The 57,671-nt window shown below is 40.5% G+C and carries 4 protein-coding genes (2 of these 4 only partly in view); all 4 read right to left on the bottom strand.

Annotation, left to right across the window (positions count from 1 at the left end; genetic code table 11):
* Positions 1-13,209, bottom strand: the 5' portion of a protein-coding gene (locus RZ79_RS01115; RefSeq protein WP_054449650.1) for a DUF5776 domain-containing protein. Its footprint begins 3,783 nt before the window's first position; 13,209 of the gene's 16,992 nt are visible here — the first part of the coding sequence; it begins with the start codon at positions 13,207-13,209; its stop codon lies beyond the left edge, outside the window.
* 327 nt (positions 13,210-13,536) lie between these two features.
* Complete coding sequence (locus RZ79_RS01110) at positions 13,537-38,565, bottom strand: DUF5776 domain-containing protein (RefSeq protein ID WP_054449649.1); 25,029 nt, start codon at positions 38,563-38,565, stop codon at positions 13,537-13,539.
* A 207-nt stretch (positions 38,566-38,772) separates the two neighbouring features.
* A complete protein-coding gene (locus RZ79_RS01105; RefSeq protein ID WP_054449648.1) occupies positions 38,773-52,512 on the bottom strand; it encodes a DUF5776 domain-containing protein in 13,740 nt (4,579 codons plus the stop codon).
* A 211-nt stretch (positions 52,513-52,723) separates the two neighbouring features.
* On the bottom strand, positions 52,724-57,671 hold the 3' portion of the coding sequence (locus RZ79_RS01100) for a DUF5776 domain-containing protein (protein WP_054449647.1). Its footprint extends 17,621 nt past the window's final position; 4,948 of the gene's 22,569 nt are visible here — the last part of the coding sequence; the start codon falls outside the window, past its right edge; its stop codon occupies positions 52,724-52,726.

Raw genomic sequence — 57,671 nt, 5'->3', positions numbered from 1 at the left:
ATTACCAATTTGGTCATATACCGAAGCGTTATCAATTTGACCATTAGATGGGTAAATTGGTACTTGGTATAAAGTCTTAGTTTTATCAGTTGGATCAGTAATCATTTGAATTTGTCTACCAGTTGCGTACTTGTAGCCATCTGGAATTGCTGAAACAGCCTTGTAGGCGTCAGTACCACCTGCATAAATAGGAGTATTATCCTTATCGTTTGCGTAGATGAAGTACTTAGTAGTGTCAGCTGAAACTGGCTTGTTGGTGTAGATATCGATGAATTGAACGTTACTTCTTGATGAGTAAGGTGAGTTATCAGCAATTACAACCTTAGCATTTGGATCAACGTTTTCATTGTTATCCATCCAATCAACCACTTGTGAATCTGGGTTGTAAACGTGGAATCCTTTTTCATTATATCCACCACTAGGTAAGTTAGCGTCTAGAACATGACCTGTGGTCTTATCGATGATAACCTGACCGTTACCCTTAGATGCACCATCGTTGTTATCAATGAATGTAGCATTATTGATTACAGCGGTGTCATCCTTGGCGGTCAATGAGAATGCCCCATTGTCATTGTTAATTTCTATACCAGCATTTGCTTGATATGCTTGCTTACCCTTAACAATGTGAACACCGTTTTCATCAGCAAGGGTCATTGTACCCTTGTTCAAGTCGATGTTAGCGTGGACATCACGAACGCCAATAACGTTACCTTGTTCATCCTTTACAGCAACGTTTGGCAATGTTACCTGACGAGTACCTGCATCATATGGATATGATGGAACTGTCCAGTTGCCATTGCTATCCTTGGTGACTTCACTACCAGGTAGAATGATTCTCCCGTTTGGAGTGGTTACAGGTTGAGTTACCTTAATTGTGCCATCGCTTTGACCTTGGATTGGAAGTTTATCAATGGTTGATCCAGTATCCTTATCATCGTTGTCTAGGATATGAACATTATCGATGGTACCAGTAGTTGGTTTCAATACTGGGTTAGTTGGTAGTGGTTCACCATTTGGAATGGTGTCACCGGTAAATCCAGGAACGTTTGAAATGATTGTCTTACTACCATCATTATTTACATGAATTGTAGCAGCATTGTCTTGAACTGTACCGTTTTGACCGGTTTGGGCAGGAACCTTCTTATCTTGTTCAATAATCGTAGCTGGAATGTGATATTCAGGTTCACCATTGTCATCCTTAGTGATAGTGATTGGGTCCCCAGGATTTACTTGGTATGCCTTAGTTGGGTCGTTTGGATCAGTTACGACAGTTGTCTTGTTGACAGTCATTGTGCCGTTTGATGGATCGATGTTTACTGAAACCTTTCCAATTACTGACTTGGAAGGATCAGTCTTGTCGTCTAGATGAGCCTTATCGATATCAACAGTACCATCTGGGTTAGCAACTAACTTGCTACCTTGAGCGGTGTAACTGCCATCGCCAGAACTGTTTGGGACAACTGAGGTATTCTTAGTGATGACGTAGTAGTTGCCATCCGTACCCTTGGAAATAACATCCTTGGTAGTGTTGATTGAACCATCATCGTTGGTTTGAACTGGTAATGTTTGACTGTGGTCGACCTTAACGTCACCCTTTTGATTCAAGACACTAGCATTGGTGATTTCACCTTGTGCTGGGACGACTGGAACAATGTAGGTACGCTTGTCTTTATCACTGTCATCATCATTATTAGTTTGTTGAACGATGATTTGCTTACCCTTAGCGTAGCTGTATCCACTTGGGATACCAGTTACGGCTTCAGCAGCGTTTGAACTACCAGCAAAGATTGGTAGTAAGTCATCATCGTTAACCTTAATTGATGGGTTGTTAGTGTTATCGGTAAATACTTGGTTGTTGTATACGTTTAGGAACTTAACATGGTTGTTTTCGTGGTATGGAGCATTGTCGGTAACTCTAACAATTGCGTTGTCATCAACGTTACCACTTGCATCGCTCCAGTGAACGATTTGACCGGTTGGGTCATAAACATGGAATCCTGCGTTTTGGTTACCACCAGTGGTTGGTAGGTTTGCGGTTAAGACGTTACCAGTAGTCTTATCAACTCTAACTTCACCATTTCCGACATTGGCATTATTTAGAACGTCAATCAATGTGGCGTTGTGAATAACGGCTGTATCGTTTTTGGTGTTTACATACAAGTGGTTGTTGTCTGAAACGATTGGAGTTCCAGCATCAGCTTGGTATGCGTCGGTACTTGTGGTTGCGTGAACTCCTTGTGGATTAGCAACTGAAAGTGTTCCACTTGCTAGGTCGACGTTTGCGACTACGTCTTGGTGATCGATAACATTTCCTTTGTCATCCTTGATTGGAAGTTGTGACAATGTTACCTGTCTGTTTCCGGCATCGTATGGGTATGATTGAGCGTGCCAATTACCATCTTTATCCTTAGTAAGAGTTGTGTTAGCAAGGATAATCTTACCGTCCGGAGTTGTGATTGACTTGGTAGTCTTGATTGAACCATCATCTTGTCCAATTACGAAAACATTGTCGGTGGTTGAACCAGTGTCGTTACCATTAATATCATCCATGTGAACTTCATTAATAGTACTTGAACTTGGTGTTAATACCACTGTTTTTGGTACTGGTTGACCTTCTGGAATATCGTAACCCTTAAAACCAGGAACGTTTGAAATCACAGTCTTGCTACCGTCATCATTTACATGAATCTTAGCGGCACCATCGGCCATTGTTCCGTTTTGACCAGCCTTTGCAGGAACTGGTTGATCTTGAGTAACCTTTTCAGCGTTAACGTTGTATGAAATGGTGCCGTCTGGGCCAACTTCCTTTGTAATTGGTGCATTGGTGTGGGCGATGTAAACATTACCCTTATCATCCTTAGCAACAGTTGCCTTAGCGACGGTCATGTTTCCATTGTCGTCAACCTTAGCAATTAGATTACCTTGTTGTGATGTGTTGTCGGAAGCATCATAGTTACCATTTGGAATGTTAATAGTTCCATCGGGGGTTATTGGGAATGATTCAGCGTGGTAATTACCATCAGTTCCCTTGGTTACAGTAGAACCAGCTGGAACCATGTACTTGCCATCGCTTGACTTAGTGTTCTTAGTAACGACAATATCACCGTTTTGGTTACCCTTAACAGGAACGTCACCGGTTGAACCAGTGTCTTGTCCGTCAGCGTTAAAGTGAACACCCTTAGCTACATCGTTAGTTGGTATTAGGACAACGTTTCCAGTATCTTGATCCACTGGGACATTAGTTTGGCCAGCAAATCCTGGGATATTAGATTGAATTGTCTTAGTACCATTATCTGGATTGATAATGACTGTGGCAGCATTATCGAAGCGTTGACCGTTAGTACCGGTCTTAGCAGGAATGTTTTGAGAAGCGTCAACGGCATGTGCGGGTACGTGGTATTGAACGTCGTCGTTTTCATACTTAGGAGTTACTGCTGCGCCGGCATCAACTTGGTAGATTTTGCCATCTGGAGCCTTTGTTACTGAGGCCTTGGCGATGGTAATCTTCCCAGTATTTGGATCGACGTTTACGGTAATCTTACCTGGGTATGAAGTATTTTCATCCTTATCGTATTGTCCATTGGTAATGTTAAATGTACCATCTGGATTTGCGGGGATGGTGTATCCGTCAGCATGGTATGTGCCGTCTGCTTCATGACGAACGCTTGAACCCTTTGGAACGAAGTAGTAGTTAGGATCATCGTTCATTCCCTTAGCAACGTGATCTTCTGAAGTGGTGATTGAGCCATCACTAGCAGTGTTTACAGGCAACTTGGTAATTGCTTTTTCTTGATTATCCTTACCATCAATAACGGCTGTTGGTAGTTGAGCTTGTGTTGGAACAACTGGAATTACATATTCAAAACTACCGTCAGAATTCTTGTTAACAGTAATGCTCTTGTTGGAATCGTATAAATAACCATCAGGTAATTGCATAACCGCCTTGGCAGCATCCTTAGTACCAGAGTTAACTGGCAATCCATCAGAATGAGTGACCTTCAATATGAAGTTATCCTTACCTTGACCATCAGTATGATAGTTAATGATTGCGCCTGTGTATGAGTTTTTCAACTTAACATCATGAACGAAATCATATGGATAGTTTTCAACGACTTGAACGGTAGCATTAGCGTTAACGCCCCCCTTACCGTCACTCCATTCAACGGTTTGAGTATCAGGAGACTTAATGTGGTACCCTTCATTGTTACCACCTAGATTAGCAACATTTGATAAATCAGAACTTGGTAAAATCTTACCGGTTGATTTATCAACGTTGATTAATCCAGTTCCGTCAATTGTATTACCATGTTCATCTTTCAATGTAGCGTTGGTAATTCTTGCGGTATCGTCTTCACTCTTGACTTGATAACCATTACCGGTCTTAACTACTGGCGTACCATTATTTGCTTGGTATGCGTAACCATCTTGAGTAATGGTGTGAATTCCACTATTTGATGGTTGATTCAATGTTAATGAACCATCATCGTTTAACTTAGCAGTAACATCTTGACTGTTAATCTTGTTACCATTTTGATCGGTAATTGTAGATTGACTAATCGTTACGTTACCATTTTGATTCATTGGAAGAGTTTGAACATGGTAACTACCATCTTTGTTGATTGTAACTGGTGAATTGGCCATAGCAACATTAGCACCATCATCAGTCTTGGTGTTCTTAACAACGGTAATTGAACCATCATCGTGTCCTTGAACACTCATGTTGGAAATAATCTTTCCAGTATAATTACTCTTGTCATCATCAGCATGAGTAGTTGGTAATGTAGTAACACCTGGAGTTAGAACTGGAAGACCGGTATCTGTATCCATTGGAACATTTTGGGTACCAACAAATCCAGGTACATTTGATGTAATTGTCTTAGTACCATCAGCATTAGTGTGGATGGTTGCGCCACCTTGAACAGTTTGACCGTTCTTACCAGCCTTGGCTAGAACGACTTGGTCTTGTTGTTGAACTTGACTGGCAATGTGGTAAGTAGTTGATCCGTCTGGGTTAACTACTGGAGTAATGCTGCTACCCTTCTTGGCAACGTAAACATTACCATTACCATCTTCAACGGCAGTATCGCTGTTAACAGTTAATGAACCATCATCGTTTAGATGAGCCACAACTGGTTTAACAACACTTGTACCGTTAGTTCCATCGTATGAGGCATTGTTGATAGTAACAGTGCCGTCTGGGTTTCTTGACAATGATTCAGCATGGTAAGTCCCGTCAGCATTCTTGGTGACCTTAGCACCTGCTGGAACGACGTATTTTCCATCCCTTGAAGTGGTGTTGGATACAACAGTGACAGTACCATCATCATGACCTTGTATTGGTAGTTGGTCTGTAGTTGAACCGGTATCTGTACCGTTTTGGTCGTTGTGAACACCATCAATTGTTTCCTTGATTGGTGTTAGTTTGAATTGAGTAGTGTCAGTGTTTGCTGGAACTGTTTCTGTCTTTTGACCGTTATCCAAACCAAATCCAGGAACGTTTGAAGTAACTGTCTTTACACCTGTATTTGGATCGTAGTTAACGGTTGCACCACCTTGAACAACTGGACCGTTTGCTCCGGCAGTTGCTGGAACATCTTGCTTAATCTTGTGAGTAACAGTTTCAACATGGTATTCAATCTTACCTTGGTCATTAACAACCTTTTTGATTACTGTCTTAGCTTTAGCGGTGTAAGCATTGTTGTCATTTCCGACTAATGTAGTATCTTTTTGAACAGTAATAGTACCATCTGGTCCAAGTACACCCTTGATATCTGAAGTTAGGCCAGTGTCTTCCTTTCTGTGCATGAAGTGAACATTGCTGATTGTAACGGTTTGATCAGTTGGGTTGTATGCAAAACCATCAACACTTGGTTTGTTGTTAGCATCCTTAGTTACAACAGTACCTGCAGGGATAATGTATGAACCATCTGCACTAGCCGTGTTCTTTGTAACCACTTGATTACCATCAGCATCAGTTGTCACTGGAAGATTACTGATAGTTGAGTTAGTCTTTTGACCATCAGAAGTTACCGGAACATTAGCCATTCCCACTAGTTGACCGGTGGTGTTGTAACCATTACCAACAGTGTTTGGTTTGTTTGGTTGAATGGTTTGACCAGTACTGATTTGGTAAGTGTTACCGTCAGAGCCGGTAATAGTACCGTTGTTTGGTACCTTGGTAATTGTAGTATTACCGTTATTATCACCACTTACTGTTATATTGACGTTTTGCGCAATGATATTTCCGTTACCATCAGTAACAGAGATGTTAGTTTGAGCTGTAGTTGGTGAAACGATGTACTTATCTTGACCGTTGTACTTCTTAGCATTTGATGATGTAAAACCAGGATTATCTGGAGTTACAAATGGTGCACCGTTTCCAGTATTGGCGTTGTAAGTACCCTTACCTACGCTTGAACCGTTTGCAGTAACAACATCAACTGTTTGTTGGTCAACTGGAGTTCCATCTGGTAGCAATGATAGATAGTAGTAGTTTGAATCAGAACTATTTGCGGCAACGTGAACTAAGACATTCTTATTAACTGTTAGAACATTACTGATTGTGTACTTGTTACCATCATTATCGGTAATATGAGCAACTGGTTTACTTGTATCTCTGTTATCTGCAGTGACCCCTCCCGCTTGTTGGTCTGATAGAGCTGTAATATCAATGTAAACAGGTTTTGTATCTAACTTGCTTGCATTACTGTGACCAGTGATTAAAACATTAACAGCCTTGTTAGTATCCTTACCAGTCAAAGCATTGTAAATATGAATATTGACAGTTTGGGGTGTTTGGTTAGTTGTAACATTGAATGAGTCATCCTGATCATTTTGGGCAGGACTGTATCCAGGTAAATCAGGAGTTACAATCATGTGACCATTATTGTCATAACTGATTGTTCCTGGGAATGGAAGTGTTGTTCCATCTTCACGTTGGATAGGAACCTTATCACCTGTTTGATAATTAAATGCTTGTTTGGTTACATTAACAATTGGTGTGTAGTTACCTTGACTATCCTTATTTAATTCAAGTGCAGTACCGGGAGTAACGGTGTAGCTGTAGTGCTTACCATCAGAGTCTTTAGTTCCAACGAAGCCACCACTAACGACACTGGTAATGTATGAATTACCGTCTTCGTTACCTTGTACCATTACTGTCGATGTACCAACCTTTTGGCCGGTTGCAGGATCGACAATATCAACGTTAGTTTGAACTGGTGCGGTAGCCGGTACTAAGACAGCGTTACCGTTGTTGTCAAATTGAGCATTGGTTGCTGTAGCAAATCCAGGGATATTAGCAGTAGCTTGTTTACCACCTGAAGCGTTAGCTGAGATGGTAGCACCACCCTTGATTGTATTACATGAATCGGTAACAGCGTTGACTTGTTCAGTACCAACATAAGTTGAGTTAACTGATACGCTGAACTTGCTTGAATCATTAGGGTCAACGCTGATTGCAGTTCCGGTTGTTACGTTGTATCCGTTGTGTCCATCAGTCAATGTAGCATTGCTTGGAGTATCTACAGATGTAATGTATGAATTACCATCAGAGTTACCTTGGACATGAACCGTCATGGTACCAATGTTCTTACCTGATTGAGCATCATATACATTGATAGTTGTTTGAACTGGACTCTTTGATGGAGTCAATACAGCGTGGTTGTTTGCATCGATATTAGCTGGAACGCTGCCATCGAAACCTGGCATCTTAGAGATTGATTGCTTTACACCGTTTTCAGTATGGATAGTTGCACCTGCAGCGATTGGGTTACCCTTGTCAGTAACCGCTCCTAAATCGATATCTGCTGGTGTTTCTGGAGTAACTACAATTGTTGGAGTTACCTTGCCACCATTGTATTGAGGAGTTAATACTGATCCCGTATTAACGGTATAGGTATTACCATTACTGTCTGTAAAACTATTTTGTGAGTCCACGTTTGTAACGTATGAATGACCATCGGTTCTACCTTGAACATCCACATCAACGTCACCAACGTGACTACCATCAACACTGCTGATTACTGGAACAGTAACCTTAACTGGGTTAGAAGATGGTGCCACAACAGCACTGTTACCCTTCATTTGACCAGGGTTAGTACCATCAAAACCTGGCATCCCTGGCTTGATAGTCAATGTACCATCACTATTGGTAACGGTAGCACCACCATCAACACTTGTACCGTCAGCTAGAACGGCTGGAGTCTTGGTGATGACGTCTTTATCGACTTGTCCTTCGATATATGTGATGACGTTTCCTGAGTTGTCAGTGTATGCCTTCACATTATCACCAACAATAACCTTGTACTTACCAGAATCAGTTTTGAACACTTTTCTACCCTTCACATCGGTAATCTTAGAAGTCCCGTCATTTTGCCCTTGAGCGGAAACCTCAACGTAGACAGGTTGACCGTTAACAGTTAATGGAGTTGTTGAGTTTGGTTGATATACCGGTACTTTAACGGTTACTGGTGTAGCAGAAGGACTAACAATATCTTTTTGGTTAGATCCTGAACCAGTGGTTTGAGTACTTGATGATGAATCGAAACCTGGTAGGTATGTTACGGTGTGCAAACTACCATCGGCATCTTGGCGTCTGTAACCACCTTGATCAACTGGGCTTCCTGAAGTAGTAACAACGTTAACGTACTTCTTGTCACTAGTTGCTGTTAATTGAACATGATAAGTTGGGTTCCCGTTGGCATCAGTAACAATACCAATCTTTGTCTTGTTATCGATGACATATTGTAATCCGTCGTTCTTACCTGATGAAATGGTTACTGGTTTAACAGCATTAACTGAACCATCACTGTTACCCTTAACTTGAACTGATGCGGTTAATCCAGTTGGATTACCATTGGCATCATCTAGATAAATAGTGGCAGTACCAACAGCTGGCTGCACAGTGTACATACCATAACTATCAGGGTTTAGACCTGTATTATTTTGTACAACAGCGAAACCAGGTAGTTGTGGAGTTACTGAAATCACGTTACCAGTATTCTTATCAACCTTTGCAATCCCCTTAAATGGAATTCTGCTTCCAGAAGGGGTATCGATTGGTAATAATGTACCATCTTGCATGAATTGAACATCTGGAACGTAGATGTCGTAAGTTGACTTATCGTATTGCTTCATTGGAGTCTTAGATAAATCAAGTGCGTAACCCTTGTTATTGTTAGATACATCACTGGATAGCTTGGTAAAGGCAGTCTTAGCATCGTAATTAGAAGTATCTAAAGTACCATTTCCTAGGATTGTTGAAGTTGGTAACTTGGTAATACCAACTAGCCTAGTCTTGGCACCATTAGAAGCGATAACTCTGACTGTGGCGTAGCTTGTATCTTTATTATTACTATCAGCACCACTGTATGATGAATCATCAAATGGTGTGATGTTTTGGTTATTAATTAAATATTCACGATATTCAGGACTTGCTAATGGATTACTTGAAGTCTTGTTTGTATAGTATTGAGACTGACTTTGGTCACTATCGTTTAAGTGACTCAAAATACCACTAATGTTGTTCAAGAATCCTTGTGCTGTAGGCATAGCAGCGATTGAGTGCATGTCATTGTCAGGACCATAGTTACCCTTTAACTTAAGTTCTTGTCCATCATCTAGACGAGTCCATACACTGTTAAAACCTTCAACGTTAGTTTGATAACTGTTGTTACCTGGACGAATTGAACTAGTTACACTGGCAATTGGTTGATATGCAGATCCTTGCCAGTTAGCTAAATTAGTTCCCATGAAGGTATTCAAACGAATACCAACAGTGTCGACTGGTTTAGTTCCTAAATCAATATCACCATTAAACTTGATGCTACCATCACTTTGCGTAGTAGAATTACTTGAATCAAGCGTGATGGTTTGGGCTAACGCTTCACTATTGTTATTAGCCTTGTACATATTGCGGTAGACGTCACCATTGTTTGACTTCGCATCAAATGAACCAGTAACGTAGTGAACCTCGACTTGATGTTCTTTAGCATCATCCCCAGGGTTGTTTAATGTGGCGTCAAACTTGGCATGATAGTGACCATTATTATCTTGGTAAACTTCGATATTGTGGTCGAATTCAATTGAAGGAGAACCAGAGAAGTCAATGGAAGTATCGTTTCTGGCGTTTTGACCTGAAATAACCTTTGGATTATTACCATTGAAAGCTTCATTGAACCTGCTAATAACCTTTGGATTATTAGACATGCTTGCAACAGTCTTACCTAGTGCGTTGGCAATATTAATGATAATGTCAGGTAGTTGAGGGTCATTGATGTTCTTAAGTTTATTAATGAAGTCCTTCTTACTCATTCCAGCAACATCTTGGAATGTTTGACCGTTCAAGTAAGCTCTTTGACTATTAAGGCTACTTGCCCAGGTAGTATCATTCAAGATACCTGTTTGATTATTTACCCTGTTAACATCGTTCTTCCAGACATTAGAAATTGCTGTATTAATTTCAGCTTGAGTTGGATTGTCACCATTTTTAGCTTTATCAGGATTGTATGCACCTGAACGGCTAGTATCATTGGTTACAATGTTACCGTTTTGAACTTGATCATTGTAATCTTGCTTATTTGCAAGAATGTCTTCATACAATTGAACGAAGTATTGTAGGTAATCAAAAGCGGTATCAAAGTTGACCCCATTATCTGTAACGCCAGTTGATGGAACTGTTGACCATGTGTATGGATAACTGAAACTAAATCGTTTCTTACTACTTTCAGATCCTGCTGGCTTGTATCCGTTAGTTACCCCGTTAATATCTTGGAAAATTTCACTACTGTTAAAGTTATCATCATTTTCACCCAACGCAGTACCATTACGACGGTAGTGATAAATGTATGGGTTTAGTTGGTAACCACTGCTAGTTCTAATACTATCAATATTTCCATTATCCAAAATGGCGCCAAAGACATCAATGGAAGATAAACTTAGCTTTGGACCAGCCGCACCGGTCAATGGGGTTCCTGGTGTAACGTTCAATGTTAAATTAAACTTCCTTGGATTGAATGCAACGATTGGCAGAAAGGCAACACGAAGTGGGTGATCCTTTGATCCAGTGTTCATATTAATGTCCAATGTCCCATTTTGTTGGACGATAATCTTACTAGTTGATTGATTTCTACGACCACCATTCTTCATTGTTGAGTATGGTCCGTAGATAAAGGCGTTGTACAATCCCCCATTAGCAGTAGTAGGAATCTTGGCATCAACCTTGAAAGTACCGCCACTTAGGATTTGCATGCCGTGACCTAACCAAACAACGGCATCGGTACGCTTATTATTCCATCCACCGGCAACGGATGATGTGTTCTTTGAACTATTAACTAACTTAGGATCCAATGCAGTTGGTGTAACACCATCTGGAACAACTAGGTTAATAGCCCCCTTGATAACTACGTTTCCGCTATCTCCTGATCCGGTATCAGAAGGATCATTAATGTTGCCAACACGGATACCGTTAGTGTTGTTACTCAATGTTATGTTAACAGTGGCACCGGTATGCACATTAACATTGTTATTGGCTATAATACCGTAGCTAGGCATAATGGTTGAATCTAAATTATCAGTTTGAACTGTTTTACCCCAGCTCTTTTGGTAAACGTGATTATCAATTTCCACTGGGTTTAAGTTAACGGTTGAACCTTCTTGGAACACAATATAGTTGGCAATCAATGAATTGAATGCGTATTGACCATTGGCACCAACAACGAACTTACCACCTTGAGTGTTTAAGTTCTTGTAGGTTTCGTTGTAGGTAATCATACCGTTGTTGTTAGTTGCGTCTGAAGTGTATACATTGGCACCTAATACATAGTTACCATTTCCGTTACTTGGATTGAATAGGTTATCAAAAGTGCTGTTGTATCTAACGTTATCGTATTCAACGAATCCATTACCGTTTACAACATATGGGCTTCCTAAACTGGTAACGTTTTGGATTTTAACAACAGAACCACTATCAGACTTATTGAAAGTGTAAGTGCCACTTAGTGAGAACTTGTTTTGACCATCAATAGTCAAATTACCAAGATTGGTAACAGTTCCACTTGAGTTAATGTTGTTAGTCAATACAATCTTTTGAATGTTGGCAGTTCCTGAAGCAACCATGGCACTATTAAATTGGGCATTGTTATTGGCGTAAACAATTCCGTTGTTAAAGTCGTTAACCATCTTGTTGAAGGTTGCTTTATATTGAAAAGAACTGGTATTAGTGTTGTTGTGTGGTACATTCTTATCTTCTGGATTGGCATCGTATCCAGAAGTATTGAACTTGTTATTTGAATCGAATTGTTGATTTAAAGCGTTTCTAACACCCATGTATGCGTTATCGTACATAGCTTGTAACCCAGAATCAGAACTAGGACGATTGCTTCCTTGAGTGTAATCATCTGATCCTGATGTAGTAGCATCGTTAAATGCAGCATCCGCAATCCTCTTGAAATCAACACCATACTTGTAAGCGATGTATAGCATTGATGATGTGTTGGCAGCTGCCTTCTTGATATCATCAATTGATGAACTAGCCATGTTATCAGAAATACTCTTTGATTGGTTGGCATTAACCCCTTGGTAAGCAGCACTGTATAATTCCTTGCTGTTGTTATCAGTTATGTCATCGTTATTGGCATTACGGTTACTGTAGGCGTCATTAACCCCTTGGTTAATTGCTTGAGTATACTGGGCATTGTTATCGTTAGCATCTTGAGTGTTACCTTGTAGGTGCTTTTGGTAATTAGCAGCAGCATCTGCAGATTGGTTGTTAACAATGTCGGTAGTTTGATTTTGATTGTTGGATTGGTCACTAGAACCTAAACGATTTGATAGTTGTTGATCATCGTTACTGTTGTTACTGATATCGTTTTGGCTTTGGTTTTGAGTGCTATTGTTAGTAGTACTTTGACCATTATCATTGTTAGCATCATTTGGGTTGATTTGATTTTGTTGATCATTGCTTGATGCATTTTGGTTATTATCATCAGACTTATTGGTCGATGATTGCTGATTTTTATTGGTTTGAACAACCGATGTGTTCTTACCATTATCATCAGCGTACGCGGAGACTCCGTGTGACATTAATGCCAAAGAAGTTCCACCTAAGAAAGCAAAAGAAGCCAATGAGACTACAACCCATTGTTTCTTTACTTTACGTAGAATCTTTTTATCATTGGTCTTTTGAATTTCATTCTTATTGTATTGCAAAAGAAAGCCCTCCCCCGTTATTTTGACTCTCTGGATTTTTAATTTAGTGTTTTATACAAACAGGACAACTAAATTAACCAATTTTAAAAGTTGAAGCTCTTTGAATTTGAACATAGCATTCACTTAAATATCTTTCCAACGACAAAGGTTATTATCGATAAATTTGATTAAATGTCTATTAAATCAACAATATTAAGCTCCACAATTTCATTCTACTACCACTATAAGTTTTAGTTAATCTGTCCAACTCAACCTTAATGAAAACTTAAAAAACGATAAAACAAAAGTACAAAAAAAGACCTAGCAAATAGCTAGGTCTTTTTTCGACTATCTTACCTTCTTAACAAAGGTCTTGTTTGAAGTAAAGTATCTGTTGTGTCCTAGGTATAGTCTTGTTAATCCATAGTATTTAACAACCTTAACAACGTGAATCAACTGTCCTTGACGAACTCTTCTGATTACATTGTGCTTAGTGTATTTCTTACTTGTATGGATCAATGCACCGGTAGGTTTAATTACACGGAATACCATTGGTTTATTCTTAGTCTTCTTATTACTACTATTCTTAGCGGCCTTAGCAGTATTACCACGGTAATATGCATCTTGGACCATTTGACCAGCAGTTACTAGACGACCACCGGATACAACATATCTTGGTACACGGTTCTTGTAGTACTTGATACCGATAACCTTAAAGACATGTGCGTTATATCTTCTTGAGTACTTGTACTTAACAACTCTTGACCCATGAGAGAACTTAGTTCTTCTGTGAGTATAGATAGTCTTAACGTTGTAAATATATCTTGGCATGTGAGCCTTGAATTGACGTTTATACTCTGCAATATATGCCTTAGCATATGCTGCTGAGTGGTTCTTGGTAATACTCATTGGAATTGGACTACGCTTAATTGCGCGGGCACTTCCGTATTTCTTACCAATCTTAGTTTGATGAGCAGTTTCAATCTTGAATCCTTGGTTGTAAGTGTATGCAAATACTTGACCTTTAGCAGCCAATTGCTTGGCAGTTAACTTCTTGTGAGTACGAGCACTTGCTTGAGCTGCCTTAACACCTTGACGGTATCCGTTAAATGCGTTGACGTAGGTCTGACCACCTAATGCATTTAGTTGTGCATTGGTTAATTGTGCCTTAGTCTTAGCCTTCTTCATTGCAGCAAGTGCAATCTTAGCAGCCTTGTAACCATTTACGTAGTAACCAGAATCAGGATTTTGCATTGCGATATTCTTAATTCCATCAGTGAAACCATCACCAGTTTGCTTGTATGCTTGTTCATACGAGTTCTTGTCGGTTCTACTGTTGAAGTTAGTCTTCTTACCGTTGTATAGGTAATCTTCTTGGGCTGGAATATCGTTTGCTGCCTTGTTGTAACCATTATTGTATGCATTTACGAACGCTGGGTTAGTTTGACTTGGGTTCTTAGGATGTAGTCCAGCACCAGTCTTGTAACCTTCGTAAGCACCAGCAAATACTTGACGATATGCATCTGGATCTAATCCATCAGGAACAGGAATGTCATTTACATTATCAATCTTACCGTTTGCTTGGGCAAAAGCTTGACCATCACGCAATGCAGCTTGAGCAGAATTGTAACCCAATACATAGTTTGGATCATTTGATTGTTGCTTGTTGCCACTAGTTGCGTCGATAATGCCGGCAACAACTGACTTAGCCTTTTGGTAACCAATCTTTTGTGCAGGGTTTGCATCGTCAGGTAGGTTATCATCACCGTTTACCAAGACTTTTTCATATTGTTCCTTAGCATCTTGGTAACCCTTATTGTGGTCTAGACTGTTTGCGTCAACACCACTTGCCGAGTTTGGCTTGTTGTCATTAAATTCGTTAGCACCATCGGTGAATGAATTCATGGCTTCGGTTAATGCCTTGTCGTATGCCTTTTGGTAAATTGGATTATCTTCAGTCTTAGCGTGTTGTCCAGCAGTGCCATTCTTAACATCGTTAAATGCAGAAGCTGCTCCACGGTAAGTGTTATCTAGATCATTTTGATCGATATGACTTTGAAGCATTGGATTTTGTTGTGCTAATTCATAACCCTTCTTAGCATCATTAAATCCAGTTGCAAATGAGTTCTTTTCAGCTTGAGTGGAGAATGAATCCATCTTCTTGTCGTAGTCTTGGCTGTCAGTCAAGTATGTCAAAGCACCATCTTGGGTGTTTGATTGACCAGAAGTTAATGCCTTGTCGTATGCGGCAACGTATGCAGGATTATTTGAGTCATTTCTGTGTTGACCAACTGTATGGTTTGAAACGTCGTTAAAGGCGTTTGCAGCACCGGAGTAAACTTCATCGTAATCACTGCCACTTCTGTGTTGGTCGGCTTGACTAGTATCACTTTGCGCTGCGGCAAATGCAGCTTGGGCATCATTGTAACCCTTGGTGTAGTCCTTAACCTTAGCACCAGAAGTTGCAAATTGCTTAATATCATCACTTAGTGTGTTTCCTTGGCCAAATGCTGTTGCTCCTTGATTTGCGTTAGCTTTACCTTCAAGCAATGCCTTGTTGTAAGCATTTTGGTAAACAAGATCAGCAATTGTTTGACCATGTTCACCTGGTTTACCATCTGCAACATCGTTAAATGCTGCAGCAGCACCAGCATATGCTAACCCTGCATTAGTTGTTTGATCAGCTTTGGCTTTGTCATCAGGATTATCTTGAGCTTCACTGTATCCGTTTGTAGCATCATTGAAACCAACTTGGTAAGCTTGCTTGTCAGCATTGGTATTCAATTGACGAACTTGCTTTGAACCATTGGCATCAATAGCACCATCATGAGCTTGTGCAAACGCCTGTTGTGATGCTCTGCTGTAAGCATCAACGAACGCCTTATTGGAATCAACCTTAGCATTTTGACCAGGTTGATGGTTGATAATATCAGCAAATCCAAGTGCGGCACCACGGTAGACACGGTCGTAGTTACTATCACTAGTATGGTCATTTGCCTTGCTGTGGTCGTTTTCAGCATCTGAGTAAGCCTTAGTTGCATCAACGTATCCAGCATTGTAAGCATCGGTTAATGCCTTCTTGCCAGCGTATTGAGCAACGTTGGTAGATTGTGATGCACCCTTAACTGAATCATCAGCACCGTTGTTTGCGATGTTGAATGCTTCGTTGAAGGCCTTGTTGTAAGCTGAACCCGCAACATCATTTGTGACATTGTCCTTAACTTGACCAGTTCTGTCGTTTACATCCTTAAATGCCTTTGCAGCATTGGTGTAAACTTGATCAGAATAGGAGTTTGTGTCGTGATGAGCAGCATCCAAATAGTTGATTTCAGCAGCAGTGAAACCACTTTGTGCTTGGTTGTAACCAACATTGAATGCATCCCTATCACTTGGCTTAGCTTCCTTAGCAAATGCATCATCATGGTTATCGTTGTTGAATGCCAATACACCATTTAGGGCTGATTGCTTAGCTTGTGCCAATGCCTTATTGTAGGTCAATGTAGCTAGGTCGTTTCCTTCTTTAGCAGGTGCTAATGGGTTATCGATTGCATCATTGAAACCAGCAATAGCATTGGTGTAAACAACATCAAAGTTACTATTAGTTGAATGAGTCGAACCTTGAGTTCTATCGTCTTGAGCTAATTCATAAGCACCTTGTGCATCACTTGCACCCTTGTTATAAGCCTTTAACTTACCAGTAGCTGTTGGCGCATTACCAGCGGTGTTTGGTGAAATGAAGTTAGTTGCACCATTCAAGGCATCTTGAGTGGCTTCGACTTGAGCCTTAGCGTAAGCACTAGTGTAGACGTCACTTGTGTTTTCCTTTTCAGAAACAGCCACACTATCAGTTAAAGCGTTTGCTCCAGGAGTGCCGTTGATGACATCTGTGAATGCGTTCATTGCACCACGGTATTGTTCATCGTTGACACTGTCTGATGTGTGCTTACCATCGTTCTCACCTGAGTCTTGGACGCTCTTGTATACGTCACTAGCATTGTTGTAACCAGTTACGTAAGCATCCTTGTCAGAACCAGCAATGATTTGTTGAGCTTGAGTATCTCTATTCAAGTTGTTATTGAAATCAAGTGTTGCTTGATGGATTTGTGCTTGGGCTTCCTTAACGGCACGAGTGTATGCGTTTTGATAAGTTGGTGTTTGGTTATCGTTTTGATGTTTACCCACTTCACCGTTGACTGTATCGGTGAATCCGGCAGCAGCACCGTTGTATGATACATCGGAATTACTGTCTGAAGTGTGGTTAGCATGGTCGTTTCTATTTTGTTGAGCAAGCTTGTAACCATCGCCAGAATCCTTGTAACCACGGTCATATACGTCAATCAAACCTTGGTAACCGTTCAATGCGTTGATACCAGTTTGTTCATCGACATTGTTAGCAGCATCCGCAGCACCTTGGTTTTGGTAATGTAAACCAACTGCGTATGCCTTGTCGTATGCAGTGGTATATACAGTATCCGAACTAATTGAACGACTAGCCTTACCATTATTTCCGGCAATATCGTTAAATGCAGCGGCAGCACCGTTGTATGATTTATCGATATTACTGTTTGAAGTATGGTTGAAGTTCTTACTTGGATCTTGAATAGCCGCAACGTAACCAGTGTAAGAATCATTGTAACCAGATGTTACAGCGTTGATTACAGCTTGGTCAGTTGAACCATTCCAACCATCAGATATTTGCTTACCAGTGTTACCTAGGATTGCACCTTGAGTTGCATAAGCAGTTGCTTCGTTTGCAGCCTTAGTGTAAGCGTTTTGGTAAACAGGATTGGTATCGTTAGCAAATTGACTGTTGAATTGATCACTTGCGACATCATTGAATCCAGCAGCAGCACCCTTGTAAGCTTCATCGTAATCACTTGTTGATGTATGATCAATTGAATTATTAGGGTTAATTCTTGCAGCGGCGTAAGCAGCATTAGCATTACTTACACCAGTGTTAAACATCTTTTGAGCCGCAGGATTGTTCTTGTAAATAGCCAATGCTTGGTTGACAGCATCCGTTCCTAGTGGTGCTGTTTGAGCACCCTTACTTGCGATGGCCTGTCCTTCATTTAATGCTCGACTATATGTTGATGCATAAACTGGATTACCATCAGTCGCATTCTTGCCTGCTTGATTATTAGTAACATCGTTAAATGCAGCGGCAGCACCCTTATATGCTTCATCAGCATTACTTTGACTAGTGTGGTTACCTTGGTCACTTGGGTTAGCTTGTGCTTTGGCATAACTTACCTTTGCGTCGTTGTATCCTGTCGTGTAGGCTGTCTTAGCAGATTGATTGTTACCAAACTGTGTACGTCCAAGAGTTGCATCAACATTTTTACCAAAGTCAATTGCACCAGCTTGAGCAAACTGAGTAGCTTCAGCGAATGCCTTATCATATGCAGCAGTATAGGCATTATTATTATCAGATGCCTTACCAGCGTCTGACGACTTATGACCTACTACAGCTTTATATGCATCAACAGTTCCACGGAATGTTTCGTCAAAGTTGCTTTGACTAGTATGGGTGGTATCTGTAGGATTAGTAGTTGCTGCGGCATAAGCATTCTTAGCATCTTTAAAGCCAGTAGTATATGCTCGTTTAGCAGAATCGTTTGGTAGGTTCTTCAAATCATCAGTTAAAACATGGCCTTTAGAGAAGGCTTGAGCACCATCGTTAGCGTGAGAAACCGCTTCAGATAAAGCCATCTTGTAAGCGTTTTGATATACCGAACTACTGTCGGCATTCTTACCAGCATTAATGGTGTTATTAACAACATCATTAAATGCTGCTGCAGATCCACGGTATGAACTATCAACATTACTTGTAGTTCCATGAGCATTAGCCTGTGTCATATCATTTTGAGCAGCTACATAACCTTTATCAGCATCCTGGAAACCGGTGGTATAAGCGTTTTGAGCAGAAGCAGTACTCATGTTCTTAATTCCATCATTAAGGTTTACGCCAGTTAGTCTAGCATTAGCTCCGGCAAGGGCATTTTGTTGCGCTTCAACTATTGCCTTATCATAAACAGCTTTGTAAACAGCACTATCATTATCTCGGTGAGCATTTGGCGTATCTTTTGCTACATCATTAAATGCTGCAGCGGCACCGTTGTATGCATTGTCCACATTAGTGTTATTAGTATGTTGTGCAGCTTGGTTAGGATTAGTTTGCGCAGATGCATAAGCTGATTGTGCATCGGTGTATCCCTTGTTATACATTGCTGCGTTAGCAGCATCGTTATCCGATTGTTTCTTGTCTTTAGCAAATGCAATGGCACCCTTCTTAGATTGGGAAATACCATGACTAAGTGCTCGATCATAAATGGCACTAAATACTGCAGATTTGTTATCTTTAGCATGCGAGTCACTTTCATTGCCATCAATGACGGCTTTAAATGCTGCTGTAGCACCCTGATAGGTTTGATCATAAGTACTATCAGTGCTGTGATTTTCATTCAAGTTAGCTTGAGCTTCAGCATATGCACTTTGAGCAGTGATATATCCACTTACTAAAGCATTACTAAATGCAATTTGATTATGAACTGTATTAACTACATCATTTAGTTTAGTCAAATTACCAAACGCAATCGCACCTTTATCTGAATAAGTTTTAGCCTCACTAAATGCCTTATTATAAGCAGCGATGAATATTGGATTTGTGTTGCCATTTGTACCTAAGTCAGTACTTCCGATAGCTATTTCATTAAATGCTAGAGCCGCACCATTGAATGTATTATCAGCGTTACCACCTGCAACATATGATGCAGGTTCAGTTTGGTTAGGATCAGTTACCGCAGCTGTGTAAGCATTGGATGCATCTTGATATCCCTTTTGATATACCGCATTTTCAGCAGCAGAAGCTTGATTACTTTGTGTTCCAGTAGTCAAGAAGTCTTTTGCCCCTTGAGTAGCTAACTTAGTAGCATATCTATAGCAATTTACGTACGCTGGGTAGTACATATCTAGTGAAGAGATTTGCTTTTGTGCTCTACCATTTACAACATCATCAATTGCATCATGGTATCCAGCATATACTTGTTGGTAATTGGTATTTCCAGAGGAACTAGCGCCTGGGTAGTTAGCAAATGCATCGCGTTTAGCATTAGATGCATCAACAAAACCTTGATGGTATGCATTAGATTGAACATTATTATTTAGATCATCAGGAGATCCATTAATAAAGCCGCTTACCCCTTGTTGAGACCAATACTTACCGCTAGTAATAGCAAGTCCATAAGTTGAATTATAAATTAAACTTTGGCCTGAATTTTCAGGATTGATGTGTGCTGTATTACCTTGACTTCCATCAACAAAACCATTCTTAGTTCCATCAAAGGCTGCTTTATAAGCATCCTTACTGTATTGAGCTTTAGAATCATCATATGTTGGGTTTGAAGATAAAGCATCATTCATACCATTTTGTTGATCATTAGCTAACTTATATCCTGACATATATGAAACATTTGTACTATTAGCTGTTCCATCATTAAAGAAGTCTTGGTATCCAGATTGAGCTTGATTAAATCCATAGTTTTCAGCGTTAGATACTTGATCACTTTGACCTGAACTATCAGGTAGAGAATTGCCGGCTGCAAATTGTTGAACACCCTTAATTGCCGCCTTAATTGCAGCTTGTTGGGCCTTCTTATAAGCTGCCCAGTATACTGGTTTAGCAGATGTATCACTTGGATAATTGTTGTTTCCTAATGTACCATCCGCAAATCCGGCATTCGCACCACTTAATGCATCGCTGGCATCATTGACAGTTGTGTAGTTAGTGTTGTTAGGATTGCTATTTGCATCAGTGTACGCTTTAGATGCAATTTGTTGTCCATAAGCATATGCGTTTTGATCAGCTTGAACCCAACTAGTTTGTACATTATTTGCACCACTCAATTGATCAATGGCACCAGACTGAGCTTTACTTCTTGCTGCATCATATGATGCATTATATGCATCTTGATAAGCACGAGACTGGCTAGAACTAGTATCAAATACTTGCTTAGGCAAACGTGAGATTCCAGCAAAATAACCATCACGGGTACCGTTGAAACCATCTTGTTCATTAGCCGTTGCACTAGTATTTGGATCGGTAGTTGCCGAATTTGGACTAGTTAAACCATTAAATGTTGTAATACCTTGTCTCGATTCTTTAGCGGCAGCATAACCTAATTTATATGCTTGTGTTTGACTATTATCAAGACTACCACTTGGATTATCCAAGTATGCTTGGTATCCAGATTGCGCATCATTATAACCTTTTTGTTGTGCTATGCCATCTGCGCTAACAGCGGGAACTTGAGCATCTGCTTGGATGTAAACATTGGCACCGTTAATTGCTGAATTCAAACCACTAGCCTTAGCCAACTTGTAAGCATAATCGTATGCGTACTTTTGTGGAGCTAATGATGAGTCCATTGTGGTATTGCTGTTGTAACTACCGTCATGGTATCCATCACGGGTTGCTGCGTAGGCAGCCTTTTGGGTATCAGTACCAACGTAATCTGTACGACTTGGGTTGTTAGAAGCATCTGAGATTCCAAGTTGAACATTCTTAGCCATAAGGATACCAGCCTTGTATGACGAATCCTTACCAGTAGTGTCAACTAATGCATTTTGGTTGATTTGGTCATTGAAACCAGCCTTGATATGATCATATGCGTTAGTGTAAGCAATTGATTCTGCATCATTTTTACCTTGGTCTGCATTGTAAATTGTATCCTTAACTGCTTTGAAGTCCTTAATAGCTTGAACTGTTTGAGCTCCCGCTTGGCTTCTAGCGTTGTTGTATGCAGCTTGGTAAACAGCGGTTTGTGAAGTAACATTAGCAACATTTCCTAGTTTTCCATCAGAGAATCCGGCTTGAGCACCGTTAAAGATGTCTGAAGCATCGGAGTTATTGATAAACTTGTTCTTGTTATTAACGTCGTCATGTGCCCATGAATAAGCATTTTGAGCATTGGTTTGACCTGTATTGTAAGCAGCTTGTTGTAAAGTGTTGTAACCACTTGGGTTATTCTTTCCAGCAAGTTGATTCAATGCACCCTGGTTAGCGATTGACTTAGCATCATTGTAAGCGTTGTTGTAAGCATCCTTGTAGGATTGACTTTGTTTACTCAAGTCAGCTTTTTGCTTGTCATCTTGGCCATCAATGTATCCGGCTTTAGTACCGTTATAACCATCAGTGTAAGCATTGATGTAGTTTTGATCCTTGCCATCCTTAGATAGTTCATCAGCACTCTTAATTCCATTACCATTTTTGGCATCTTCAGAACCATCACTAGCACCTGAAAGTGAATTGAAACCAATTAGATAAGCACTATCAGTTGAATCATTAGTTGACTTATTGTTCTTAGCGTCATTCTTACCATTTTCAGCTGCAGCAGCACCATTGCTTTGAGCATCATTGGCCAATGTTTGACTGCCAAAATCAGTAGTTCCATGGGATACGAATTGAGAAGCACCATCATTTCTTGCATCTTTTGCCATCTTCATAGCGTAGTTGTAAGCAGTAACATAGTCTAATGATGAAGTACTTAAATCACGTGTGGTATTGGCATTTGCGTCATTGTAAGCATCCTTGGTTGCTTGGTAAGCATCGCTTGAATCATTAGTGGTATCTTCGCTTCGCTTGTTGAAAGCATCGTTGTATCCATTCACAACCTTTTGTCCTGCAGCAAATGCTTCTTGACTCTTAGCATCTTGGTAAGTCAAACCACTGAAAGATTGACCATTCACTGCTTGAGCATAAGCAGCTTTAGCATTGTTGTAACCATCAATATCTGCTTGAGTATCACCAGTTGGTAGAGACTTACCGCTCATAAAGTCATTAAATCCAGTTACATAATGTTGTTTAATTAGTGTAATTGCAGCACTATAAGCATCCTTGTAAACTTGATTATTATTATTAGGATCTGATGGTGAAAGTGTATTAGGTGCATCAGGATTGTTATGCAATGCTTGCTTAGCAGCCATTGCTGCTTCAAACGCTGTATTATACATTGGACCTGTTTGTGATTGTTGAATTTCACCATTAGCAACATTTTGAGCTGCAGATAATGAGGTCAATGCTTGGTTGAATCCAATCTTCTTAGCACTACTATCATTAGCAGATGGTTGAACGTTTAGGTTCAATGAACCGTCAGCATTGGTAGCTGATTGTAATGCTTCTTGATAACCAGATTTAGCCTCGTTAAATCCTTGTTGTAGCAATTGCTTGGATTGATTGGAATTAACTGAAGTTTCATCGACAGAAGTATTACCATTTGAGTATTGTGAGCCAAATTGGCTAGCACCGTTTTGGTATTGAGTTTGTAGAGCTGAGACAGCCTTGTTGTAAACGTCTTGATATGAAACAGACTTGCCTGCTGGTAGTCCTGCTGGATTATCTGGGTAGGATGAAACAGCGTTAGCAGCATCCATGTATGCTTGTTGTGCATCATTGTATGCACTTGGTTGCTTAGAAGCACTTGCGTTGTTTTGACCATTGATAGCATCTGTTAATCCATCTTGAGCAGCCTTGGCCATGTCACGACCCATAGTATAAGCCTGAGTAACATTACCAGTTGGTTGACGATTATTTAAGAAGTCATCATGACCACGTTTGGCATCATCATAACCAATGTTTTGAGCAAGTGATTTAATTCCTTCATCACTTGATCGTGCAATACCATTCTCATAGTTATTAGCACCCGTCATAGCTTGTCGACCACCATTATTCCATGCTAATTGATATACATAGTTATAGGCAGCAGCTTGGGATGGATTAATTGGATTACTGTGTTCTTTGTCACCATTAGCACCATCTTTGTAGCCATTAACTGATGCATAGTATCCATTAACGGCAGCATTGTATGCAGCAACTTGAGCTGGTGTTTTTGAACCGTCTTTACCATAGTCAGTAATTGAACCATTGGTATTAGCATCGGCAATCCCTTGTTTTACTTGGTCAGACATGTTCTTTCCAGCTAGATATGAGGCATCATGATTATTAGCATCAATAGTTTGAGGGTTAGCATTAGCATCATTAAAACCTTTTTGCATTTGATTGAAAGCATTAGCTCTAGCGACACTTAGTGCATCCTTACCAGATGGTGCGTTGTTAATGTTTCCAGCTTGGAAATCAGCTTGACCTTGATTTACAGCATTAAGAGCTTCAGCTTTAGCCTTTTTATATGCATCTTTAAAGACTTCTGATTTTCCGTTTAAGATACTGTCATCATTAGAACCAATAGTTCCTGCACTGAATCCAGCTTTAGCACCCTCAAAAGCTTCAGAGGCATCTGTTGATGCAGCATACTTATTATCTGCCTTAACATTACCCTTAATTGCATTGTAAGCATTTGTAGCATTTGTCTTTCCAGCATTATATGCCGCCTTTTGTGGGGCACTCCAATTGCTTTGACTGTTATTTTGACCAGTCATTGCATCTTGTGCACCTTGGTTAGCAATTTCTTTAGCTTTTTCAAACGCCTTCTTATAAGCATCAATATAAGCTGGTGATTTCCCTGTCATGTCAGGAATCGATCCACCATTAGGGCCAGCCAAATATCCATCTTTTGCACCGTCAAAGGAGTCCTTTTGACCTTGCGTTGCACTGGAACCTAAATTACCACCTTGTTCATAGGTGTTATATCCACTCATACTATCTGAGTAGGAATTGAATCCAAGCATAAATTCTTTATTAGCCTTTTGTGCTGGAGTTAATTGATCATTTGTAGTTCCGTTGGCAGCTGCATCATGACCATTGTTTGCATCAGTAAAACCATTTGCTTTAGATTGTTCAATTTGTGTGGTTCCAGTTGGCTTACTTTGACCAGCTAGATATTCACTAGCACCGATAGATCTGGAATTTTGAGCTTCATTCACTGCTTTATCATAAGCTTGAATATAGTCAAACGACTTACCGGCAGCTCTTAATTGATTATCATTTTGAACACTTCCACTGGCTGTCATTACAGCTTCAACACCAGCATTTGCCCCATCGTATCCATCAATTTGATGTTGATTTTGACTTCCTGCGCTTCCTTGACTATTCATCGCATTTTGATATCCCGCATAAACAAGCTGTCCTTGATTGAAACCGCTTTGAACTCCACTTGTGGAATTAGCAGCAATAAGAGAACCACTCATTGCAGAGGTATATCCTGACTTAGCATCATTATAGCCTTGGATTAATTCACTAGGTGCAGTAGATGAAGCTGTTTGCCCGCTTAGATATTGTGAACCACCTAATTGATAGTTAGACTTCATTTGATCCACAGCCGACTTGTAAGCATTAACATATGGAACAACAGAAGCGTTACTGTCACTAGCAACAACGACATCTGATACATCAGGATTAGCATCAAAAGCTATTTTGGCCGCATTTGCTGCAGCTAATGCTTTTTGATAAATTGCATCGCTATTCTGATCACCTGTTGTATTACCGTTAGCAACTTGATTTGCTGCTTTCAATACTAATTGCCCTTCAGCAAAACCAGCTTTTTGGACTGGGTTATCTGATGAACTAGCAATACCGTTTAGATTATTGCCATTAATGGATTCGTTATATCCACTTAACATGTCATTAAATCCTTGGTTAACCAGTGCTTGGGCTTGAGTTGATGCCACAACATTTAGACTAGCAGAACCATTACCATTTGCGTATTGATTTACAAATTGGTCTTGGCCTGCAACATATTGACCTTGTAGGTATGTCTTAGCTGCATTGTATGAATCATTGTATGCAGTTGACTTGTTAGCAAATGATTGAGCTGCTGTATCTTGTGGGTGAGCAGTTACATAGTTGAATGCATCAATATAAGCTGTTTGAGCATCCCCATATGCAGTTACGTCTATTGCGTCCCCTTGACCACTGTTAGTTGCGTTTTGTGCATCGGCTAAACCACTAGCTGCTGACTTGGCAGCATTGTAACCAGTCATGTAAGCAGCGGTTGATGATTGAGCAGACTTGTTTTCAACAAAGTCATCATGACCACTCTTAGCTTGGTTGTAACCGGCTAGTGTAGCGATTGAATTGTAGTCACTACCACTTGCTGGTTTACCAGTGTTTTGAACGAATGCTTGCGCACCGTTTGAAGCACTAGTTAAAGCAGTTGATTGAGCTTGACCGTATGAATCCAAGTAAACCTTAGTTTGAGCTGTATCGTTGGAATCTGGAGTTTGGCCAGTAGTTGTACCGTTAATAACATCCTTGTATCCTGCGATAGTTGCGTTAAATGCGGCAACTTCTGAGGCTGATCCTGATGCAGTTGCATTAGGATTTGAGATTGCTGCAGCAATACCGTTAGCTCTGTCGACTGCCATTTGAACACCAGCAACGTATGCGACGTTGGTGTTAGTGCTATCAGCAGTTCCACTAATTTGTGCAGCATAACCTTCACTAGCGTTGTTGTAACCAGTGTATATTGCTTGGTTAGTAGCGTCAGTTTGACTTTGCTTGCTGGTATCGTCAGCATTCTTTGCGAAGTCCGCCACACCATTTGTCACATTGGCACTAGCTTCTGATTGAGCCTTGTTGTAAGCGGCTGTGTAGACTGGATTGGTTGATTCTGGTGTAGCATTTCCACTGATTCCGGCTACGAAACCATCGTGAGCACCGTTGAAGGTGTTGTATGAGTCGGTTCCAGCACTGTATGGGTTTGTATTTGAAACGGATAGGTCTGACTTAGCTTGGTTATATCCAGTAACCGCATTGTTCTTACCTGTTTGATATGCATCTAATTGTTTTGCTTTGAATGGAGAAGTATCAGTTGTTGGATTGGTTGACATTGCATCAATTGCACCTTGAGTTGCCTTAGCTTTGGCATCTTGGTACGCAAGGTCGTATGCAACACGTGAGGATGGGAAGACTTCATTGTTAGTGTATTGAGCAGTTCCGTTCTTACCATCTCTGTATCCATCAATTGCCCCTTCGTAACCACGTTGTTGTTCCTTGTAGGCAGCGTTGTATGGAGCAATATCTGATGTTGCATTTTGTGCATCGTTGTAACCAATTACAGCGTCAACATAAGCATAGAACCCTCTCATGTATGAAGAGTTGTTCTTTTGATCATCTGTTAAACCGGTTGTGTCCTTGCTTTGATGACTCTTAGCGTATTCAAAACCTTGGGAAGCATAGTTATATCCTTCCATGATCTTGGAGTATTGACTGTTTGACTTATCAGGAGTTTGTCCTCTTACGAAGTTAGTTGAACCTGTTAGAACAGCATTCTTAACGTCATCGTAAGCCTTAGCGTATGACTTTCTGTATGCCAAACTAGTTTGTGCTAATTGTGCATCAGTTTGCTTAGAACCTGAAATTGCATCCTTATATCCGGCAGTAGCACCACTGTTAGCGTCATTTTGAACTGAATCTGCTGTTGGTGTGGTGTTGTTTTGCATTGCGGCGTTGTAACCAGACAATGCTCTTTGACCTACTGCTAGACCTTGTTGAGCACCGGAAGTAACGTATCCATATGCATTAGTATCTGGATAGTTAGGACCATTTAATGCGTTATCGAAACCATTGTTGGCATCGTTGAAACCTGCAGTGTATTCAGTTGAGGAGTTAGCTGGAAGTGGTTGACCACTTAGAAGTTGTTGTACCCCATTTGAGTAAGCTGTTGAAAGTGTGTAAACAGTTGCACTGTATGCTTGTGAATATACTGGGTTGTTTGCGTTAGCATCAGTTGATGGAACCATACTTAGGATGTCTGGGTTCATATCAAATGCAGTCTTTGCAGCAACAGCTGCAGCAAATGCTTTTTGATATGCTGAATCATTATTACCAGAATCTGGAGTAGTTTGGCCACCAGTTACTTCATTAACAGCATTTAGAGCTTGTTGTCCTTCAGCAAATCCTGCAGCGGCAGCACTTGTTGATAATGTCGGAGTATTTGCCCCATTCATACCATCTTTGAAACCTTTAACAGCTTCATTGAAACCTTGATTAATTGCATTAATTCCTTGGTTTGACTTAGCAGAACTTGTATCAGCCTTAGATGTACCTAATGCGTACTTATTCAAGAATTGTTGCTTACCAGCGTTGTATTGAGCATTTAGATCTTGCTTAGCTTGGTTGTATGCGTATTGGTAAGCTGGAGTGTTGTTAGTTTGACTAACAGAAACATCATCTGGGTTACTTGCAAGAGCTGTGCTTGCGTCATTGTAAGCAGTTTGAGCATCTGCATATGATGCGGTATCAGCAACTGAATTTTGTGAATTCTTGTTACCGGCTTCTGCTTCTGATAAACCAGTTTGAGCTGATTTGGCAGCATCATTACCAGTTACGTAAGATGGATTATCACTATTAGTTTGACCCTTTAGTCCATCGCTAAATCCATCTTGCGCTTTGTTGTAACCAATTTGTTGTGCTTCAGCACTCAATGCATCATCTGAATTCATTGGTCTGTTACGAGTGTAAGATCTAGCACCCAGACTTGATTGCAATCTACCTTGTTTGTATGCATCTCTATATGCATCTGCGTAGACTTTGGCTTGAGTTGAATCTGTTGGTTGACTATTATCATTTACCGCATTTGCACCATCTTTGTAACCACTAACAGTGGCAGCATATGCAGCTTTTTGAGCAGCATCTCTACCATTATAAGAACTACCTTGGTTTGGTGAATTAATAGCGTCGTTTACACCTTGAGCTTTATCGGTAGATAACTTAATTCCTGCAATGTATGAAGGATCGTTGTTAGAAGTTGTTGATCCACTATCCTCATCACTGTAACCTTGAGATGCTGTTTGGTATCCATGACTTTCAGCATTACCTAAAGCATCAGTTGAACCTTGTTGCTTGTTTCCACTATCAGAAGCAAAGTCAGCAACACCTTGTTGTGCGGCTAAAATTGCAGCTGCTCTAGCCTTATTGTATGAAGCTTGATATTCAGCTGGTTGATTAGCAATATTACGAATGGCACCAATAGTCCCATCTGCAAAACCAGCTTTTGCACCATTAAAGGTGTTAAGCATATTAGTCCCATTATTGCTTGGACTAGTTGCGTTGATATTATCTTGGGCTTCTTTATAACCATTTTGAGCGTTTTGGACACCAGTGTCATATGCCATTTGTTGTTCAGGATTCCAAGTTGCATATGCTGACGGCTTGTTATTATTAAATGCATTTTGTGCACCTAAGTTTGCTTTAGCAACCGCATCATTGTAAGCATCTTGTTGAGCCGTTGTGTAAGAATTAGATTGGGTATCTGCTCCCTTATTATCAGAAGGCTTATTAGTTATTGTATTACCAGCATTAGCACCTTGTAGGTATCCATCTTTGGTACCGTAATAAGCGTTTTTAGCATCGCCAGTTAGTCCTGAGTCATCCTTGTTACCAGGTTGAACTGCCGCATTTGAACCACTAGCAGTTGCAACCCCTTGATTAAATCCTGTTACATAAGGCTTATCAGTATTAGTTGGCTTAACCGTACTAGAAGTTTGACCAGCTTGTTTACCATCAGAGAAACCACTAGCAGCTGTGTTTACACCCGTTGCATAGTTGTTATCATCTTTTTTGACTTGTTGATCAACAGTTCCCTTGGTGTAGTCATTAGCACCTGCTTGTTGCCGACCTGAAGCATTTCCTTGGTTATATGCATTTTGGTAAACTGCATTGTTTCCTTCTGTAGATTGGTTAGCATTCTTGTTAGTTGAATCACCTTTAGTGCTTGCAGCACCATCCTTATAACCATCAACGGCACCTTTATAACCAGATTGGTAAGCATTGGAATTAACACTATTTTGACGTGAAGCAGGAACAGATGTATCACTAGAAGTATTTGGATCTTGCTTAACAGCGTTAATCCCATCATTAGCACCTACTTCTTGTGAATAAGTAACAGCATAAAGTGGTGACGTATTAGTTACGTTTCTTGTATTAGTCTGAGCATCGACTAATGCGCCCATTGTATCCTGATATCCAGCTTCGGTATTGGCATTTATATCTCTCTTGCCGGCTAAGAAGTCATTCATCGCATCTTGGTAACCTTTTTGCACCGCTTTAGCCATATCATACCCGGCCTTAGCGTTTTGATTAGTAGGTTCTGATGAAGGATTAGCACTTAGTCCTTGCTTAAATCCAGCGGTGGCATCGTTATATGCTTGGTCATATACTGCTTGATTAGCGACTGTTGATTGACTATTTGGGTTAGCGACTAATCCAGCTTTAAAGTCTGATAAACCAGCTTCACTAGCAGCATTAGCATCTTCTACCGCCTTGTTATAAGCCATAACGTATGCGGCTGTATGAGTGGAATCGACTGCAATTAGTGTTGAGACACTACCATTTTGTTTTACTGAAGCGATTGCATCAGCAACACCTTTATAAGTGTCAGAATTAGAATCACTGGCGCTTGGGGATGCTTTGGCTTCTGCTGCTTGATAATCAGCTTTAGCTTGTTGACCCACTTCATAACCACGATTGTATTCTTTCGAAATATTAGCGTTTGTTAATCCACTAATTCCATCAGCATATCCAGTTTGAGCGTCACCATATCCATCTTCGTAATTATTATCGCTAGCGCCCATTGGCATCCCATTTAAGAAATCAGTAGCACCAATTTCTCTTCTACCAATTACGTTACCTTGTGCGTATCCAGATTTATATGCTGGATTACTGTTTTCTGAAGATGCGTTAAAGTTTGTGTTAGAACCTTGTGTACTTGACTTACCATCAAGGTATCCATCTAATACAGCGTTGTATCCCGTCTTGTAGGAACTATCACTGATAGATTGTCCATTATTAACGGCATCAGTTGGTCCTAATTTTTTAGCATTAGATGCTGATTGACTCAATTGTGCCAAGGCATCATTAATCCCCAATTGTTGAGAAGCAACAATTGCATAAATTGGTGATGTGCTTTGCTTGTTTACTTGATTCTTATTAGCATCAATAATCGCCTGAATTGTGTCCTTATAACCTACTAATTCAGGGTGAGCAGATGGATTCAATGTGTTATTTTTAGCATCTGCTACTGCTTGTTGATAACCCGCTGCATAAGTTTGGGCAGCTTGAATCCCTACTGTTTGACTGGCATTAGCACCAACAGCATTTGGATTAGTCAATCCTGCTTGGAAACCAATTTGAGCGTCCTTGTATGCTTGATCATATATCTTTTGTGTCTCTTTAAATGCAAGGGTTGCATGGCCTTGTGAACTAACAAAATCATTAGCACCTTGTGTGGCGCTGCTTCGAGCTTGACCTAATGCAGTGTTGTATGCATTAGCGTACTCAGCGTTAATTCCACTACCAATTTGTTTATCAGCGATGGCATTTTTAGCAGCATCACTTGTTGCCGCATTGTAATCATCTAATGCTTGTTTAGCACCAGCATAAGTTTGACTTCCATCGGAGTTTTCATCATTTACTGCTTTGACATAACTATCATGGTTATTAGCTCCTGCTGTGTATCCAGTCTTATATGCATTAGACTTTCCACTTTCCATTTGCACTTGTTGACTAGTTCCATTAATCAAACCATCCTTGTAACCAGCCTTAGCAATGTTATAACCGTCCACATATTCGCTGTTATCACTTTGTTGAGCCTTACCATTAACAAAGTCATTTGCACCAATATTACTTTGATTACTTTCTCTTGAAAGTTTATAAGCATTTTCACTTAAATCATTATCTAGATTAGTTGGAATAGGTTGTTGTTTGTATTGATAGTAAGCACCTTGATATACGGCTTTATATGCTTCTGTTTGACCATTATCATAACCAGCAGGAATTGTTAGGTTATTAATATCTACCTGCGTTGAGTCATCAAAATCCTTTTTAGCTTGAACCAACGCCGCTTGTGCAGCAACATATCCTTTATAAATATTAGTTGATTTATCAGAAGGTTCACTTGAGGACATTACTCCCGCGTATATGCTTTGACCATATATATATCCTGTACTTTGTGCATTTTCGCTTGGCTTAGCGTTACTAGATTTAAATGCAGTTAATAGACCTGATCTTGCTTTGTCCCAACCATTAGCAAAGGCAAATCCATCAAGGTTATTAGGATTGTTAGTGTCTGTTCTAGCCGTTCCATTAACGTATCCAACTGCTCCGTTGATATAAGAAGTTACTGCGTCTTGCGCCGCAATGTAGTATGTCTTCTTGTACAAGCTAGATTTGTCACCAGTTGGTTCCTTAGTTACACCACTACTCTTAACATCGTTAAAGGCATCGAAAACGGCCTGTGTAACATCGTCACTTGCTGTGGTTGCAGGAGATGATTGATTATTAGCATTTTGGAAAGTTTTCGCTTGAACACTACCAACTGCTAGACCAGCTTGGAATGCAGGACCATTAGTAATAAAACCTTGGTTCTTATAATTGGTCATATCTGTATCTGAAGTAGCTCCTGTAATCCCAGCTTGGAATCCCATTGCGCGGTTCAAATAACCTTCACTATATGCTGGAGTATGATCATATTTAAAACTACCAGTATAAGTGGTCTGATTATTGAAATCATTTTGACCATTGTTATATTCAGTTTGTAGTTGGCTAAACAATATATTGTAGAAGGTGTTATAGACAAGACTATCTTTATCCAAATCACTTTGGTTTTGGCCTGTTCCACGTAACATATCGTTGTATGCATCAATAACAGCATTATTGGCATCGTTAGAGGCATAAGTGCTAGTTGGTAAATTTTTATCATTGTTAACACGGGAAGCTGTTGAAAGACTAGCAGCTGTGTTAATCGCTGATTGGTAAGTGATTTGACCTAATTGATAACCATTTTCATATTGAGGAGAATAATTCTTATCTGTTCCTCCAAGACCATCGTTGAAACCTTGAATAATGGCGTTAATAACAGCATAGTATACTAAGGTTTTCCCACCTTTATCTTGTGGCGTGGTTGACGCAGTAACTTTGCCATAAACTAAGTCATTATAGGCTTGGTTACCAAGTTGTTGACCAATGGTTAATGCTTGGTTGTAGGCCAGTTTATAAATCTTGCTCTTATTAGTAAGAGTAGTAGTTTGTTGTTGTGACTTAGGGTTGTATGCACCGTCACTGTATCCTTGAATAGTCGCATTAAATGCATCATCAGCATCTTGGCTATTTTTAACGTTTGATGGTTCTGTACTTGCATCATTATTAGCAGCGCTTACCCCTGCTTGATAATTTTGATATTGTTTCAAACCTGCTTTGTACCCATCAGAATTAACATTGGCACCATTTTGTGCAGATTTTTGATTAAAACCATCACTCGCATCATTATATCCAGCAATACCGAATCCATTAGTTGGTGTAGCATTACCTTTAAGATAAGCATTGTACCCATCTGAATATTCTTTACTACCGCGATTATCAATAAATTGACGTAATGCTGTATAAAGTGGCGCGGTTGTATCATTTGTAGCATTATATGTGGCATGTTGAAGGTTTGCCAAAGAACCGTAGAATGCATCTACGGCAGCTCCATATGCAACTGTTGGATTATTTTGTGAAGAAATATTTTGACCTTGTGCATCTAGGACTAAAAAGGCTTGTTTTGCACCTGTATTAGGAGCATTGAATGCATAGTAACCAATAGACTTAGCTCCTGATACATCAGCAGTATAATTACCATAGTCCTCAATACCCAGATTTTGATTATTGCTACCTAAATTATTTAATGCAAGCGCTAATCCCACCTGAGCAGATTTAAATCCTGTTGAGTAATTATTTTGATAAGCAGCTGTTTGTCCAGAAGGAAGCGTTAATTGTTTATTATTAATGAATGCATTAGCACCATCAATGTATCCTTGAGCATCCTTTTGAGCTTGAACGTCTGCTGCATACTTTTGAATACCAGCATTAAAACCAATTACGTACGAGTGATCAGTACTTGTCGTAGTTGGATTTTGTATAACTTGTGCTTGGTTGTATGCATCATTGAAACCTTGTGTAGCTGCTGCAATACCATCAGCGTACTTAGCATCACTAGTTTGCATACTAGAATTAATTGACTTAGCTACATAGTCATTGGCACCAGCTGTACGACGTCCTTCATTCATACCATATTGATAGCCAGAATTGTAACTGGCTGGTTGGCTGTTGTCCTTATTAGTTGTTGATGGATTGGTTCCTGCAGAACCATCTTTATATCCATCCACTGCTGCTTGATAACCAATCTTATATGAACTAGCTTCTCCACTTTGATTAGCGGCACTATCACTGGCAGTATGACTAGCATTAGCGTTCGCTAAAACAGCAGCAAGACCATCTTGTTGCCCTTTAGTAAATGCAGATTGCGCTTGGTTATATGCACTGCGGTATGCAGTTGCACGAATAGAATTATCATTCTGTGCATATGCTTGTGGTAAGCCATTCTTAAAATCACTAATTCCGTTGGCACTTGCAATTGGTCCTATCGTATTAACATAACCGGCCAACTGAAGTTGGTTCAGACCCGTTTCTGGTTTACCTAAAAGTGCTTGATATGCACCATACTTAGCTTGTTTATAAACCATTTGGTCAATATTAGACCCATCCGGGTTCTTTTGAGTAGTTCCACTCAATTGACTTGGATCACTATATTGAGATTCCTTAATCTTGGTAACATCTTTACCAGATACAGCATCCACCGCAGCATGAACGGCAGCAAAACCTGCTTGTGCTGAGTAATATCCTGCAATTCCTGCTGGAGGAATTGGAATATCAGATGATGGTTGCAATGGTGGTAAAGTCTTAGACTTAGCACCATTAACTAATGATTTACCGATTAGGAAACCATTAGTCTCTGGACGATTAGAATTAGCATCCGGATTATCAGCAGTAGAATCCGGCATAGTGATTGCATTATTGAAACCAATTACAGCTGATAAATATGCTGCAGCTGCATTCGGATCATTTTTAATACTGTTCCATCCGTCACCGTTAAAACTACCGATAGTAAAGGAAGTACCAGCTTTTTCATCTTTCTTAAATGCCTCAATAGCATTTTTATCAGCAAGACCAATTTGAATACCGATGGCAGGAAATCCATCTAAATTCAAATCTTTTTTAGGATCAAAAGATGTTTTTTTATTTTGACCCGAAAGTGTATAAATGTAATCAGTAGCTCCTTGTTGATAGCTAGCATTAGTATATTTAGAAAAATCTTTTTGATTTCTTGAATCGTTAAGACCAGCACGATATGAAGCTTCTTGATATCCTCTAATGAACGCTGCTGGATTAGATGAGTTATTATAACTACTTAATTGAGTATAGTCTGCATCTGGATTAGATGGATTAAAAGCCTTGTAACCGGCTACAGCACTATCATATCCACCTAAGTAGTCAGGACTGGTCTGTACGTTAAAGCTTTGTGCTGCCTTAGCGTTTCCATTTCCATTGATAGAATCATTTATTCCATCAACAATACCTTGATTCATTTGAGCCACACTACCTTGGTCGGTTTGCATAGTTCCATTACTATCATATTGAACTTTACCGTTAGATCCCTTGTTATACCCTTCGGTAACATTTGTATAGGTCTTACCATCGGTGGTTTGTGTAACAGTACTAATTCCATAAGTAAGTCTAATTCCAGTAAATGGATTATTTACCAATGATTTAGGAATAGTAAATGTAATAGGAACAACTTGTCCATCTTGATAATTAGAAGGTAGTGCCTTAGTATCTGAATAACTATTTGGATCAGCAGGAGCATTACCATTAGTAATGGTAGATCCACTACTTGGATTATTAAGCATTCTATTTGGTACTGTTACAACCGAAGAACTAAAGCCAGTGTAGACACCAACATAGATTGGACCATTTGATGGGTCATATTTTGCAACTTTAGCGTAAGCGGTCACCGTGCCAGTTCCATCACTATTAATGGTTTTACTAATAGGACCAACAAACGAAACTGAGGGAACATCCCCAATTTCAAGTCTATTAGGGTCTGTAATTTTTCCAGAGACACTTTTACCAGTGCTATCAATACCTGTATAGTTAGTAGAACCAGAAGGTAAGTTGAAATAATAGAATAATTTATTATCTACAGAAACTGTATATGCACTAATTGCGTTATTACTAAATGAACCTGTATTAGGGTTCTTTGCTAAAACAACATGACTCGCACCAACGTTATTGATGTTTAGAGTACCAAAGAATGGTGTCATTTTTTGACCAGTACTATCGGTTTCAACGATTAAATTACCACGGTTTCCAACATTCATTCCTCCACCAGCAGCAAAGTTGATAATACCGTTGTACGAAGGTGCTTGACCAGGGTTATTAGTTAACTTAATTTGGATTAATCCACCATTTAAGACATTAACTACTGTACGAGACTTAAAATCAAGTACTTGGTTATAGATGTTTGGTTGCATGGAATCAACAATATAATTAATGGCACCACCATTAACATTAATTGTTGTAGGTGCAGCTGTTGAGATACCCCCACCGGCGAAATTACTACCACCATATTGTGAATAACTTGGAATAATATTCAAAGTGGCATCTTTATTAACATTTAATTGACCTCCACCGGAGAAATAGATACCCCAGTCTCCACCATCAAAAGTACTATTACCATTATTTTGGCCTCGTGGAATTAAAGTCATCTTAGAACCTTGTCCTAAGGTAACGTTCCCGTTTGCGTTAATTATAGTAGCACCAATTGATCTTGCAACAGTACCGAAATAGTTAGCATTTGGTTCGAGGATAAAGTTGTTAATTTCAAGGTTTTCTTGATTTCCGCCACCTTCTACTGCTACACCATTAGATCCTGTAAAAGGCGAATAATAAGTTGGAGTCACTAAATCTTGTGGTACTAGCACGTTAACATTACCAGCAAAATATGTGTCATTGCTAGTAGCACTTAATAATTGAGACCCAATATAATTTAAGTTCTTATAGTGAAGCGTTTGAGAACTATTTACAGGGGCAAAAGGCCCATAGAAATTATATCCATACAATGCTTGGAAGTTTTGTAAATTAATTTGGCTTGCGTTAGTGATTTTATAACTAACACCATGCATATCCAACATATGGAATTGACCGTCAACAGTGAATGGACCGTTATTACCTGTGTAAATGTTATTAGATTCACCTACGAATGGAGCACCCGTAAAATCAACATCGGCAGCTAATTTAACGGTAGTAACGTTTCCAGGAGTACTACCACCAGATGAATAACTAGCTTTTCCATTTGTCATTACCGCAATAAATTGGTTTGAATTAGTAACATAAGCTACTCCTTGGTTAATGTTTGAAACAACATCATTGTAACCAGTTACATATGCTGAACCATATTGAGATGAAGTGATTGCCCTTGGCAAGTTATTCTTTAGGTAGTTATTACTGCCATCATATTGTGCATTAATAGCATCCTTAGCACCAATATATGCCAAGTCATATGGATTTTTAGATGTGTGTAAATCCGTACTACCATTATCATAGAAGTCATATGACGTAGTAGTCCCATCTCCTCTGACACCAGTCCACTTACCGGCCTCAGCATCAGCATAACCTTGTTGGGTTAAAGCGTAGTTCACCCCTTGATCAAAAGCAGTAGCTAATCCTGCTTTTTGGGCGTACTTGTTCCTGTCATTGGTAATTAAAACATCGTTAGCGGCTGGAACATTAATAGTAAATCCATTAGTAAATTGCACACTATGGTTGTTAACACTATTTAATCTACCCAAAAGAGTGTCTTGATACTTTTGAGAAGAAGCATATCCTGACTTGGTATCATCTGCACCACCCTGGTTAGGATTACTTGGGGTTCCATAGTTAATGGGAGTTCCATCAGTTGGTAAATTGGTAGATGATGTATTATTGCCAGATCCAGTATCCTGATTAGTAGTATTGTTAACACCACCACTGTCACCTTTAGCACCATCTGAGGTGTTACCAGTGTAACCCTGTGGTTTATTTGGTGTATTACCATAGTATGTTGTATCTTGCGTACCTGTACCTTGACCCTTAGTATCGGTGTTGTATGCATTCATTGCGCTAATAGCCCCAGCATATCCAGCTTGGTAATAATCTTTTGCTTGGCCACTATAATTAATTGAATTATCGCCCTTTTTATTGTATGCATCATTAGCACCTTGATTAATTTGTTGGCTAAATTGTGCTGAGTTATCAGTATTATCAACATTACTTGATGATGAATTATCTCCATCACGGTAACTTAATTGATTATCATCAGATTGTTGATCATTATTAGAATTATCCTTATTTTGGGTAGACTTATCCCCTGAATCATTAGAAATGTTATTAGGTGATTGCACCACTTGTTGTGTATTGTCATCAGCTTTAGCAGAAATACTATTCATGCCATATGCTGATGCACCCAAAACAGACAAAGTCGCAATAGATACTACTACCCATTGTTTCTTTACCTTTTTCATGATCTTTTTATCGTTAGATTTTATGAATTGATTTTTGTTATATTGCATACATATCGCCCCTTTTGTCACGATTTTATATAACTATACAAAGTGTCTAATTACTCTAATCTTAATTTAACACTATTCTACTCTATTATTCATCAAAAAAGCTTAATAAACTTATTTTTAAAAAAATCTTAAACTTTATTCTCCTTTTTAATATGAGTATATAAAAAAGAGCCACTGAAATTATCCAGTAGCTCTTTTTATTAGCAATTATTTGATAATTGCTTTGACAAATGTCTTGTTAGAAGTAATGTAAGCACTCTTACCAACGTATAGACGAGTAATACCATGGAATTTAACCACTTTACGTACATGGAATACTTCTCCTCTGTACAATCTTCTTACTGAATTACGTTTAGTGAAAGTCTTACCAGTATGGATCAACACACCCGTAGGCTTGATTACACGATACTTCTTAAAGTGTTTCTTGTAGTAAGCGTTTTGTACTGCTTGACTTGCAGTTACTACAGCGCCATTGCTTAAACGGTATCTTGGGATACGGTTCTTGTAGTACTTCACGCCGACTACTCTGAATACAGTTGAATTGTATCTTGCTGAGTAAGCATATTTTCTGATTCGAGTATGACGAGTGAATTTAACATGGTTATGCGTAAAGATAGTACCTACATTGTAGATGTATCTTGGCATGTGTCTCTTCATTTCCTTCTTGTATGTTGCAACGTATGTGCGAGCATAGCTTTCAGAATGATGAGTGTAGATGTTCTTAGGAATTGCGAAGCGTTCTAGCGCTCTTCTAGTTCCGAACTTCTTACCATGCTTTCTTTGAATCCTGATTTCATGTTTCAAACCTTCCTTGAAGGTGTAGCTGTATAGCTTATCCTTGTTTAGAAGATCCTTAGCAGAAAGCTTCTTGTTCTTCTTAAGAGTTCTCTTAGCAGCAGCGACACCCTTTAGGTAACCGTTGTAACCATTGACGAATGAAGCGTCCTTGGTCTTTAGAAGATCACGGTTGGCCTTGGTATCACCCTTAGCAGCTAGTTTCATACCAGCTAAACCATCTTGAGCAAGCTTGTAACTTGCCTTGTAGTATGCATTATTTGACTTAGAACCTCTCTTGTAAAGAGCATCATAGAAACCAGACTTAGCTTCGTCATATTGTTGCTTGTATGCCTTAGCAACAGCTGGATCTGTGATTGTTGGCATCTTTCTGTTGTTCAAGAAGTCGCTAGGAGCTGAAGTATCAGTTGGGATACTTGCTTTACCCTTAGCATATCCGATACCAAATGCGATGTTGTAGTAAGCATCAGTTGAACCAGAATCAGTTGACTTACTGTTGTAACCGTTGTAGAAACCACTTAGAATTCCAGCGTAAGCATCACGGTAAGCAACGGGGTCTGAACCATCTGGAACTGGGATTTGACTTAGGTCAGCTGGTAATTGCTTGTTAGCCTTTGCATCAGCAACAGCTTGAGCAACAGCAGCTTGAGCAGTAGCTAGTCCCTTTTGGTAATCAGGATCAGTGCTACCAGTATTTGGATGACCTTCAGCAACATCTTGTAGGGCTAGTAGATATTGGCTAGCTCTTTGACGTCCAGCAACAGAAGATGGAGTATTTGAAGTTGCGTCCTTGTCGTCGACACCATGTAGCTTGTCTAGGAATGCGTTAGTTGCATCCTTGTAACCTTGTGATTGAGCCTTTTGAGCTGCACCATTTTGACCGTTAGTTGCGTCTGGTTCGTTTGCGTTTGCAGCGTCAGCACCAGCCTTAGCAACTTTTAGACCATCTAGGTATGCGTTCTTGAAGGCGTCACGGTAAGCAATTGACTTGTTACCTAGGTTAGCAGCGATATATGCATCGATATCTTGAGGCTTGATACTTCCATCAGTTGCAGCCTTGTTGTATCCATCGACAGTACCGTTGAATCCGTCCTTTTCAGCTTGAGGAGCAGCTACATCAGGTTGTTTAGTTGCGTCAGCCTTAGCTTCTGCAACACCTTTAGCAGCATCTTGGGCACCCTTCAAACCAGTTAGGTAAGATGGGTCTGTTGCGATTGGTTGGTTAGCATCGCTGACACGACCATCGTTGTTAACAGCATCTTCATGACCCTTTTCAGCACGTTCTGCAGCTTCCTTAGCAACTTGACCTAAACCAGTATTGTCACCTTCAACAGATGGAACGTCGTCAATAGCTTTACCCCCAAGGTAAGCATTAACACCATCAGTTGCAGCTTGGGCAACTGCAGCCTTAGCTTTTTCATAGTAAGCTTTGTAAGCTTGAGCATTAGCTGGATCCATGCCTGCAGCGGTTGGATCCTCCTTAGCATTACCGTTGTTCTTCAAGTAGTCATTGATAGCGTTTTGAGTGGCTTGGTAAGCAACTGAACCCTTATCAATACCATTGTGATCCTTTAATTCTGGATCCTTGTTTGCAAGAGCATCGTTATATGCCTTGTTTGCGTCAGTTCTTGCCTTTTCGTAAACAGCTTTAGCAAAAACATTTGGATCATATGATGAACCGTTATCGTTAGTGTCAGTAGCACCATTAGTTGAAGCAGTTTGAGCATGTGATAATGCGTTCTTGTATGCGGCAGCATATACAGGATCCTTAGAAGCTAGTTGACTTGCTGTTAATGGTTGTTGACCATTCAATACAGCGTTGTATGCATCTTGAGTTGCGTGGTATACGTTACCAGCATCTGTATCAGCATTGTTACCAGCGTATTGAGCATCCTTAGAAGGATCGTTTGCTTGAGCATCAGCTAGAGCGTTCTTAGCATTTTCTAGACCCTTGTTAAATGCCTTATCTGCAGCAGTAGTTGCGTTTGGCTTAGCTAATGTTGAAGCGTTTGCAGTTGAGTTATTAGGGTTATTGTTGAACAATGCTTCAGCACCATCAGAAGCATTTTCCTTACCTTCAGCTAATGCCTTTTGGTAAGCAGCTTTGTATACAGGGTTGTTATCAGAAGTTGCATGATCTCCTGGCTTAGCATTGTCCTTACCGGCAACATCGTTAAATGCGGCGGCAGCACCCTTGGCAGCTTCATCTTCATTTACAGAACCTGAATTTGAACTTGCAGCTTCATCTGGGTTAGATTGTGCAGCTTGGTAACCTTTATTAGCGTCATCGTAACCTTTTTGGTTAGCAACAGCATCAACTGACTTATCGTTATTATCAGTGTTATGACTACCTTCTTTACCATCTGAAGCAAAGTTTAAAGCACCATTTTGAGCAGCCTTTGTAGCAGCATCTTGAACGGTTGCGTAGGCATCCGCATAAATTTTAGCATATGGTTTGAATTCATCAGGAACTTGATCAGTATTTGTAACCTTATCTAAACCATTCTTACCATCTGCTAATGCAGCCTTAGCGGCAGCAGCAGCAGCTTTAGCGGCTCCTTGTACATCTGGATCAGTTGATGTTTCACCTTGAGTAGGTTGAGCGTTGTCACCATTGTTTAGAACGTTGTCACGAGCAGCGGCAGCAGCCTTAGCCATATCAACACCCTTTTGGTAACTTGCATCTGGGTTACTTGAGAAGTCACCTGATGGGTTATTAATAGCAGCTTGGTAACCAGCAGCAGCTTGGTTGAAACCATTGCTGTGAGCATCACTAGCAGCTTGAGAATCTTCAGTTGGTTTAGCTGCAGGTAAACCTTGTGCAAAGTCTTCAACACCAGCATGTGCAGCAGCCTTAGCATCTGCATTAGCCTTGTCGTAAGCAGCCTTGTAAGCAGGACTTACGTTGGTTGGTTCGTTAGTAGCACCAGTCTTACCGTCAGCATAACCTGCCTTAGCACCAGCGTATGCTTGAGCAGCAGTGTCATCGTTAGGAACGAACTTACCATCCTTGGTAGTACCGTATTGGGCATCCTTGGTTGGGTCGTCTAACTTAGCATCTGCAATACCTTTAGCAGCCTTAGTAGCAGCATCGTTGTAAGCAGCTTGTTCCTTAGGTGTAGCGTTCTTGTAAACATTTGAGTCATCAGCCTTAGTAGCAGTACCACCGTTTGCAGCAGTATCTTGAGCAGCGTTATCTACAGCTGCCTTGTACTTGTCGTATGCGGCATCAAATGTCTTGTCGTATTGATCAGAAGGAGTAACACCTTGTGGAGTTGGGTAGTGACCGTTTACCTTTTCAGGTTTACCAGTACCGTCAGTTGCAGCATTGTATGCTTGTTGAGCAGCTTGGTAACCAGCAGCAGCAATACCAGTTGGTTGTTGTTCACCATTACCGAATGCGCTAGCACCGTTACCAAATGCGTCACCAGCAGATTCAATTGCTTGAGCAAATGCAGCTTGCTTCAATGGATCGTTTGGATACTTATCTTGTGCTGCTTGGTTAGCGGCGGTCTTCAAGGCGTCACCAGTCTTACCAGCGTACTTATCTGGGTTATTTGTGTATTCAGATTGACCAGCGTCAGCAGCAGGTTTGATGGCATCGTAAGCAGCCTTTTGAGCATCTGAAACTAAGCTTGACTTACCAGCATCTGGAGTACCATTTACGGCATCTTCAGCGGCTTTCTTGATTGCGGCAGCATCGTCAACACCTTGCTTGTATGCAGGGTTGTTACCTTGTTTATTAGTATCGACATTGTTTGCTAATCCATCATTCAAACCATCAAGAGCATCACTTTGAGCCTTGTTGTAAGCAGCCTTATCAGCTGGGTTATTTGGTTGTTGATCCTTGTTACCATTACCAAAGTCAGTTAATCCCTTAGCAGCAGCATCCTTAGCAGCCTTGTAAGCTTGAGCATAAGCCATTTGATCAGCAGGACTGTACTTGCTTTGATCTGTAGGATTGTCACCATTTGTATGGTTGATTGCATCGCTGTATGCGTTAGCTGCAGCAGTGTATGCATCATTCATGTCAGGCTTATTGTCATCGTTGTCGTAACCAGTTGCTTTTGCTAGGTCAGCATCCTGGTTAGGATGACCGTCAGCAACATTTTGACTACCTTGAGCAGCAGCGACAGCGTTTTGAACGTTTTGTGCTTGTTGTTTAGCAATAGCATAAATTGGTGAATTGCTCTTAGGATCATTTTGGTCTGAAGCAGGTGTTTGTGAACCATCCTTCATACCAGCCAATGCATCCTTGTAAGCTTGAACTTGATCAGGATCACTGAATTTTTGAGTTGCATTAGTTGGGTCAGTAATTCCAGCAGCAAAGTCCTTAGCGGCAGCTTGGTATGCAGCTTGTAGTTGGGTACCAGCTTGAATACCGGCTTGTTCGTTTTGATTTGAAGAATCTGAATTACCTTGCTTACCACTTAATACTTCAGCCATACCCTTGTTAGTATCGTGCTTAGCAGCATCATATACAGCAGCTAATGCTGGGTCACTTGGACGAGCAGCAGCTGAACTTGGGTTAGCAATTGAATCTTGACCAGCCTTGTTAGCATCTACAGCATCTTGGATTGCCTTTTGGTAAGCAGCCTTGAAGTCTGGGGTTTGTGAGTCAAAGTCACTTGGACGGTAAGCCTTAGTAGCGTCACCCTTTGCAGCTTTCACTGCAGCAACGGCAGCAGCGTAACCCTTGTATGCGTCAGCAGCTTGTTGGTTATTCTTGATGTTATCTGGCACGTTGTTAGCATCTGGAGTTGATTGTGACTTAGCAGCATCAACACCGGCCTTGTCAGCTTGTCCTTGAGCGTAGGCCTTTTGGAAAGCAGGAGTCTTCTTAGCTAATTGGTCACTACTCATTGGAGTTGCGTCATTTAGACCTTGTGCGTAACCATTGTTAGCATCAGTAACACCTTGAGCGTATGACTTTTTAGCTGGATCAGTGCTGTTTAAATCAGAAGCAACATCTGCATTTTCCTTCTTACCGTTCAATGCATCATTTGCACCACGAGCAGCTTCACCAGCAACCTTAGCATCGTTAAATGCTTGTTGGTCAGCTGGATCAGAGTTAGTTGGTGTAGCGCTTGAATCATTGTTCTTACCAGCGTTGTAACCCTTGATAGCATCGTTAAATGCATTCTTGTATGATTCCTTATCAGTTGCAGGAGTATTTGCAAGTCTTGGGTCATTGTCGCTAGTAATTGGTTGTGGATCAGTACCATTAGCAGAAGTGTTGGCTGCTTTAATTGCATCCATTGCATCCTTCTTAGCTAATGCTTGTGAGTTCGCAACCGCATATACAGGTGATTTATCGTTAGCATCAGTTCTACCTTGAGCTCCGTCGGCAATTGCCTTCAATGCTTCTTTGTATACTGGGTCATTTGCGTTAGCTGGGTTTGAAGCTTTTGCTGGGTCAGTGATGCCATTTGCATAATCATTAACAGCAGCTTCATACTTAGCCTTGTCGTTTTGACCAGCTTGTTGACCAGCTTTTTCGTTGCCATTATTAGTATCTGAAACTGGTTTACCAGTTAATCCTTCTGCGTAACCCTTGCTTGCATCATTTCTAGCAGCATCGTATACAGCGGCTTGAGCTGGGTCACTTGGACGAGCAGCAGCTGAACTTGGGTTAGCAACGGAATCTTGACCAGCCTTGTTAGCATCTACAGCATCTTGCATTGCCTTTTGGTAAGCAGCCTTAAAGTCTGGAGTTTGTGAATCAAAGTCACTTGGACGGTCAGCCTTAGTAGCGTCACCCTTTGCAGCTTTAACTGCAGCAACGGCAGCAGCATAACCCTTGTAAGCATCAGCAGCTTGTTGGTTATTCTTGATGTTGTCTGGCACGTTGTTAGCATCTGGAGTTGATTGTGACTTAGCAGCATCAACACCGGCCTTGTCAGCTTGTCCTTGAGCGTAGGCCTTTTGGAAAGCAGGAGTCTTTTGAGCTAATGCATCAGAACTCATTGATTGTTGATCACTTAGGCCTTGTGCGTAACCATTGTTAGCATCAGTAACACCTTGAGCGTAAGCCTTCTTAGCTGGATCAGTGCTGTTTAAATCAGAAGCAACATCATCGTTTGACTTCTTACCATTTAATGCATCATTTGCACCGCGAGCAGCATCACCAAGTATTTTACCAGCATTAAATGCGTTTTGATCAGCTTGGTCATTATTATTAGGTGTGTCAGATGTGTTTTTCTTACCAGCATTGTAACCCTTGATAGCGTCGTTATATGCGTTCATGTATGATTGCTTATCCTTAGCTGGGGTTTGAGCTAGTCTTTGATCACTTAGGTCCTTGATTGGTTGTGGATCAGTACCATTGGCAGCATCCTTAGCGATTTCTGCTTGAGCATCCTTGGCACCTAATGCTTGTGAGTTTGCAACTGTGTATACAGGTGAGTTATCACTACCAGTTGTTCCCTTAGAAGCATCAACTAAAGCGAAAATAGCTGATCTGTAAACAGGATCTGACTTCAATGATGGGTCAGTTGAAGCATTTGCTGGGTCAGTAATGCCCTTAGCAAAGTCAGCTAAAGCATCTTCATATTTTTGTTTATCAGAAGCACCCTTTTGGTTACCTTGAGTCTCGCTAGCATTATTGCTGTCCGATACTGGTTTACCAGTTAATCCTTCAGCGTAACCCTTTTGAGCGTCACTTGCAGCAGCCTTGTAAACATCGGCTAATGCACCAGGAACTGGGGTTTGAGTGTTTGTGCTATCTGGAGTTAATTGTGAAGCAATACCTTGTTTAGCAGCTTGCTTAGCATCTTCTAACGCAGCGTTGTAAGCGTTGTTGTATGATGCAGGCTTGGTTGAATCATTGCTTTCAGGTAATGAATCTAAGTCTTTACCCTTGGCAGCCTTAACTGCAGCAATAGCAGCAGCAGCACCCTTAGCGGCATCTGAGTCATCAGGTTTACCGTTTTCAGCGCTTAGGAATCCAGCCTTATCGTTAGCAGCGGCAGCAGCACCTGTGTTGTACTCATCTGTGGCATTAGATGGCGCACTCTTGTCATGTAATGCGTCGGCGTATCCTTGTTTAGCATCGTTGTAACCCTTGGTAAAGTTAGAATCACTTTGGTTGTTTGCCTTACCATCTGTGAATGCCTTAGCACCTTGAACCTTTAGACCGTCAGCTTTGGCAGCTTCGAATGCAGCGGCACCGACAACATCATCCTTGATACCAGCAGAAGCGGCAGTAGCAGTTGGATCAGTGTTTTGGTAAGCCTTAACAGCAGCGGCGTAAGCCTTATCGTATACATCCTTATTGTTGGCGTTACCATCACTAGGAGCTAATTGGCTTCCAGTCTTTCCAGCCTTAATATCGGCCTTTGCTTGTGCAACGGCAGCTTGAGTGTCATCGTAAGCTTTTTGTTCAGTTGGTAGGTCATCGTTACCAGTAGCAGTATCAGGTCTCTTATCTGCAGTAGAACCATCAGTTAACGCTTTTGCGTAGTTGTAACCTTCAACAGCAGCGGCTGGAGCAGTTGGAGCAGGTTGGCCCTTCATTGCAGCTTCGTAACCAACTTTAGCAGCATTGAAACCATCTAATTGTTTACCAGTTAAACCTTGAGAAGCATTTGGATCTTCTGGGTTCTTGGCATTCTTAAGAGCAGCGATTCCTTGACCATAAGCGAAACCATCTTTGGTTGCTTGATCTGCGTTAGCTGGAGCAGAATCAGTTGGTTTAGCACTTTCACCTTGCGCTTTTTCACTATTAAAGTTGTTGTAAGCATTAGTGTAATCAGGGTCTTGGTTAGTTGATGAAGGTTGTTTAGCATTTTCAGCATCACTTACACCCTTGGCAATGTTGTAACCTTCTTTGTAAGCAGGTGTCTTGTCAGAAGCAGGTGTATCTGCACTATTTGGTTGGTTAGCAGCATTAGCACCGGCAGCGGCATCATCTTTAACGGCCTTGTATGCTTGACCAGCAGCACTGTTTGGATCATTTGGTTGGTTAGCAGTTGAACCGTTCTTGTAATCAGCAAGTGCGTTGTTTACTACAGGTTGAGCAGCAGCAAGTGCCTTCTTGTAGGCGTCTTGGTAAGCTAATGACTTCTTAGCTAGATCAGTGTCTGAAATAGGTGCCTTCTTACCAGCAGCAGCATCATAAGCATCCTTAGTAGCTTGATAACCATCTTGTTCAGCTTGTGATGGAGCTGGGGTAGTTGGTAGGCCTTGACCCTTAGTTGCTAAATCAGCACCTGTTTGCGAATCTTCCTTAGCTTGTTGACCTGCCTTGTATGCAGCTGTTTGGTTTTCAGGGGCAGTGTTGTTTGCACTATTAAAACCGTCAGTCGCTTCATCGTATGCTTTACCATATTCTGGATTAGTGTTGTTAGGATTCTTTGTAGCACCATTTAAAGCGTCAGCTGAACCCTTAGCAACGTTGTAACCCATCTTGTATGCAGGTGTTTGGTTTGCATCAGGTGTGTCTGCACTACCTGGTTGACTAGCAGCATTAGCACCGGCAGCAGCATCATTTTGAACCTTCTTGTAAGCCGCAGCATCTACACCATTACCTTGGGGCTTGTTAGCTGTTGTACCATTCTTATAGTCAGCTTCCGCTTGAGCAACAGTGTTGTTTGCATTATTTTGAGCGGCCTTATAAGCGTCTTGGTAAGGTAATGATTTTTGTGCTAGTTGATCGGCTGTTAGTGGAGCTTGTTGACCACTTGCAGCAGCATATGCATCCTTTGTTGCTTGTAGACCATCTTTCTTAGCTTGTGAATCTTTATCAGTAGGTTGTGCATTTGAATCGCTCATTGCTGCTTGTTGTCCAGCTTGTTCATCAGTCTTGGCAGCTTGACCGGCCTTGTATGCAGGTGAATTCTTTTCTGTATCAGACACTTGGGCATTGTTGAAACCATCTTTTGCATCATTGTAACCAGCAAGTGCTTGTGGATCTGATGGAGCAGCTTGACCACTCAATGCAGCTTGTTGACCAGCATCGTATTTTGCTTTAATGGCATCATATTGTTGGTTATATAAGGTTTGTTGCAATGGTGACATTTGGTTGAAAGGAGAATCGTTTGATGATTCTTTCTTACCACTTCTTACGTCATTGACAATTTGGTTGTAAGCAGTTTGACCTGCTTGGTAAGCTGATGGGTCTAAGTTGTTTGGATTGTTTGTAGTACCTTGGGCAGCTTCAACCATGGCTTGTTGAGCATCTTTATATTGTTGTTGAGCTTTATCGTAAACTTGTTGACCAGTTGGGTCTGTGTCAGCAGGTCTGTTAGTCTTGGTACCAGCAACTGCATCGTTAAGAGCTTGTTGTGCTGTGTTGTAACTAGCAGCATAGTTCTTCTTATAAGCAGAATCTTGACTACCGTTAGCAACCGAAGCAGCTGCAGCTGGACTTGCATTTGCAATGTCGTTTGCGGCTTGTGAGTTTGCTAAGTAATCTTGATATGCTTGTTGTAAACCTTGCATGAAGGCGCTTGGGTTAGAAGCCTTTTGATATTCTGGTAGTTGTTGAATCTTAGCCAAAAGGTCAGGTGTAAGTGTAGTAGGGGCCTTGGTTGGGTCCGTAATTCCTAATTGTTGTAGCAATTGAGGAGTTGCAGCTTTGTAACCACTCATTACACTATCGTAAACACCAGTATAATCGTTGTTCTTTTGATATCTTAATGGATCTTTTGAGTTGGTACCGTTTGTGGCATCAGCAATCGCATTGTTTAAACCATCAGTAATATCTTGACCTTTACCACTATTAACTTGAACAGTTGCGGCTGAATCTTGAGATAATACACCGTTTGAACCGGCTGAGTAACCAACGATGGATGAACTATAGTCACTACCACCATTAGCACTTGGTGTTGCAGTCATGTAGATACCATTAACACCATATCTCATGTAAATACCAACAGTCTTAATTCCATTAGCTTGATTAGCTGGAATTGTGAAGTTAATTGGAATTTGATTAACATTTGATGATGATGTTGCAGAGTATACGTTGTTATCAACAATATTTCCATTATCATCTTTAGCTGGGTTTGAGTATTGAACAGTCTTCCCGGTTGAATCAGTAGTTAGGAATGTGGTCATACCGGAATCATTGTAGTTAGTTGTTGAATTCTTATCAATACCAAATTGTAGGTAAACGTTTTGCTTAGCATAGTCAGAACCATCGTAACCAGCAACCTTAGCAATACCAGAAACAGTTATTGAACCATCGCTGTTAGTCTTAGCACTGATTGGGTTAGCGAAATATACAGAAGGAATACTACTAATGTCTAAGATTTGTCCACCAGAATAAGGTGTGTTATTTGTTGTCTTCAAGTATTGATCAGTTGAAGTGTATTGACTTGATGGGTTCATTTGGTAGTTGTAGTAAATCTTACCATTAACCTTACCAGTGTAGGCGTTAATATTTCCACCACTAACAAATGGGTTGGTGTTGGTTCCATTACTGTTTCTAGCTGAACCAGCATCTAGGATAACGTGACTATCACCAGAGTTGTTGACAATCAAGTTACCGTAAACTAAAGGAACACCTGCACCTGTACCATCAGAGATGGCTGAGATTAAGTTACCACGATTAGCGACTTGAACAGTACCACCATTTAGGTAAACTAATCCACCACCAGATGTTGGAGCTTTTGGAGCACGATTGTCACTGATATGAGCAACCTTAACTTGAATGGTACCACCATTGGTTGCTAAAACATTTGAACCACTATTTACATAAAGTAGTGCATTTGTTTGTCCATACATCTTAGGTGATTGGTTAGATTCAATGTTAATACGACCACCATCAACACGAACACCACCATTACTACCTACATAGATACCACCACCGGCACCATAATCTGGGTAGGTGTTGGAGTAATCTGGCATGATGTTCAAGTTGGCGTTCTTGTTCACAGTCAAACTACCATTTTGAATATCGACACCCATAGGTCCTTGGTCAGCACCGTCGTCTCCACCAGTTGCGTTACCTCTAGGAATCAATGTCATACTCGAGTCTTCACCTAAGGTAAGATTACCACCACCAGAAATGTAAACAACGTTAGAACCAGTATTTGAACCAACTGAACCAAAGTAGTGAGCACCCTTGTTCAACACCATGTTGGCAATTGATAGGTTATTTTGGTTACCTGATCCTTGGGCACCTTGTCCCTTTAAGAACGGTGAATCGTAAACATCATCACGTTGGAAGACGTTCACATTACCATCAACATAAACGTAGTTACCTTTGGCTGACAAGATTTGTGAACCAACGTAGTTAACATTCTTGTAGTAAATTGCACCACCATTAGATAATGAGAATGGTCCAAAATAGTTAGTTCCATATAGAGTTTGGAAGTTTTGTACATATAATTGAGTATTACTAGTTGAGTTTGTATTAAATTTATACTGTTGACCAGACATATCAGCAATATGATTTTGACCATCAATCACAAAAGTTTTACCATCTGTAGAATTTACATTAACATCATTTTCTTGAGCTGTACTAACAGGATGTAAGTCAATATCATTTACCAACTTAATTGTGAAACCTTTGCTTAACAATGTTGAGTTATTCATAATACCGTCAAATTGCTTACCAGTAGATACGAACACAACGTTTTGTGCTGCTTGACTTACAACGTCATTGTATGCAGCGATGTAGTTCTTGTCTTGTTTACTTGAGGCATCAATGGCAGAAATCGATTGAACAGAGTTACCACCATTGAATTGAGCAGCGATAGCGGCCTTTGCCCCTAAGTATCCTTGATCGTATGGGTTAGTAGAACTAGTGTTAACGTTTGGATTATTTGTTAGATAGAAATCTTGGGTTTTACCCTTAGCAGATCCATCACCAATAACCCCTGTCCACTTACCTTTTTCGGCATCTACCATACCTTGCTTAGCAAGAGCTGCAGAAGTTGCGTACTTGTAAACGTCAGATAACGCACCATAGAATGCAGAATTATTGGTATTAACATCTGATTGTGAAGCTACCTTAATGTTAGCTGTACCAGATGTTGCATTTTGACCATTAATCTTAACTGAAGTGTTTTGTGCATTATTGAATTTTAGACCTAAGTCATTTTCATAGCTAATTACTGAGTTATAAGCATCGTTAGGGTTATCAGCTCCCCCCTTATTTGCTTGGTAACTGTCATTGTATGAACCAGTGTATGAAGCGGCTGCTGAAGCGTTATATGTAGCGCTTGAACCTTGGCCCCAATTTGATGTGTTAATGTTTGGTTTAACTGCAGCTGTTGATCCATTTCCTGAAGTGTAGGAAGTGTTAGCGGTGTTGTTGTAGTAGTTGTAATCTTGAGTACCAGTACCATTACCTTGAGTAGCATTTGAGTATGCATTAATGGCAACTTGAGCACCAGCATAAGCAGCACTGTAGTAAGCACCTTGATCGGTTGAGTAAGAAGCCATGTTGTTACCATTACTCATAACAACATCATTAATGGCAGCTGAAATCGCAGCTGAGTATTTAGCTTCATATGATGATCCAGCTTGGTAGTTAGCGTCTGAAGTGTTAGCACCACTAGCTGTACTACTGTTCAAAGCAGCATAAAATCCGCTACTTGCTTGGCTGTATGCGCTGTTATATGTAGATTGGTTTACATCTCCTACATTTGAAGCAGCTGACCTGCCTTTAGCGTAATCACTAATACCTGCACTTACGGCACTTGATGATGCAGCCACACTGTCATCATGTGCTTTTTGTGATGCAGCTACACTAGCAGCAGTTGATGCAGCTGAGTATGCTGTATCGTATGCGTCTTGGTGGTTTGCATAAGAAGCCTTTGACTTATTAGCGGTAAAATCACTTGAACCTGCGTTAGAAGCAGCTAAACTTGCTGAAGTTGAAGCTGAACTATACGCCGCATCATAATCTGATTGGAAAGCTGATAATGTGGCTTTTGATCTTCCAGCAGAACCATCTGCAGTACCTAGACTCGTAGCTGAAGATTGTTGTTCAGCTTGGTTTTCATTACCATTATCACTACTTGATGTACCTGATGCACCTGTTGTATCAGCATGAACAACCACTTGGGAAGTGTTTGTCATACCGTATGCAGACGCACCTAAAAGAGCTAAGGTCGCAATGGATACAACAACCCATTGTTTCTTAACCTTTTTCATGACTTTTTTGTCATTTACTTTATTAAATTCATTTTTATTATATTGCAATATATCATCCCCTAAAAATGCAATTTATATATTTATACCTATCGTCCCGATTATGATACCACTCTTAATTTAAATTTAAAACTGTTTTAATTATAGAAGTGAAGTCTTAATATTTTCTTTATATTTTCTTAATATTTATGAAATATATACGTAAAAACCCCCTCATAAATTATATGAGGGGGTTTTTTCTATGAATATTTTAAAGAAATACTTAATCCGTAATTTCTCTAACAAATGATGTATTACCTGTTACATATTCATTTTGACCAATATATAGTCTGGTAATTCCATAATATTTAACTATTTTTTGAACTTTGAATACATTTCCACGTTGTAATTTCACAGTCCAGTTCTTATCGTTAAATTTCAAATCGGTGTGAATTCTAATACCATTCTTAGCTATCACTCTGAACTTATTATGGTTCTTACGGTAATAACGACTTTCTTGCTTGTTTGAAGTAGTCTTTGAATTAGTATCAGTCTTCTTACGGCGGAATGTAACCTTAGCATTGCTGCCACGATAGAATTCCTTCAAGTAAGCGTCGACATAAGCATCACTATGATCAGACAAGTTCTTTGGAAGTGACTTGTGTGATGCCTTGTACTTCTTGGCATCTTGAGTTGCCTTACGTTGATCGTAAGTCTTCTCATCAATCACAAATGACTTGTTACTTGTTACGTAACGACCTTTTCCAAGGTAGAATCTGGTAATTCCATGGAACTTAACAACCTTTTCAACTCTAATGATATCGCCACGACGAAGTGTTGATACCCAGTTGCCGTCAGTAAAGTTCTTACTTGTATGAATCAAAGCATCCTTTTGAAGTCTGAATTCAGTGTAGTTCTTTCTGTAGTAACGACTTACCTTCGTTGGAGTCACTGTTACGGAGTAGCCTGGGTTGTTAATAGTTTGTTGTTTCTTAACAACTGGTGTAACTACTTTCTTATGAATTTGCTTAATTGATGTTTGTTTTGCCTTGGTCTTATGCTTCTTAACTACAGTTGGTTTCTTGGTTGTTTCAGTTTTCTTGACTACCTTCTTCTTAGCTGGTTTTGTCTGAATTACTGGAGTTACCTTCTTAACAACCTTCTTCTTGGTTGTCTTCTTAACCTTCTTAGTAGTCTTCTTATCGGCCTTGGCTAGTTGAGTTGCAACAACGTAATCCTTGTTACCAGTGACGTATTCACCGTGACCAACGTATAGTCTAGTTGTCTTACCGTATCTAACAATCTTGATAACCTTGATTAGATCACCATGTTGCAATGTAGTAATCCAGTTATGCTTGGTAAACTTAGGACTCATGTACATTCTTGCACCATGTTTGTTAGAAACTCTGTACAACTTGTAATTCTTCTTGTAGTACTTCTTAGATACCTTAGAGAAGTCGCTTTCTTGTGCAGCTTTCTTCTTAGCCAAGAAGTAATCATAAGCACGTTGGTAAGTAACTTGGTAAGCCAATGACTTGCCGCTAACATCTTGCTTAATTCCCTTATTGGCATCCGCACTAGCAGCAATCGTTGCTTGATATGCATCGTCAGTAGCAACGTTACCAGTTGTGCTTTGTTTACCATTACTTTGAGCAGATTGATAACCCTTGTAAGCAGAGTCAGCATAGTTGAACCCAACTTGGTAATATGGATTATCTGACTTAGATTGTGCATTAGCCTTATTACCATCATTGTATCCAGATTGTGATTGTTCGTAACCCATTCTAATTGCAGTGGCATCTTCAGGAGTTACTGAGTACTTGTTAACTGCAGCTGTTTCACTTAGTCCTTCAGTATATGCCTTAGCACCATTGTTAGCAGCTTGTTGAGCAATTTGTGCTTCACGTTGGTATGCAGCAATAAATACAGGATCGTTACTATCACTTAGATGGTTGTTTGGACGGTTTGAATTAATATCAATCAATGCCAATACAGAACCACGGTAAGTGTTGTCCACATTGTTTCCGTTAGTGTGACTTGCCAATTGATCAGTACCTAATTGTACTAATTCGATACCAACCTTGGCGTCGTTGTAACCCTTGGTGAAGACATCCTTAACGGATTGGTTACCACCAAATTGACCTAATGAATCATTCAATGAGCCATTTTGTAGGTAAGTAACACCCGCGTTCTTAGCAATTTGACTTGCGTAAGCCAATGCCTTAGCGTAAGCAGCCTTGTATGGAGCACCTTGTTCAGCATTTGCATATTGACCAGGGTTTCCATTCTTAATGTCATTAAGAGCAGCGGCTGCTCCACGGTAGACTGTGTCTTCATTAGAGTTAGTTGTATGGTTAACACCATCGTTTGCATTTTGCAATGCAAGGTTGTAACCATTTTGTGCATCGCTGTAACCCTTAGAGTAAGCAGCACGTTGAGATTGGTTATCTCCGAATGTTGCCAATTGATCATTCAAGTTGACATCATTACCAAATCCAGTCGCACCGTTGGTAGTTTCAGGCTGAGCAGTTTGTAGAGCCTTTTGATATGCGTCGATGTAAACGATATCGTTAGAAGCCTTAGCTTGTGCTCCATCATTCCCGCTCTTAACGTCGTTAATTGCATTAACAACAGCCTTGAATACCAAGTCGTTTGTACTGTTTGCAGTGTATGGACTGTTTTGATCTGGGTTTTGTTGAGCTTGAGCGTATGCCTTTTGAGCATCGTTGTAACCCTTGGTAATTGCATCCCTATCAGATTGGTTGTCACCAACACGGTCTAATAGGTCACTCAATTGACTATCACTTAGGTAACCAGTGATACCAGTTCTTAGGATTTCAATTGCTTCAGCTAAAGCCTTATCGTAAGCACTTTGTGCTACGACATCACTGTCAGCTGGGCGACTGCTACCTAGTTGACCTAACTTAACATCGTTAAATGCAAGTGATGAACCATGGAAGGTTTGATCAGCATTAGTGTCAGTTTGTCTGCTTTCAGTATCTGGCTTGCTCTTGGCTTGACCGTATGCTGTTTGGGCATCAGTGTATCCACGGCTAATTTCATTCTTAAGAGTGGTGTTATCACCTTGAGCAGCAAGCAAGTCAGCTTGTGATTTACCTTGGTTAAATCCAACGGCACCTTTTTGAGCAAGTTGGTTAGCCAATGCTTTAGCACGGTTGAATGCTGAAATGTATGCTGGGTTAGTTTGTGATGCATCAGGAGTAGCATCTTTGTCTTGGGCGACAGCGTTAAACGCATCGGCAGCTCCGACGTATGCCACGTCTTCGTTGCTTGATGTCTTATGATCGGCAGCCTTAGATGCATCTTGTTGAGCGGCGTTGAAACCGTTATTGGCATCGGTATAACCAGTAGTAAAGACATCTTTCAATGCTTGGTTGTTACCGAATTGACCTAGTGAACTGTTAAGGTCGGCACTGTTACCGAATGCTGTAGCACCAGCATTAGCTTGAACTTGAGCTTCTTGCAATGCCTTAGCGTAAGCAGCTCTGAATGGTGCTGATTGTTCTGCATTTGCATTTTGACCAGCATGACCATTCTTAACATCTTGCAATGCGGCAGCTGCCCCACGGTAGACTTCGTCACCATTGCTTGAACTTGCATGGTCACTACCATCATTAGCATTTTGAAGTGCTTGAGCATAAGCAGCTTGGGCATCGTTATAACCTCTAGTGTATGCATCCTTTTGAACTTGGTTGTTACCCAACTTAGCAAGTTCATCCGCAAGGTTAACACCTTGACCGAATCCAGTAGCACCATTAGTTGCTTGAGGTTGTGCTTCGTTCAATGCACGTTGATATGCATCTACATATACCTTGTCGGTTGAAGCATTTGCTTGAGCTCCAACGTTGTTAGCCTTCAAGTCAGCGATTGCATTTGCAACGGCGGCAAAAACTAGGTTGCTGTTAGTGTTAGCAGCATATGGGTTGTTTTCACTTGGGTTTCGTTGAGCTTCTGCGTAAGCAGTTTGAGCATCATTGTAACCCTTTGTGATTGCATCCTTATCAGCTTGGTTAGCACCCGCGCTGTTAACAGTGTTATCAAAAGTGGCACCCTTGATGAATGCGTCACTACCGTTCTTGGCAACGCCTTGAGCGTAACTTAAAGCCTTGTCGTAAGCACTTTGAGCAACAACATCACCGTCAGCAGGACGACTATTACCATCGGTACCGTTCTTAACATCGTTGAATGCTAATGAAGCACCGTGGAATGTCTTGTCGGTATTGCTATCAGTTTGATGAGTGGTTGTGTCAGGTTGTGCTTCAGCTTGACTGTATGCCAATTGTGCATCGGTGTATCCACGACTGACGGCATTTTGTAATGCTTTGTTGTCGCCTTGTGCACTTAGCAAGTCTTGTTGAGCAGTTCCCTTGTTGAAACCAACTGCAGCATCTTTGGCGATTTGTAGTGCTTGATCCTTCGCACGACTGAATGCTGCCAGGTAAGCAGCATTGGTTTGTGATGCATCAGGAGTTGGGTTGTCACCACGAGATACCGCGTTAAATGCGTCGGCAGCTCCACGGTAAACCTCATCCTTATCACCATTAGTGCTATGAGTTGAACTCATATTAGCATCCTTTTGTGCGTCGTTGTATCCGTCACTGGCATCGTTGTAACCCTTAGCAAAGGTATCGCTTAATGCTTGGTTGTTACCAAATTGACCAAGTGCGCTGTTAAGATCGGTCTTGCTACCAAATGCAGTGGCACCAGCATTAGATTGAGCTTGGGCTTGAGCCAATGCCTTAGCGTATGCAGCTTGGTATGGTGCTGATTGTTCTGTATTTGCATGTTGACCAGCAGTTCCGTTCTTAACATCTAATAATGCAGCAGCAGCACCACGGTAAGTTTCATCACCATTTGATGATGTATTGTGATCGGCGTTATCGTTAGCATTTTGCAATGCTTGGCCATAAGCAGTTTGTGCATCGTTGTAACCCTTGGTGTAAGCGTCCTTTTGAGCTTGGTTGTTACCAAATGATTCAAGTTGTTGTTGTAGGTTCACACCATTACTGAATCCGCTAGCACCGTTAGTTGCCACTGGTTGGACTTCGTTTAAAGCACGTTGGTAAGCAGCAACGTATGCAGGATCAGAACTCTTGTTAGCTTGAGCACCCGCTTCGCCGTTCTTAACATCGCTAAATGCGTTTTGAGCGGCTTCGAATACCAAGTTACTGTTAGTTCCGGTTGAATAAGGACTAGCTTGACTAGGAGTT

The organism is Apilactobacillus kunkeei DSM 12361 = ATCC 700308 (assembly GCF_001281265.1).
Lineage (GTDB): Bacteria > Bacillota > Bacilli > Lactobacillales > Lactobacillaceae > Apilactobacillus > Apilactobacillus kunkeei.
The sequence above is the reverse complement of the archived record's forward strand: the minus strand, read 5'-3'. Positions and strand labels throughout refer to the sequence as shown.

Excerpts from the sequence above, each read along its gene's own strand:
- RZ79_RS01110 (WP_054449649.1), bottom strand. The coding sequence starts at position 38,565 with ATGCAATATAACAAAAATCAATTCATAAAATCTAACGATAAAAAGATC.